Source organism: Streptacidiphilus cavernicola (assembly GCF_042510955.1).
In the GTDB taxonomy this organism is placed as follows: Bacteria; Actinomycetota; Actinomycetes; order Streptomycetales; family Streptomycetaceae; genus Streptacidiphilus; species Streptacidiphilus cavernicola.
In genome coordinates this window covers 1-57,301 of sequence record NZ_JBHFAB010000021.1, presented here as the reverse complement: position 1 = coordinate 57,301, position 57,301 = coordinate 1, and the positions used below count along the sequence as shown (strand labels likewise).

The following is a 57,301-nucleotide window of genomic DNA, read 5'->3' as shown; positions in this document are numbered from 1 at the left end:
TCGCCACCGCGGCCGAGCCCGAGTGGGTCGCAGCGCCGGAGCCCGCTCCGGAGCCGCCGCCGGAGCAGCTCGCCGCCGCCGCGGTGTACCGGCACGTGCAGGCGGGGGAGGAGTTCCAGGAGGTCCGCCGCGCCTACCGGGGCTTCGTCTTCCCGGCCTGTCTGGCGTTCCTGGCCTGGTATCTGATCTACATCGTCGCCGCGGTCACCCTGCCCCGGGTGATGGACCGTCCAGTGGCCGGGCCCTTCAACGTCGCCTGGGTGCTGGGGCTGCTGCAGTTCGCCAGCACCTTCGCCATCACCTGGTTGTACGCGCGGCACGCCCGCGACCGCAGGGACCGCGCGGCGCTGGGCCTGCGCTGGGAGACCCAGGACCGGCTCCGGTGAGCGGGGGCAGGCACAACCTCGCCATCGCGCTGTTCATCGCGGTCGTCCTGGTCACCCTGGGCATCACCTTCTGGGCCGGGCGCCGCAACCGCGCGGCCGAGGACTTCTACGCGGGGGGCCGCGACTTCAGTCCGCTGCAGAACGGTTTCGCCATCTCCGGCGACTACATGTCGGCCGCCTCGTTCCTCGGCGTCACCGGGCTGATCGCGCTCTACGGCTACGACGGGCTGCTCTACACCATCGGCTTCCTGGTGGCCTGGCTGGTGGTGCTGATGCTGGTGGCCGAGCTGGTCCGCAACTGCGGCCGCTACACCATGGGCGACGTGCTGGCGATGCGGATGCGGCAGCGCCCGGTGCGGGCCGCGGCCGGGATCTCCTCCATCGTGGTGTCGCTGTTCTACCTGCTGGCGCAGATGGTGGGCGCGGGCAGCCTGGTGTCGCTGCTGCTCGGGCTGCACTCGGGGCAGGCCAGGGCCTGGGCGATCATCGGGGTCGGCGCGCTGATGGTGGTCTATGTGACGGTCGGCGGGATGAAGGCGACCACCTGGATCCAGATCGTCAAGTGCGTGCTGCTGATGGCCGGGACGCTGGGCCTCTGCGTCCTGGTGCTGGTCCGCTTCCACGGCGACCTGGGGACGCTGGCCCGCTCGGCGGCGAACGGCAGCGGCTACGGCCACAGCTACCTCGAACCGGGCCGGAAGTACGGCGGCAGCGCCGTGAACCGGCTGGACTTCGTCAGTCTGGGCATCGCCCTGGTGCTCGGCACCGGTGGTCTGCCGCACATCCTGGCCCGCTTCTACACCGTGCCCACGGCGCGGGCGGCCCGGCGGTCGGCGATGTGGGCGATCGGGCTGGTCGGCTCGTTCTACCTGATGACCATCGTGCTCGGCCTCGGGGCCGCGGCGCTGGTCGGGGCGACCGCGGTGAAGGCCTCCAACGAGGCAGGCAACACCGCGGTGCCGCTGCTGTCGGAGGTGCTGGGCGGCGGCGCGGGCAGCAGTGGCGGAACGATCCTCTTCGCGCTGACCTCGGCGGTGGCCTTCGCCACCATCCTCGCCGTGGTCGCCGGGCTCACCCTGGCCTCCTCCGCCTCCTTCGCCCACGACCTGTGGGCCCGTGCGTTCCGCCACCCGGAGGAGGAGCCGCCGACGGAGCATCAGGAGGTGGTGGTGGCCCGGATCGCGGCGGTGGTGATCGGCGCGCTGGCGATCGTGCTCAGCCTGTACGCGCAGAAGCTGAACGTGGCCTTCCTGGTGGGCATCTCGTTCGCGGTGGCGGCCTCGGCGAACCTGCCGGCGCTGCTGTTCAACCTGTTCTGGCGGCGCTTCACCACCCGCGGCGCGACCTGGGCGATCTACGGGGGGCTGGTCCCGGCGCTGGTGCTGGTGGTCTTCTCGCCGGTGGTCTCCGGCAGCCCGGCCGCGATCTTCCCCGGGGTGGACTTCCACTGGTTCCCGCTGCAGAACCCGGGCATCGTCTCGATCCCCTGCGGCTTCCTGTTCGGCTGGCTGGGGACGGTCACCTCACGCGAGCGGGCCGACCCGGACGCCTACGCGGAGCTGGAGGTGCGCTCGCTGACCGGGGCCGGAGCGGTCTGAGCCGCGGCACCGGGAACGACAGGGCCTCCGGGCGCGACGGGGGAGGCGCGCCCGGAGGCGTTTCCAGCGTAACGCGTGCGACGGCTCCCGCGTCGGGACTTCGGCGCTCTGCCCGGTGATTACTTCGTCGGCTGAACAAAGAGCCCGTCGGTCCGGACGTCGTAGCGGTCCGGGTTGGTGGGCAGTTTGAGGCAGCTCTCGGAGCGGGCCGGCTCGGCGGCGCTGCGCCGGACCTCCACCGTCCAGCTGCGGCCGTCCGTGTGGGTGACGGTGACCGACCAGGCGTCCTCGCCGCAGGCGGCCTGGTCGACCGTCAGCGCGTCAGCCGAGGTCTCGCCGATGCCCGCGCGTACGGCGAGTTCGGCGGCCTGTCCCGGCCGGTCCCAGAAGGAGCGGCCTCGGCACCACTCGGGGACCATCCGGCCGTCCCTGGTGGCCTCCAGGATCTCCTTGGCGGTGTGCGCGGACATCCGCCCGTAGGCGTAGCCGTAGGGCAGCACCAGCATGGTGGGGGAGAAGCGGTGGCCGCCGAGGTGGGTGACCTCCCAGACCTGTGCGTGCCCGCTGGCGGCCAGCTCCGCGGCCAGCGGGCGGCCGAGCAGGGCGCAGCAGCGGTCGCGCCGCCCGTTGGTGCACACCATGGCCAGCGGCTCGCCGGTGTACTCGCGCCACAGGCCGCCGTGGCCGCCTGCGGCCGGTCCGGTGAAATCCAGCCCCAGCAGCTCGGCCGGGTCGTCCAGCACCGTCTCGCGGACCCAGGAGCGGCCGGGGCCGGTGTGGGCGAGGTAGACCTGACGGCTGGGGGTGGGCGGGGCGTCCGCGTGCCGGCCGGGGCGGCGGATCAGCGCGATCCGCAGACCGGTGCCCTCGGCCCTGGCCTCCAGCGCGCGGCCGATGGCCGGATCCAGGTGGCTGTGGGTGAGCGCCCTGGCACCCCAGGGGCCCGGCTGCTCCAGCAGCAGCCAGGTGGCGCCGGTGGCGGCTGTGCCGCTCATTGGCTCGATCAGTTCCCTTGACAGGGTGGTGCAGGTGCTCACCTAGGCAAGGTTAGCCTTACTGGCTCGACTTTCCCCCCGGGGCTGCTGCAAGGGGGTTGGGCAGCAGTGTCCACTGGTCGCCCGGGGGTTGCCCTTCGAGCCGCATCCGGCTCAGTGCCTTGACCGGGAGCGGCTGCTCCAGCAGCGCCCGCCGGTCCTCGGGCGTCAGCACCGCCGCCGCCGACCGGGCCGCGTCGGCGACCGCGGCCCACAGTTCGTCCTCCAAGCCCCTTGAACCGAGGCCGAGCTGGGACACCAGGCTGCTGAAGCCGCCGCCGAGCAGCGAGCCGGTCAGTTTGCGCCGCAGCCGGGCCGGGTCGTCCTCCAGCACATGGCCGGCCAGCCCGCCTGGGTGCACTCCGATTCCGGCCAGCCGCAGCGGGCTGATCCTGACGTCGGCGAGATCCCGGTAGACCAGCCGCAGCGGGCGGTCCCGCTGGTCCAGGACCACCAGCAGGTTCTGGCCATGCGCTTCCAGGGCCACCCCCCAGGACAGCAGTCGCAGCAGCGGCGGCCAGGCCAGCCGGGCCAGGCCGCCGAGCCAGGCCACCGGGTCGCCGGACACCGCGCTGATCGCCCCCAGCGGCAGTACCCGTTCGCCCGGACCGGCGTGGACCTCGGGGGACTCCCGGACCAGCACCGCCAGTTCCGCGCTGAACTCCCGCCCGGGGCCGGTCAACGAGCCGCACCGGGGTCCGGTCAGCGCGGAGGCCGCGGCCAGGTTTCGGGTGATCACCAGGGCCCCGCCGAGCCGCTCGGTCACCGCGGTCAGCAGCGCGGACAGGGCGCCGCTGTTGCGCACCGAGCTGCCGGAGATGTCCCGCACCGAGGAGGTCATCCGCAGCGACAGCGCGGTCTTGAGGTGCGGGCCGCCGTCGACCGGGGCCAGGGTCCGCAGCGCCATCAGCGGATCCGCCGTCAGCGAGCCCTCGGCGGCGGGGAAGCCGAGCCCCGGCAGCACCTCGCGCAGCTGCCAGGGGTGGGCCGGCAGCAGCAGCCTGCCGCGGCCGTCGCGCAGCGCCTCGGGCCAGTCGCCGACCACCGCGCAGGCGGACGGCGGCAGCGGCACCAGGCCGAGCGGCACCACCGGACGGTGCTCCGGCGCGTAGGCGAGCTGGTCGGCGACGGTGAACCCGGGACGGCTGCGGCAGCAGGGGTGGTAGGGATGGCCGTCCACCACGCTCTGCTCCTGGCCGACCAGGCCGGTGCCGCGGGGCGGGGTCGCGGCGTCTGCGGTCCCTGCCGGGCCTGCCTTGCCAGACGCGTCTGCCGCGCCCGCGCGGGAGAGGGCGAGCGAGGCGGTGCTGTGCGCCACCTCGGCGGCGAAACCCGCCCCGCCGACCAGGCCCAGCGCGGTGACCAGCGCGGCCGGGTCGGTGAAGGTCCGGCCGTCGGCCTGCACGGTGAACTCGTCCTTGGGCGCGCCGACCTCGTATCCGCGCAGGTCGGGGCCATCGAGCCGGTGCCCTTCGGCGCCGGGCAGCTGTTCGAACCGGAGCGAGCGCCAGAGCCGGGCCAGCACCGCGGCCCGTGCACCGGGCAGCGCCCGGTGGAAGGCCGGGACCAGGTCGGGGCGGACCGCCCGCAACTCCTCGGCGAAGGAGGACTCCAGCGAGTGTTCGGGCGGTCGCGGATCGGAAGGCATGAATCGGTCATACCCCGCGTTTGCGGTGGATCACCGAAGGAGACTGGTCCAGGGTCGGAACATTCCACCTGGGAGGGGGACGGCGGATGAGCGGGCAGAGGGAGCGGGCGGACGCCCTGGCGCTGACGGCGCTGCTCAACTGCGTGGTCGGCGAGCTGGCCGTGCCCGAGGGCGAGCTGCTGCTGCTCCCGGCGAGCGGGCAGCGGCTGCGGGTCGAGCCCGGCCGGTGGCCGGAGCGACCCGCGCTGCTGACCCCGCAGGGGCCCCGGCCGCTCGCCCTGGCAGACCTGGTCGAGGTCGCCGAACGCGAGCTGCGGGCCCGTACCGGCGTGGACAACGGCACGCTCGCGGCGGAGATCGCGGACAGCCGGGACGTGATCGCCGCGCTGCTCGCCGCCCGGGAGCGGCGGACCCCGCCCGCCGACCTGTTCCTGCGCTCGGAGCAGGCGCTGGTGGCCGGCCACCGCAGGCACCCGGCCGCCAAGACCCGCGGCGGCGGCCCGGTCGGGGGATGGCTGCCGTACGCGCCGGAGGCGTACGCCTGCTTCCCGCTGACGCTGCTGGGCGTGCGCGAGGACCTGCTCGCGGGGGACGGCGACAGCGGCGTGCTGGACCAGCGGTGGGGCGGCCTGGCCCCGCCGGGATTCCGGATCCTGCCCGCCCACCCCTGGCAGCTGCGGTTGATCGAGGGCAGCCCGGCGACGGCCGCGGCGTTCGCCGACGGACGGCTGCGGGTCCTCGGGCCGACCCCGGAGCGGGCCTGGGCCACCTCCTCGGTCCGCACCGTGTACCTGCCGGACGCCGACCTGTTCCTCAAGTTCAGCCTGGACGTGCGGATCACCAATGACATCCGCCGGCTCTGGCTGCGCGACCTGCGCTGGCTGGTCCCGGTGGACGAGGCGGTGGCCAAGGCCTTCGGCGACGCACCGGCCGGGGCGTCCATGCTCGCCGACCACGGCTACCGCACCGCCGCGCTCGGCGGGGCGGCGGGGGCAGCGGGTGTGGGGGTGGCGGGGTCGGCGGGGTCGGCCGACGAGGACGCCTACGAGGCGCTCGCGGTGCTGGTCAGGGACGGTTTCGGGCCGCTGTCCGGGAGCAGCCGCCCGTTGCTCGCCGCCGGGCTTGCCGAGGGTTTCCCCGGCAGCCCGCTGGACCGCCTGTCGGACCGCGGCGGCGCCGACGAGGCTGCCCTGACCTGGTGGCGCCGCTACGTCGAGCAGGTGGTCCCCCCGGTGCTGCACGCGTATCTGCGGCACGGCGTGGTGCTGGAGTGCCATCTGCAGAACGTCCTGGTCGGGATGGACGCCGAGGGCTTCCCGGACCGGGCGGTGTTCCGCGACCACGAGGGGGTCAAGCTGCTGACGGAGCGTCACGGCGACCTGCTGGCCAGCCTGGGCCCGGATCTGCCGACCCCCGGGCTGGCGGCGGCGGACGGCTGGAAGCGGCTGGTCTACTGCCTGGTGACGAACCATCTGCTGGAGATCGCCGGGGCGGTGGCCGAACGGCGCCCCGCCGTCGCGTCCGCGCTCTGGCCTGCGGCCCGCGCGGTGTTCGCGGCCTGCGCCGACCACCGGGAGGTCGCCGACCTGCTGGCGGCGGCGACGGTGCCGGCCAAGACCAACCTGCTGCTGCGCTGGACCGGCGCGGACGGCGGGGACTCGGCGTACACGCCGCTGGCGAACCCGCTTCGAGGCTGACCGCCGTCCGGCGGGGGCAGCCCGCACCGCGGGGTCGTCAGGCGGGGCGGCGTCGCGCTGGACCCGGGGCGGGACGGTCGCGGGGCAGGTGCGCCCGGGGACTTCCCGGGCGCACCCAACCGCCGCTCCGCGGTTCAGGTCTCCGTCACACCGGCCCGGCGACCGCCGCGATCTCCTTGGCCAGCGGGACGCCCGAGCCGTCCCGGCGCGGGTCGCGGCCGGGGAGCTCGGCGGGGGAGCCGTTGGCGGTGGCCGCGCGGGCCGGGGTGGGCCCGGCCCAGGCCAGCACCAGCCGGTCCTCGCCCTTCAGGAAGCGCTGGCAGCGCACCCCGCCGGTGGCCCGCCCCTTGCGCGGGTACTGGTCGAACGGCGTTGCCTTCGCGGTGCCGAGGCCGAGGCCGTCCAGTGCGTCGGCGGCGCCCGCGACGGTCACCACCAGCGCGTCCACCGCGCCGTCCACCGCGGTGAAGGAGAGCACCTTCGCTCCGTCGGCGAGCTTGATCCCGGCCATGCCCCCGGCCGGACGGCCCTGCGGCCGGACCTGGGACGCCTGGAACCTGAGCAGCTGCGCGTCGGAGCTGATGAAGACCAACTCCTCCTCGCCGGTGTGCAGTTCGACCGCGCCGACGACCCGGTCGCCGTCCTTGAGGCCGATCACCTCGAACTCGTCCTTGTTCTCCGGCCAGTCCGGGACCACCCGCTTCACCACGCCCTGCTCGGTGCCCAGGGCCAGGCCCGGGGAGGACTCGTCCAGCGTGGTCAGCGCGAGCACCCGCTCGCCCGCGTCCAGCTTCAGGAACTCGGCGACCGGCGCGCCGCCGGAGAGCACCGGCGCGCCCGCGCTCGGCGGCAGCGACGGCAGGTCGATCACCGGCATCCGCAGCACCCGTCCGGCCGTGGTCACCACGCCGATGTCGGCGCGGGCGGTGGCCGCGACCGCGGAGACCACCACGTCGTGCCGGGAGCGTCCGCCGCCCTCGGTGGCCGCGGCCGGCTCCAGCTCACTGGTCCTGGCCAGCAGTCCGGTCGAGGACAGCAGCACCCGGCAGGGGTCGTCCGCGACCTCCAGCGGCACCGCCGCGGTGGCCACCGCGCCGGCCTCCAGCAGCACCGTGCGCCGCTCGGTGCCGAACTGCTTGACCACCGCGGCCAGCTCGTCGGAGACGACCTTGCGCAGCAGGGTGTCCGACTCCAGGATCTCGGTCAGGCCCTGGATCTCGGTGTGCAGCTTGTCCTGCTCGGCCTCCAGTTCGACCTGGTCGAACCGGGTGAGCCGGCGGAGCGGGGTCTCCAGGATGTAGAGCGTCTGCGTCTCGGAGAGCCCGAAGCGCTGCATCAGCCCTTCCTTGGCCATCGCGGTGTTGTCGCTGCCGCGGATGATCCGGATCACCTCGTCGATGTCGATCAGGGCCACCAGCAGGCCCTCGACCAGGTGCAGCCGGTCCTGGCGCTTGCGGCGCCGGAACTCGGAGCGCCGCCGGACCACCTCGAAGCGGTGGTCGACGTAGACCTCCAGCAGCTCCTTCAGACCCAGCGTCAGCGGCTGGCCGTCGACCAGGGCGATGTTGTTGATGCCGAAGGACTCCTCCAGCGGCGTCAGCTTGTAGAGCTGTTCGAGCAGGGCCTCCGGCACGAAGCCGTTCTTGACCTCGATCACCAGGCGCAGGCCGTGCGAACGGTCGGTCAGGTCCTTGATGTCCGAGATGCCCTGCAGCTTCTTGGCGTTGACCAGGTCCTTGATCTTGGAGATGACCTTCTCCGGGCCCACCGTGTACGGCAGCTCGGTCACCACCAGGCCCTTGCGGCGCGGGGTGACGTCCTCGACGGTGACCTTGGCGCGGATCTTGAAGGTGCCCCGGCCGCTCTCGTAGGCGTCCCTGATCCCGCTCAGGCCGACGATCCGGCCGCCGGTCGGCAGGTCCGGGCCGGGGATGAAGCGCATCAGCGCGTCCAGGTCCGCGCCCGGGTGCCGGATCAGGTGCCGGGCCGCCGCGACCACCTCGCCCAGGTTGTGCGGCGGCATATTGGTGGCCATCCCGACCGCGATCCCGGACGTGCCGTTGACCAGCAGGTTCGGAAAAGCCGAGGGCAGGACGCCGGGCTCCTGCTCGCTGCCGTCGTAGTTGGGCGCGAAGTCGACGGTGTCCTCGTCGATCGACTCCACCATCGCCATCGACGCGGCGGCGAGCCGGGCCTCGGTGTAGCGCATCGCGGCCGGCGGGTCGTCGTTGCCCAGCGAGCCGAAGTTGCCGTGGCCGTCGATCAGCGGCAGCCGCATCGAGAACGGCTGCGCCATCCGGACCAGGGTGTCGTAGATCGACGCGTCACCGTGCGGGTGCAGCCGCCCCATCACCTCGCCGACCACGCGGGCGCTCTTCACATACCCGCGGTCGGGGCGCAGCCCCATCTCGTTGGCCTGGTAGAGCACCCTGCGGTGGACGGGCTTCAGTCCGTCCCGTGCGTCCGGGAGCGCGCGGGAGTAGATGACCGAGTAGGCGTACTCCAGATAGGAGTTCTGCATCTCGTCCACGACGTCGATGTCGAGGATCCGCTCCTCGAAATCCTCGGGCGGCGGGGTCTGCGAACTGCGGCGGGCCATCGCGGCGGGGCTCCCTTGCGCTCATGGACAGGCACTGGCGAATCGGTACGGGCGCCCCCATTGTGACCCCTCGCGCCGACACTCCTGTGACAGGGCCGTGCCGCGGGCCGCCGCGGACCTGCCGGGAAGAACGCCGGCAGCGAACAGGAGCACAATCCGGAGCGCCGCTTCGTTGCACCACAATGAGGGCAAGTTCAGTATTCGGCAGGCAGCAGCAACCGACCGGAAGGACGACGAGCGGATGGCCCACCCGGCCCCCAGCACCACCGAAGGAACCGTCATCATCGAGCACACCCTGGCCAACGGGCTGCGGGTAGTGCTCTCCGAGGACCACCTCACCCCGGTCGCGGCCGTGTGCCTCTGGTACGACGTCGGCTCCCGGCACGAGGTCAAGGGCCGCACCGGCCTGGCCCACCTCTTCGAGCACCTGATGTTCCAGGGCTCCGCCTCGGTCCCCGGCAACGGGCACTTCGAGCTGGTCCAGGGCGCGGGCGGCTCGCTCAACGGGACCACCAGCTTCGAGCGCACCAACTACTTCGAGACCATGCCGGCCCACCAGGTCGAGCTGGCGCTGTGGCTGGAGGCGGACCGGATGGGCTCGCTGCTCTCCGCCCTCGACCTGACCGGCCTGGACAACCAGCGCGCGGTGGTGAAGAACGAGCGCCGCCAGCGCTACGACAACGTCCCGTACGGAACCGCGTTCGAGCGCCTGGTCGCGATGGCCTTCCCGGACGGCCACCCCTACCACCACACCCCGATCGGCTCGATGGCGGACCTGGACGCGGCGACCCTGGCCGACGCCCAGGACTTCTTCCGCACCTACTACGCGCCCAACAACGCGGTGCTCTCGGTGGTCGGCGACATCGACCCGGAGCAGACCCTGATGTGGATCGAGAAGTACTTCGGCAGCATCCCCTCGCACGACGGCAAGCGCCCGCCGCGGGACGGCGGCACGGTGGTCCGCGACGGCGTGGCGCCGCTGCGCCAGCACCTGGTCGAGGAGGTGCCCTCACAGGCCTTGATGGCCGCCTACCTGCTGCCGCAGGACGGCACCCGCGAGGCCGACGCCGCCGACCTGGCGCTCACCATCCTCGGCTCCGGCGAGTCCAGCCGCCTCTACAACCGGCTGGTCCGCCGCGACCGCACCGCGGTCACCGCCGGGTTCGGGCTGCTGCGGCTGGCCGGGGCGCCGTCCCTGGGCTGGCTGGACGCCAAGACCTCGGGCGAGGCCGGGATCGGGACGGTCGAGGCGGCGGTGGACGAGGAGCTCGCCCGCTTCGCCGCCGAGGGCCCCACGCCCGAGGAACTGGAGCGGGCGCAGGCGCAGATCGAGCGGGAGTGGCTGGACCGGCTGGACACGGTGAACGGCCGCGCCGACGAGCTGTGCCGCTACGCGGTGCTGTTCGGCGACCCCAAGCTGATGGACGGCGCCCTGGCGAAGGTGCTCGACGTCACCGCGGAGGAGGTCAAGGCGGTGGCCGCGCGGTATCTGACGCCGGAGAACCGCGCCGTGCTGACCTACGAGCCGGCGCCGCCGCAGGGCGACGACGCCGACTCCGGCGCTTCCGCCGACGCCGCCTCCGCTGACTCCGCCGCCGACTCCGACCAGGACGTGAACCGATGACCATCGCCTCCACGATGACCTTCCACCCCCGCCCCGAGCCGGGCGAGGCCACCCCCTGGGCGTTCCCCGCGCCGACCCGCAGCACCCTGCCCAACGGGCTGACCGTGCTGCGCTGCGACCGTCCCGGACAGAAGCTGGTGGCGGTCGAACTGCTGCTGGACGCCCCGCTCGCGGCCGAGCCGGCCGGTCTCGACGGCGTCGCCACCGTCCTGGCCCGCGCCTTCTCGGAGGGGACCCAGCAGCTCACCGCCGAGGAGTTCGCGGGCGAGCTGGAGCGCGCCGGGGCCAACCTGGACGCGCACGCCGACCACACCGCGCTGCGGCTGTCCCTGGAGGTCCCCGCCTCGCGGCTGGAGCGCGGCCTGACCCTGCTCGCCGACGCCGTCCGCGGACCCGCGCTGCCCGAGGCCGAGATCGAGCGGGTGGTCGCCAACCGGCTGGACGAGATCGTGCACGAGCTGGCCAACCCCAGCCGCCGGGCCGCGTTCGCGCTCTACGGCGACCTCTTCGCCGCCGCCGACCGGATCTCCCGCCCCCGGGCCGGGACCGCGGACACGGTCAAGGGGATCGACCGCGCGGCGGTGGCCGCGTTCTACGCCGCGCACGTCCGCCCGGCCACCGCGACGGCGGTCATCGTCGGGGACTTCTCCTCGGTCGACTTCGACGCGGTGCTCGGCTCCACCCTGGGCGACTGGACCGGGACCCCGGCCCCCGCGTCCGTCCCGGCCCCGGTGGTCGGCGACGACACCGGGCGGGTCGTCATCGTCGACCGGCCCGGGTCGGTGCAGACCCAGGTCCTGATCGGCCGGATCGGCCCCGACCGGCACGACCCGTCCTGGGCGGCGCAGATCCTCGGCACCTACTGCCTCGGCGGCACCCTCACCTCGCGCCTCGACAAGGTGCTGCGCGAGGAGAAGGGCTACACCTACGGGGTCCGCGCCTTCGCCCAGCCGCTGCGCTCGGGGGCGGACGGCAGCGGCCGGGCGCTGCTGGCGATCTCCGGCTCGGTGGACACCGAGTCCACCGTGCCGGCGCTGACCGACACCTGGGCCATCCTGCGTACGCTGGCCGCCGAGGGCCTGACCGACGAGGAGCGGGACATCGCGGTGCAGAACCTCGTAGGGGTGGCGCCGCTGCGCTACGAGACGGCGTCGGCGGTCTGCTCCACCCTCGCCGACCAGGTGGAGCAGGCGCTTCCGGACGACTACCAGGCGCAGGTCTACCGCAGGCTCGCGGAGACCGGCACGGCCGAGGCCACGGCGGCGGTCGTGGCTGCCTTCCCGCCGGACCGGCTGGTCACCGTGCTGGTGGGTGACGCGGCGTCAATCGCAGGACCGCTCAAGGACCTGGGACTCGGCGAGATCACCGTCGTGCCCGCCTGAGCCGGTGTCAACGGCCGGTGGCGGGTGGGCGGTCGTCCGCCCGCCCGCCACCGTCGCCGCGACGGCCGCGAGGCCGGCCAGCACGGCGGCGGCGGTGAACACCGCACCGCTCCCGCCCCGGTCCAGCAGCGCCCCGGCCAGCGCCGAGCCCAGCGCGGAGCCGAGGTTGTAGCCGGTGTTGACCCAGGCCCCGGCCTCCACCCTGGCCCCCGCCGGGACCAGCACGTCCACCAGCAGATAGGCCGTGATCAGCAGCAGGTCCATGCTGATCCCGGCCCCCAGGAAGGCGACCGCGGCGGCCGGGACCACCGGCAGCAGCGCGGGCAGGGCGAAGCACAGCGCGCCCGCGGTTCCGAGCAGCGCGAGCCGTCGGCCGAGCGGGGCCCGCCAGGACCCCCGGCCGTAGGCCAGCCCGCCGACGGCGCCGCCCACCGAGCAGACGGTCAGCAGCGATCCGGCGGTACCTGCGCCCCACGCGGCGAGCGAGGCGATCTCCGCCACCGCGAGGGCGCCGCCCGAACCCAGCACCACCAGCAGCATCAGCGCGAAACCCGGCCTGCGCAGCGGCCCCGGGCCCGACCTCGCGTCCGCGTCGGCGGGTCCCGGGCGCAGCCCGCCGCCCGGGACCCGCCGGAGCGCCGCCGCCAGGGCCGAGAAGCCGAGCAGGACCAGCGCCGCGCAGACTGCCAGGGCCGACGGCGCCGACCAGGCGCCGATCAGCGTCCCGCCGAGCGCGGGACCCGCGGCGAAGACGCTCGACTCGGAGACGGTGTCCAGGCTGAGCGCCCGCTGCCGCTGTTCGGGTCCGGGCGCGAGCACTCCCCACAGGGCCCGCATCAGCGGCCCGACCGGGGGCGGGAACACCCCGGTCACCCCGGCCAGGGCGATGGCGGACCAGGGCGCCGCGCCGGTGCGGCCGGTCAGCGCGATCACGGCGAGCAGCCCGGCGTAGACCGCGGCCAGCAGCATCAGACTGCCGGGACGGCGCTCGACCAGCCGCGCCCTGGCCGGTCCGAGCAGTGCGCTGACCAGGCCGAACAGACCGGCGGCAGCCCCGGCGACGGCATAGGAGCCAGTGCTCTGACGAAGGGTCAGCAGCAGCGGCAGGCTGAGCAGTCCGTAGGACAGCCGGGCGAGCATCGCGGCGGCGAAGAGGCCGCGGGCATGCGGGAGGGAGAGGACGGCGCGATAGCAGGCGCCGCCCCCGGCGGGGCGTGGCATGGGGATTCTCCGGACACTGGACGCGGACATGACGGAGCGTCGCCGCCGCCTGGCCGCGCGGCTGAGCCTGCGCGGGCGGGGCGGAGCTGCGGGTCCGTCTAGTGCGGTCCGGAGGGGAGGTGCATGGGAAGACCCTACGGGGTCTCAGTCGCGGTCGGCCAGCGCTTTCCAGCCGAGCCCGGCGGCGAGCAGCAGTGCCACGCCGGAGCAGGCGAAGCCGGCCCGGGCGCCGAGGGTCTCGATCACGCCGGAGACCAGGAAGCCGGTGATCGGGACGGTTCCCGGCAGGGCCATGCTCCACAGGCCCATCACCCGGCCGCGCATCTCCGCCGCCGAGCGCAGCTGGACCAGGGTGTTCGCGGTGGCGATGAACCAGATCGAGGTGAAGCCGGCCAGCGCCATCGCCGCGAACGCCAGGAACAGGAACGGGGAGTAGGCGACCAGCAGCACCGAGCCGCCGGTGGCCGCGGCGAGCACGCGGACCCTGGGTCCGGTCGGCGCGCGGGTGGCCGAGGCCAGCAGGGCGCCGGGGAGCGCGCCCAGGCCGAAGGCGGAGAGCAGCGCGCCGTACCCGCCGCCGCCGAGGTGGAAGGTGCGGGTGGCGAGCACCGGCAGGGCGATGCCCATGGTGAACAGCATCCCGCCGGCGGCGGCCATCGGCAGACAGGCCCGTACGGTCGGGTTGTGCCAGGCGTAGCGCAGTCCGGACCGGATCGCGCCGCGCTCCTTGGGCGGACGGGCGGAGGCCGGGTCGGCCTGCGGCACCAGCCGCCACAGCACGTACAGCGGTCCGAGCAGCGCGACGGCGTTGACCAGGAAGCAGGCGCCGGGGCCGACCGTGGCCAGCAGCACGCCGCCCAGGGCCGGGCCGAGCACCCGGGAGGCGTTGACCACCACCTCCCAGAGGCCGACCGCGCCGGCCAGGCCGTCCCGGCCGACCAGGTCGACGATGAAGACCTGCCGGGCCGGGGAGTCCAGGGCGGCGACCGCCCCGGTGCACAGGGAGACCGCCAGGATGATCCACAGCGACAGCGCCCCGACGGCGTCGAGCAGGCTCAGCACCAGACCGGCCAGCATCAGCAGGAACTGGGTCAGCAGCAGGATCCGGCGGCGGTCGTGCCGGTCCACCCGGGCTCCGGCCCACGGGCCGAGCAGCAGCATCGGGCCCCAGCTGCAGACGGTCAGCACGCTGAGCCAGAAGGCGTTCCCGGTGCTCTGCAGCACCACCCAGGACAGCGCGACCACCTGGGTGGCGTTGCCGGACGCGGACAGGATCTGGCTGCCGAACCACCAGCGGAAGTCGCGCCGCTGCAGCGTCCCGCCGATGCGCGCGAGCGCACCGGCGACCCCTTCGCGGCGGGCCGCCGCGATGGTGTCCGCGGTCGGCTCGGTGGCTGGTTCCGCAGTCATGGTCTAGACCTCCCCTGGTCGCACGCGGACGTTACCGGCCCTGAGCTGCACCGCAGCAGAATGTGGCGTAGCTCACGCCTGGCTGGGCAATTTCTGGGGACCCTCTCCCCGTTTAGCTGGTTGACTTAGTGAAACGGGGAGACGATCCCCGTATCCGTAGTCGAGTCCACAGTCGGAATCCAACCCGGGCCTGTGAACCGGCGTACCAGCAGAAGGAGGTCCCCATGGTCGCGCAAACCACCGTCCGCGGTGCCGCCCCCCGGCTGCGCGCCGACGCCACCCGCAACCGTGAGCGTATCGTCGCCGCGGCGCAGGAGGCATTCATAGAGTTCGGCGCGGACGTCCCGCTGGACGAGATCGCCCGACGAGCCGGCATCGGCAACGCCACGCTCTACCGGCATTTCGCCGACCGCCGCGAGCTCGTCCGCAGTGTCGTCCTCTCGGTGCTCGCCACCATGGCCGAGGAGGCCAAGGCGATCATGGACGACGCCCCCGACGCCTTCACAGCGCTGGAGGGCTTCGTGCACGGCGCCGTCGAGTGGAAGGTGGGGGCCCTGTGTCCGCTGCTCTCCGAGTGGATGGACGTGGCCGAGCCTGACATCCTGGCCGCGCGTGACCGTCTCGACATCGTCGTCGGGAGCGTCATCGAGCACGCCCAGACCGAGGGATCGCTGCGCAGCGACATCGGCCCCGGCGACATCATGATCCTTGCCTCTCAGATCGCCCGGCCGCTGCCGGGCGCCACCACTGTCGACCACGACTACTTCGTGCACCGGCACCTCCAACTTGTCCTCGACGGGCTGCGCGCTCCCCAGCGCTCGACCCTTCCGGGGCGTCCGGCGACCCTTGAGGACCTGCGCGCAGGCTGCGCCGGCTCCCGTCCCGGGCACTGCTGACGCGGCACCGTCCGCACAGCACCTTCCGGCGCGCAATCGAGCGCACGCCGGTCCACGTTCAGCCCTGCCTAGACAGCCATGGGAACAGTCATGTCCAACCTCAGTACGTCAGCCAAGCCGGTTCAGCTCGAACCGGATCCGCAGCGCTGGAAAGCGCTCGTCTTCATCGCCATCGCCCAGCTGATGGTCGTCCTCGACGCCACCGTCGTGAACATCGCGCTTCCGCACGCCCAGCACGACCTGCACATCTCCGACGCCAACCGGCAGTGGGTCATCACCGCCTACAGCCTCGCCTTCGGCGGCCTGCTCCTCTTCGGCGGACGCGTCTCCGACCTGTGGGGACGCAAGCGCGCCTTCATAGTCGGCCTGGTCGGCTTCGCGCTGGCCTCGGCCCTCGGCGGCGCCGCCGTCAACGAGGGCATGCTGCTCGGCGCCCGCGCCCTGCAGGGCGTCTTCGGCGCCCTGCTCGCACCGGCCGCGCTGTCCCTGCTCGCGGTCACCTTCACCGAGGCCAAGGAGCGCGCCGCGGCGTTCGGCATCTTCGGCGCCATCGCCGGCGCCGGCGGCGCGGTCGGCCTGATCCTCGGCGGTGTGCTCACCCAGTACGCCAACTGGCGCTGGGCCCTGTTCGTGAACATCCTCTTCGCGATCGTCGCCGCCGCCGGTGCGGTCCTCTTCATCCACGAGCGCGAGGACGGCCGCAACCGGGACCGTCTCGACATCCCCGGCGTGCTGCTCGCCACCACCGGCCTGGTCGCCCTGGTCTACGGCTTCACCAAGGCCTCCACCCCCGGCGACGGCTGGGGCGCGCCGATCACCATCGGCATGTTCGTCGCCTCCGCCGTGCTGCTGGCCGCGTTCGTCCTGGTCGAGAGCAAGGTCAAGGCGCCGCTGCTGCCGCTCCGGGTCATCGCCAACCGCAACCGCGGCGGGGTCTACCTGTCGCTGGGTCTCGCCATCATCGGCATGTTCGGCCTGTTCCTCTTCCTGACCTACTACCTCCAGCAGGTCCACGGCTACACCCCGACCAAGACCGGTCTGGCCTTCCTGCCGATGATCGGCGGCATGATCGTCGGCTCCACTCAGATCGGCGCCCGGCTGATGACCCGGGTCCCGGCCCGTCTGCTGATGGGCCCCGGCTTCCTGGTCGCGGCCGTCGGCATGCTGATCCTGACCCAGCTCAAGGTCGACAGCTCCTACGCCGCGGTGCTGCTGCCCGGCTTCCTGCTGCTGGGCCTCGGTATGGGTACCGCGTTCATGCCCGCCATGAGCCTGGCCACCTACAAGGTGCAGCCGCGGGACGCGGGTGTCGCCTCCGCCATGATCAACACCTCGCAGCAGATCGGTGGCTCCATCGGCACCGCCCTGCTCAGCACCATCGCCGTCAACGCCACCACCAGCTTCGCCAAGACCCACGGCGTCGGTACCCCGGCTCTGCTGGCACAGGCCCAGGTGCACGGCTACGTGGCCGCGATCTGGGTGGCGGTCGGCATCCTGGTGGTCGCCGCCGGCCTCACCTTCAGCCTGGTCAACGCCGGCCGCGACGCCGTCGCCCCGCCCACCGGCGGCGCCGGCGAGGAGGTCGGCGAGGCCTCCATCCCGGTGATCGCGCACTGACCGCGCGGGTCGGTTACTGATCGTACTGATCACGTCGATCACGCGCTGATCAGTAACTGACAGAACCTCACATGGCAGTACCCGGCAGGCTCGACGGCCCCGTCTCGAACACCGAGGCGGGGCCGTTCGGTCGTTAATTCATTGCGGCGGCCCCCGCCGCCGTGGCTAGATAGTCCTGCGACCGGCTGACAGGCCGGTCCGGAGGCAGTGGAGAGGAGGCGGTCACCATGCGGGTCGAGTCGATGCGCAGGCATGTCAGTGCCTGCTCCTCCCTGCGGCGACGCCCCTCCACTGCCTGCACCAAGCGCTGAGCCGCTGGGCCGTTGGGCCCGGGTCTGGGCCTGAGCCGAGCTGAACGTCACCGCGCCGTACGGCTGCCAGTGTCAGCACCGGTCTTCACTACGGCCCCCTTTTCGCTGTTTCGCCGTTCTCGCACATTCGTCGTTCTCACACACCATCCGACCGCGGAGGTCGAACAACCATGTCGTACACCGAAGTCCCCGGAGTCCGGGTCCCGATCCGGATGTGGACGGACCCGGCGGCGGTCGAAGGCCAGGCCATGCAGCAGCTGCGGAACATCTCCTCGCTGCCGTGGATCAGCGGCCTCGCCGTCATGCCGGACGTCCACCTGGGCAAGGGCGCGACCGTCGGTTCCGTCATCGCCATGAAGGGCGCGGTCTGCCCGGCCGCGGTCGGCGTGGACATCGGCTGCGGGATGAGCGCGGTGAAGACCTCGCTCACCGCCCGGGACCTCCCGGACGACCTCAGCCGGCTGCGCTCGAAGATCGAGCAGGTCATCCCGGTCGGCCGCGGCGCCCACGCCGAGGCCGTGGACCCGCGCAAGCTGTACGGCTTCCCGACCGCCGGGTGGGACGACTTCTGGTCCCGCTTCGACGGCATCGCGGACGCGGTGAAGTGGCGCCGGGAGCGGGCGATGTCGCAGATGGGCAGCCTCGGCTCGGGCAACCACTTCGTCGAGGTCTGCACCGACACGACCGGCGCGGTCTGGCTGATGCTGCACTCCGGCTCCCGCAACATCGGCAAGGAGCTGGCCGAGCACCACATGGGCGTCGCCCAGCAACTGCCGCACAACCAGGGCCTGGTGGACCGCGATCTCGCGGTCTTCATCGCGGACACCCCGCAGATGGGCGCCTACCGCCAGGACCTGTTCTGGGCGCAGGAGTACGCCAAGAACAACCGCGCGGTGATGATGGCGCTGTTCCAGGAGGTGGTCCGGAAGGAGTTCCCGAAGGCGAAGGTCGCCTTCGAACCGGTGATCAGCTGCCATCACAACTACGTCAGCGAGGAGCGCTACGAGGGTGAGGACCTGCTGGTCACCCGGAAGGGCGCGATCCGGGCAGGCTCCGGCGACCTGGGGATCATCCCCGGCTCGATGGGTACCGGTTCGTACATCGTCAAGGGTCTGGGCAACGAGCACGCCTTCAACTCCGCCTCGCACGGCGCCGGCCGGAAGATGAGCCGCAGCGCGGCGAAGCGGAAGTTCGGCGTGCGCGACCTGGAGGAGCAGACCCGTGGCGTCGAGTGCCGCAAGGACTCCGGCGTCGTGGACGAGATCCCCGGCGCGTACAAGCCGATCGAGAAGGTCATGGCCCAGCAGACCGACCTGGTCGAGGTCGTCGCCCAACTCAAGCAGGTCGTCTGCGTCAAGGGCTGACCGGCGAACCGGCATCTCACCGTCGACATGACGATGCCTGGGTACCTGTCGTGGAACGCAGGTAGCCGGGCATCGTGGGGCGGGGTCTCCCCGTCAGACGTGAGATCCGAGGGTGACGGCCCAACTCCCGTGCGACAGCGTGGTCTGGCCCTCGGGGGTGATGGTGACGGAGGCTCCGTAGACGGGTAGCGCCCCGTTGGACAGCCAGTCGTGTCGGATGCCGTCCAGGATGTCCCACAGTCGCCGGGGGCCTGCCTGGTGGACGATGGGCGGTTCGCCCTTGGGGCCGGTGGCTCGTGCCCAGGAGCCGTCTTCGTGGACCATGACGGCCGTTCGTACCCCGTCGGCGCCCTCGTCGTACCCGTGCTGGACACCGGGGACGGCGAGGGCGAACGCGGACATGAGTTCCCAGGTCTCGGCGACCTGGACGACCGGATACCGGCCGGTGCCGACGTCCTCCCCCTCGTCGGTCCAGGCGTGCCGGGTGCTGGGTGTCGGCGGGTAGTCGCCACCCGTTCTGGTGGCCATGAACCCGGCCCGCTCCCAGGTGACTTGTCCCCTGGCTCCACCGTCGGGTGTCTTGTCTGCGGCGATGACGATGCCGGTTCCGGCGATGTTCGTGACCAGCCGTCCGCCGTCGTTGAGGGCGGACAGCCATCCCGCCGGGATGTGGGGCAGGCCGACCGTGGACACGATGCGGTCGAACCTGCCGGGCAACTGCCCCGTGATTTCGCAGACCGCCACCTTGGGGAACAGGCCGAGTGCCTTCAGCCGGGCGGATGCAGCTTGGACCAGGTACGGGTCCACGTCCACACTGGTGACCCGCTGCTCGCCGAGTCGATCGGTCAGCAGCCCGGTGCCGTAACCGCTCCCGGTCACGCACAGCACGTCGGACGCGTTGGTGATCAGTGCGTGCTGAAACATTGCCACCACCAGACCGGGGAGCGTGGACGATGACGTCGGCAGGCCGGTCGGGTGGTCGTCGCTGGTGGCGTGGTCGGCGTGCAAGCCACCCACACGGGTGACGAGCGTCCGGTTGCTGTACGCGGCGTTGAGCCAACGTTCCGGGTCGTCCTCCCCGACTCGCAGGGTCCAACCGCCCTCGTCGGCCAGGTACCGCCACCAGCGGGGAACGAGAAGATGACGGGGGGTCGCGGCAACGGCTCCGTGCCACGGTGACGACGGGTGCACGACCTCGTCGGCCAAGGCGGCGGAGCGTGCTCTCCAAGCCAAGTCAAAGCCCATGCTCCCAGCCTCTCAGTACGACGGGCCGCAGGCGTCGGACTCGGCCGGAGAGCAGTCGCTTCCGTCCTGGTCCGGGTTGCAGGCGGTGGCTGGGAAGTTCTCCCACGGGTCCACACCGGGGGACGGCTGGCAGGAGTCCTCCCTGGGGGTGCACGAGTCGGGAACGCAGGCACCGTGACCGTCCGGGCGCGGGCTCGGGATGCGGGCGGCGATGCTCTGCCACTCCGGGCCGCCGATGATGGCTGCCAGCGGAGTGCCGTGGACGTTGCCCGCCGTCATCATCGCGCCCGACATGACGCAGCCGGCCACGTCGCCGTTCGGCATGACGGCCGCCCGGCCGTGGGTGCAGTTGCCGCAGAGTTCGGCCGTGTCCTTCCCGCCGCCCTCCCCGGCTCCGCGTCCGATCCCGCGCAGCCGGTCCGTGCGGATGTTGGTCACGCCGAGGGCACGCAGCTCGGCCTTGGCCTCGTCGACTCGCTGGCCCTCCCGGATGTCCACCAGCGCGGCCCGTACCGGGATGCCGTGACCGACGGCCTTGATGATGTTGGCCTTCGTCCTCTTGTGCGACCCGCGGTGCTTGGTGATGGCCTCGTGCTCGTCGGCCTGGTCGCTGTAGTAGCTGGTGGCCAGGACCACGCCGCGCTGACGCAGCACCGGCCACAGCTCCGGCCGGACGTGGATCAGGTTGCTGAACACCTCCACGACCATGCCCAGGTCGAGCGCGCGGTTCACCAGTTCGGGAAGGTCGGGGTGGAGCGTCGCCTCACCGCCGATGAACTGGATCTGACCGACTCCCATGGCGGCGGCCTGGTCGAGAACGGCCAACCAGTCCTCTCGGGTCATGTCGCCCGCCGTGCCGCTCGGGCCGGACTCGTTGTAGCAGTGCCCGCAATGGGCTTGGCACATTCGAGTGATGTCCAAGGCGAGGAATCGCGTCGTCGCCTTCTGGGTCTGTGCGGGTTCGATGGTCGTGGTCACAGCTTGTCACTCTCTGACGGTCGGTGATGGGCCTCCGCACCCCCTCGGCGCGAAGGCCCGTCCCGATCAGGCTGACTGCCTGTCCGGTTCTCGCAGACCCGCCCCGGAAGGGGACGGGAGACTGAGGGGCGGAGCGTCGGCCAACTCGCGGCGCTGGCGTAAGGCCAGGGCGTGCGCGCGGTAGGCGTCGAAGGCCATCCGTATCTGTTCAGCGCGCTGCCAGCGCGGGTTAGTGGGAGCGCTCACCAGCCCTGCCCCAGGCTCCAGATGCTTGCGCTGCTCCCGGCGTTCGCCTCGGCGACACGGGCCGACAGAGCTTCGCTGGCGGTGGCTGCGCGCACATTGGGCGGGCATGGCCTGCCATTCGACGCCGCCGCTTGGCGTCCGCAGGTGTAGGCGGCCATCAACTACGGCTTTCACGAATCCCGTTCGGTCGTCGCGGGTGTCCACCACCCAATCGCCGGCCGCAGGTGCTGGGGGCGTTCCTGGTCGGTCATCATGCAGCCACCGCCGGGGCCTGCTCGCGGCCCATCAGGGGAGGCCGAGTCCACCACTCGTACCGGTCCATCTCCCGGTCGTAGGAGTCCGCCTCGCAGTGAGAACACCGCCGCGTTCCGGCCATGAGGATGGCCAGCCCTCCGCACGCACGGCACGTCTCCTTTCGTGCCGTACTCAACCAAGTGAACATGGCTTCCTCCGTGACGCTGATCTGCGACTTGTCGGTACTCCAAGGGAATCGCGGCGAGTTGATATCAGCCACGGCACTCCTGGGGCACTCTTGGTGCAGTCCCGTTCACGGTCTGCCACCTCTGGGCAGACTCGAAGGGAGCAGGAAGGCAAAGATGTCCAAGCGAACCCAACTGGTGAAGCGGCGTAAGGCCCTCGGCCTCAGCCAGGAGGACTTCGCCAATGCGGCGGAGACCGACCGTGCCACGGTGGGTCGCTGGGAGCGGGGAGAGAGCACTCCACAGCCCATTCATCGCCCAAAGCTCATGCGCATCCTGCAAGTTGACGCCGATGAGCTGGATCGGCTGTTATCGCCTGAACAAGCAGCAGAGTCCCCTCCCCTCGCTGTGGCCGTAGATTCGGGTGATCCTGACGACATGATCCGTCGTGACTTCCTACGCCTCCTGGCCCTGACCGGCTCCATGGCGATGCTGCCCGTCGACCCACAGCTACCTGAGGAGCGCTTCGAGGACTTCGAGGCCATGAACGGGCATCTGTGGCAGGTCTACCAGCTCGCCCGTTCGAAGAGTGCGGTTCTCCCACTAGTCCGGGATCAGCTGAGCGTCCTCTCCGGTGCCTTCAGCGCCGGCCGCGGGTCCAAACGACTGTGTGTGCTCTCCGCGGATCTGTTCCAACTTGCTGGTGAGGCCTTCTTCGACGGGGATCGGTACACCGACGCGGCACAGTGCTACATGCTGGCGATGTCCGCCAGCCGGGAGGCCGGCGCCTACGACTTGTGGGCTTGCGCACTGACCCGACATGCCTACGTGGGTCTCTATGAGCGCCGACACGGTGAGGCGTCGGAGATGCTGACCGTAGCTGAGCGTGTTGCCCTCCAAGGGGACAGCAGTCTGTCCACCCGCCATTGGGTTGCCTCGGTCCAGGCACAAGCATTCGCCGGTCTGGGGGCCATGGACGACTGTGAGCGTGCCTTGGAACGTGCTGAACAGGTGATGGAGCTTCCCGCAGGTTCCTCCAATGACGGTTGGCTCCGCTTCGACGGCTCCCGGCTGGCGGAGGAGCGCGGCGCACGGTACGTGGAGTTGGGACGGCTGGACCTGGCAGAGCAGGCGCTCACCGCTGCCCTCAAGCAGTCCACGTTGGCCAAGGGGCTGTCATATCGCAGGCGCGGAGCGGTGCTCGCGGACCTGGCTATCGTCGGGGCCAAGCGCCGGGATATCGAAGAAACCCTGACGCACGCATACGAGGCTGTGGACCTCGCGCGGCGCTCAGGGTCGGGGTACATCGCCCGTAGACTCCAGTCACTACGAGCGGAGTTGGCCCCAGTGGTCAGTGACGCACGAATCGCTGAACTGGACTCTGAAATCGTCGCCTTGAACGTGAGCTGAGGAGCTGCCGACATGACGGAGAAGGACGGACGCAAGTTTCGGGAAGCTTGGATCGCCGGGGTGCAGAAGCACTTCCCCGGAGAGCCGAAGCCGGGCTACATCTCTCCTTGGGCGGAGATGTCGGCGTGGGAGCAGGAGGCCGCGGCGACTGTCCACGGGCAGGTTCGAGGGCTCCTCGACGTCAGCTCGGGCAGGGCCGGCAAGCTGAGCCGCGAGCAAAAGGGGCGATTCGTGTCTCTGTGCTGGATTGCTCAGATCTACAAGCATTTCGAGGACCCGAAGCCGAGCTACGTTGCCGATTGGGCCGACCAGCCAGACTGGCAGCGAGAGACCAACGCGGATATTTTCGAAGCCATCGAGCATGAATAAAGTTGCTGATTCGGCCTGCCCTGCTACACCGATTACACAACTCACCCGACAAGCTAGGCCGCTCCCCTTGACGGTCTAGGTGCCGAACCTGGTGACCAGCATCTCGCCGAGGGTCAGGCGCTCGGCCATGTCCTCGGCCTGTGGGTACATCTGCGAGGAAAGCCTTAGCCCGGCGTCAACCAAGGCCTTGACGACGCCCTCGGCCAGGTCTGAGCGATCGTTCTCCGAGACAGTGCCCAGGTTGAACGACACCCAGATCCGCAAATCGTTGCCCAATGAAACGAGTACTGGTCCGCTCGGTGCTTGGCAGCCGATCTGGGCCCGGACCAAGACCTGCACAGTCGTGGCCCGCAGTTGGACCATCTTGTACTGGTCGACGGCCCGCGCCGCCGAGATGATCGCGTCGCCCAGGGCGTGCGTGGCCGGCACGGCTGCTGCCACCGAGATGGTGTACGGGCCCAGGGTCACGGTGTCGTCGCCGGGGTTATAACCGAAACTCCAGAAGTCCCGTGCGACCTCCCGCGGCTTGCTTCCGGCCCGGCGGGCGGCGCGCTGGGGCCCGAATTTCCCCTGCCCGCGTGACCAGTCCTCGAAGTGGGTCAGGCCGTCGCGGATGTTCCTGACACGCGCCCGGCACGTCGGCGGACTGCTGTGGCTCTGGGACGCCGCGGGCTGTGCGGCATACGACTCCACCGACGGGTCGCTCCGGTTCCGGGTCTCCATCGGGCAGCGACTTGCCCCGGGCGTCGTCGCCACCGGGACCGAGTACCTCATCGGCGGCGACCAGGGCACCCTGCTGCGCCTGGACCACGCCGGGCGCATCGTCCGGCGCAGCTCGGTGAGCCGTCGCATCACCGCTCTGCACAGGGCAGGTCCGGTCGAAGATCCCGAAGTCCTCCTGGTGGTCACCCGTGGCACTCTGCTCGCCCTCCGAATCGGCGAGAGCGGCGCGGTGGGTGAGTAGGGCTACTCCACCGCTGTGGTGAGGGTCAGGGCTGCCTCTCGGACGTCGGGGTGGGGGTGTCGGCGCAGGGCGCGGAGCTGGTGGCGCCAGGCGGGCGTCCAGTTGGTGCGGGAGCCGAGCGCGCCGGTGAGGGCGACGGCGAACAGGCCGCCGGTGTAGCCGGCGTCGGCCGTGAGCCGTTCGGCCGCGCGCAGCAGGACGAGCGGGTCGCCGGGGTGGCGGGCGGCGTTGAGCCGGTCGCGGAGGGTCCCCGCGGTGCGGGCGGCCAGGGCGGGGCGCCCGGCATGGAGGGCCTCCAGGCGCGTCAGCGCCGCGAGCAGGTGCTCTGGTTCCGCGTCGAGGTCGAGGGCCGTGGCGAACAGGTGGGTGCCGTACGACTCGAAGTCGGCGGCTGTGCGGAGGAGTTCGGACGCGCGCAGGGCGGCGGTCCGGATCGCCTGCGTGTGCCTCATCGTGACCGACGTCGACAGGCAGGTGACCAGGTGGGTGACCCGCCGACGGGCGGGGCGGTCGCGTTCGCTCTCCGCGTCCAGGTGGTGTTCGGGGGCGTAGGCTTCGGCGGCGACCAGTCGTGCCAGTGCCTCCAGGAGCGGGCCCGCGCCGTCCGTGGACGCGGCGAGTGCCACCAGGCCGTCCGCTGCCGCACGCCAGGAGGAGCGGTTGTCCAGGTCGACGGCGGCCGTCAGCAGCAGTTGCCGGGCCTGCGGGTACCACGGCGACCACCGGGCCAGCAGAGCTGTCGCGGCGTCGGCGGTCTCCCTGTCGCTGCTGGCCGCTACCTTCCCCACCAGTCGTGCGTAGCGGGGCCGATCGTCTTCCTGGAGCTGCTGGGGCTGGGTGCGCAGCACAGTGGCCTGGACGACGGGCAGGCCGTCTGCGGCGCTTTCCAGCAGGGCCCAGGCGGTCGGCGAGCGCAGCAGCTCGACGGCCATGGGCACGCAGGCCGCCTGCACGTCGCGGTGCTGTCCGGGCAGGGCGAACACCTCGGCGAGGATCTCGGCGGCGGTGCGCGAGGGCAGTTGGGAGACGACAAGGCGGACGAGTTCTTTGCGGCTGGTCACCTTGGCCGCGGGGGTGACGCCGTCCTCCGCGGGGAGCAGCGCACCGCGCAGCACCTCCGCCAGGAGGGACGGGGCGACGAACCTGGTGGCTCGTGCGGCCGCGTAGAGCGCGACCCTGGCCCGGTCGTCCCCGGCATGGGCGAGCAGCAGCGGGAGTGCGGAAGCAGGGCGGTCCGTCCACACCAGAGCACCGAGGGCGGCCTCGGCGAGGACGGTGTCGGGGGAGTCGAGGTAGCGGAGGGCGATCTGGAAGCCCAGGTCGGGAATGCTGACGGCGGCGTGGATATGTCCAGCCCGGACGTGCATGGGCCGCGAGGGGTCGTCTGCGGCCCGGGTGAGCAGTCGGGCGGCGGCGGCCCGCTGGCGAGGCAGCCAGGCGCCGACGCGGTCGACCGGTGGCACCCACCTGGTGCCGGCGGCCAGGAAGCGCCCGTACGGGGGCGTGTCGGCGAGCACGGCGTCCAACAGATCCGTGCGACGCTGCGTCAGCACCTCCAGCACCGGCTGGAGCACGGCGGCCGACGGTTCGAGTTCCAGTACCCGGGCGACCCGTTCGCCCCGGGTCGTGGGTTCGTCGAGCCACAGGCCCACCGCTTGGCGCACGGTCGTCAGGTCTCCGAACTGGATGGCCTGCCAGAGGAGTTCCTGCAGTTCGGGGAGATGACGGGCACGCCGGCCGAGGGCGCGGGCCAGGGCGAAGGTCAGCCGGTGATCGACCTTGTCCGCGGCGGCTTCCAGCCATGGCCGGAGCGCCTCGAAGACCTGGGCCTCCTGCCCCCGGCGGAGGGTTCGGTCGAGGCGGCCGAGGTCGGCGCCGCCGGTGTGACCGGAGAGCCGGGTCAGGGTGGTCAGTGCCCAACCCACCAGCAGGCGTTCGCCGCTCACCGCGTGTTCGCGCAGTAGCCCGACCGCCAGTTTGGCCAGGGCCCAGCGGGTGCGCGCCGAGTTGTCGCGCGCCTCGACGGCGTCGGTGACGATGCGCTCCAACGCATCGGCGTCCGGGCCGGTGAAGAGTCGGGGCGGGACGTCGGCGAGGGCGAGCAGGGCGGGGGAGCGGACCGGCTCCTGCTCGTTGCGCAGTCGTCGCAGGTCCTCCAGCAGTTCGGTGATCGCTGAGGGATCGTCGGACCGGGCCGCGTTGCGGACCAGCAGCGGGTATGCCAGCGCCCGGTCCTCCGGGGCAGGACGTCGGGTGGCGGCAAGCAAGTCGGGCCGGGCCTCGGGGACCGGTAGATGGGCGACAGCGGCCAGCACGGTCTCCCAGGGCGCACCGCGCTCGGCGGCCTGCGCGGCCATCCGTCGCGCTTCGGCCTGGGCCCGCTGACGGGGCAGCGCGTTCAGCAGAGTGTCGCTCAGACTGCTGGTGCTGAGGTCCTTGTCGGCGGTCGCGGCATCGTAGAAGGCCTCGCGCTGTGACGGCGGCAGCGCGCGCAGCAGCAGTGCGAGGGACTCCTGGGATGCGCTCCAGGCTCGGCCGAGGTCCAGTAGTTCCGGGAGCCCGAGCCGGGCCAGGCGGCTCAGAGCGGTTCGGGACACCAGCCCGCGCTGGGGTGGGCCCGCGAGCCGTTCCGGTGCCGTGAGCAGCCGGATCGTGCGTCCCGGCGCGGCCTTGAGCAGTTCGCCCAGGCAAGCCCGGACGGGGGCGGGCAGCTGGGCCGGGCAGTGGCGTTCCAGCAGTTCCAGTACGCGCAGCGGGCGGCCCGCCGCGGTAGCGGTGAAGACGTCCGCGTTGCGCTGCCACCACGGCACGCGCAACTGCTCGGGCAGATCGGCGAGTTGGCGGGCCACTTGGTCCAGTACCAGGTCGGGGTGGAGGCGGCCGAGGGGCTGCCAGCGGACCACGGCCAGGAAGAGTCCGGGCAGGAGTTGCTCCACTGCCTCGGGCCCGCACCCCGGCAGCAGCCGTGCGGCCTCCTCGTTGCCCCACAGCTCTCTGACGGAGCGGATCAGACGCTCGGCGAGGGCGGTCCGCCCACCGGCGACGACGATGGTGGCGAGTTGCCGGCGCACCGCCTGCGGGGCGTCGTCCATCGCCCGTTCCAGGGCGGCGTCGCTGACGGGCAGCCGCAGGGAGGACTTCAGCGCCTGGCTGCGGACGACGGCGTCGGGGTCGGCGAGGCGGGCCTCCAGGAAGGCGGTGTCCTGGCCGATCGCCGCGACCATGACCGCGAGTCGGCGCCCGTGCGGCCCACGGGCTTCCAACTCGTCGAGCAGCGTCCGCAGCCGCGCTGCGCCACGGCCTTCGGGGCTCTTGAGTTGATCCTGCGTCCAGGCGGCGAGCGCGCGCATCCGGGCGGGGTGGGCGAGTGGGTCGAGCTCGCTGTGGAGACGGTCGATCACTGCGCGGGGATCGTGGGACTCGGTGGCCATGGACATCATTCTGCGCCACGCTCCCGAACCCGCCGCCTCCGCGGATGGGTAGGGCGTGGGTCGGCTGAGGATGTGATCGTCCAGGGTCTGGGGAGCAAGCACGCCTGCGGGTCCGCGCCGGGGGTGGCTGGTAGCGTCCGGGGGCATGGGTGAGAGCGTTTACGCGGGGAACGCGGGGCGGGATGCGGGGTTGGACCGGGGATGGCTGCTCGGGCATTTCCGGGAGGTCGGGGATCCGCGGCACAGCACGGATGTCGAGATCAAGTGGGGGGTTCACCCGAAGGGCGACGAGCGGGCGCTGTGGGTGACCGGTGAGGCGCGGACGGCGCTGTTGGTGCTGATCAGCGGGCGGTTCCGGGTGCGGGTGCCGGGGCGGGACGTGCTGCTCGCCGAGCAGGGGGACTATGTGGTGTGGGGGAAGGGTGTGGACCACTCCTGGTTCGCGGAGGAGGAGTCGGTGGTGCTGACGGTGCGTTGGCCGTCCGTCCCCGGATACGCGGTGCGGGCGGAGGACGCGGGGGACGCCTCCGGCGGGGAAGCGGAAGTCGCCCACGGGGACGTGGAAGTGGGGGAGGCGGGGACCGCGGGCGTCGAGGCGTAAGCGGGGACGTGGAAGCGTCGGAGACGGTTCGGGCGAGTGGGGCCGTACAGGTCCGGCCAGGGCGGTACCGGCCGGCTCAGCCGATGGCTGGGTAGGCCGTGACCGGGGCGCCGCTCGTGGTGGGGGCGGTCAGGCCTACGTCGCCGTCGAGGAGGGACGGGGCGATGCCCGGGGTGGAGCCGCGGTCGGCGCCGGTTCGGGCGTTGAGGACCACCGGGCCCGCCGCGGTCGAGCCGTACACCGCGCCGTGCCAGGCGGCGGTGACGGTGGGGACGGCGCGGCCCGGTGCGGTGGGGAGTTGCCAGACCAGCTTGCCGCTGGCGGCGTCGAGGCCGAAGAGGCGGTCGCCGGAGCCGCCCAGCCCGGTGGAGTCATGGCCGGTGCACAGCAGCATCGAGGCGCCGTCGTAGGTGCAGGCGGACGGGTCCGTCCCGGCCCGGGGGAGGGCGGCCTTCTTCCCGTCGGCGGTGTCGACCAGGTAGGCGAAGGCGCTGCCGTCGCCGTAGTCGGTGCCGGTCACCACGACCTTGCCCGGGGCGGCCGGGCCGATGCCGACCGTGTCGGCGTCCAGTTCCTTCCAGACCCGGGTGCCGTCGGTGGCGTCCAGCGCGGCGACCGCGCTCTCCTTGCCGATCGGGTCCCCGGTGTGCGCGGCGATCCGGCCGACCGCCATTCCGCCGGTGACCGCCTCGGCGGCGAAGCCGTCCTGGTGCCACAGGATCTGGTGCTTCATCAGGTCGATGCCGAGGGTCGTGCCGATCACACCGGTACCGGACACCCGGACCACGGCCACGTTCCCGGTGACGCCGACGACGGTCGCGCCCAGGTCGGCGGTCGTGCCGTCGGAGGCCCAGGCCGGGAGCCCGCCCACGGTCGCGGTCCAGACGGTCTGCCGGGTGGAGGTGTCCACCGCGTCGAGTTCCACCCCGGTCCCGGCCGGGGTGCTGCCCTGGGCGGCGGCGGTCACCAGGAACGGGACCAGCGCCAGCGACAACGTGCTGTCGCCGATCACGGCGACCAGGGGGGCGGACACCGGCCCGGCGGCCGTCGCGCCGGTGGCACTGTTCGCGTCGGCCAGCGGTCGGCCCTGCGGGCGGATGGTGTCCAGGGTCTTGCCGGTGCCGGTGTCCACGACCTCCAGGGAGGCGGTCCCGGCGATGTAGGCGTCGGCGCCGTGCAGCGCGATGGGCAGCGGGGAGGCGGCGGTGCCGACGGCGGTGCTGGTGCCGCTGTGACCGGGGGCCCCGGTTGTCCCGGGGACTCCGGTGCCTCCGGCGTTCCCGTTCCCGTCCCCGGTCGGGAGTCGGACGCCGTGGGCCGCGAACCGGGTTGGCGGGTTGTACCGGCCCCCGGCCGGGTCGGCCGGCGGGGTCAGGGTCGAGGTCGGCAGCAGGGTGGCGCTGCCGTCGGCGCCCCCGCCGCCCGTGCCGCCTCCGCAGCCGCAGGCCAGCAGCAGCACGGCCGCGGCGATCGCCCCGCGGATGCCCGCGCGCGCGTACGTCCTGGCTCCTCGCCGTGCCCGCATCCGCGCATCCCTCTCACACCCTCGTCCGGGGCCCGCCGCCCTGATCGCATCCTACGAGGCCGAGGTCCCGCCGCCGGTGCTACCGGCCGGTCGGGCTCTAAGGTTCCCTTACCAGCACCTGTTCCAGCACCTGATTCCAGCACGAGTGAGGGAGAACGCGGCCATGCCCCAGCGCGTACGCGGAGTGATCGCCCCCGGCAAGGGCGAGCCGGTCCGGATCGAGACGGTCGTGGTCCCCGACCCGGGCCCCGGGGAGGCCGTGGTGCAGGTGCAGGCCTGCGGCGTCTGCCACACCGACCTGCACTACCGCGAGGGCGGGATCAACGACGACTTCCCGTTCCTGCTCGGGCACGAGGCCGCCGGGATCGTGGAGACGGTGGGCGACGGGGTGACCGAGGTCGCCCCCGGCGACTTCGTGATCCTCAACTGGCGCGCGGTCTGCGGACAGTGCCGGGCCTGCCTGCGCGGTCGGCCGCAGTACTGCTTCAACACCCACAACGCCCGGCAGAAGATGGCCCTGGAGGACGGGACCGAGCTGTCGCCCGCCCTCGGCATCGGCGCGTTCGCCGAGAAGACCCTGGTCGCGGCCGGGCAGTGCACCAAGGTCGATCCGGCCGCCTCCCCGGCCGCGGCCGGGCTGCTCGGCTGCGGGGTGATGGCGGGCCTGGGCGCCGCGGTCAACACCGGCGGTGTCTCGCGCGGAGACACGGTGGCCGTCATCGGCTGCGGCGGGGTCGGCAACGCCGCGATCATGGGCGCCCGGCTGGCCGGGGCCTCGCGGATCATCGCCGTCGACATCGACGACAGCAAGCTCGCCACCGCGCTGCGCCTCGGCGCGACGCACACCGTCAACTCCCGCTCCGGCGGCGACCCGGTCGAGGCGGTCCGCGAGCTGACCGGCGGCAACGGCGCGGACGTGGTGATCGAGGCGGTCGGCCGCCCGGAGACCTACCGGCAGGCCTTCTACGCCCGTGACCTGGCCGGGACCGTGGTCCTGGTCGGGGTGCCGACGCCGGAGATGACCCTGGAGCTGCCGCTGCTGGACGTGTTCGGGCGCGGCGGCTCGCTGAAGTCCTCCTGGTACGGCGACTGCCTGCCGTCGCGGGACTTCCCGATGCTGATCGACCTCTATCTGCAGGGCCGCCTCGACCTGGACGCCTTCGTCTCGGAGACGATCGGGCTCGACGACGTCGAGGCGGCGTTCGCCCGGATGCAGCGCGGCGAGGTGCTCCGTTCGGTGGTGCTGTTCTGATGCCGAACCCCCTCGTCCCGCGCATCGAGCACCTGGTCACCTCCGGCAGTTTCGACCTGGACGGCGGCAGCTGGCAGGTCGACAACAACGTCTGGCTGGTCGGCGACGACAGCGAGGTTCTGGTGATCGACGCCGCGCACGACGCCGACGCCATCGCCGCCGCGGTCGGCGCCCGCCGCCTGGTCGCCATCGTCTGCACGCACGCCCACAACGACCACATCGACGCGGCCCCCGCCCTGGCCGAGCGGACCGGCGCGCCGGTGCTGCTGCACCCGGACGACCTCCCACTGTGGAAGCAGACCCATCCCGACCGGGACCCGGACCAGCCGCTGACGGACGGTCAGCGGCTCACCGTGGCCGGCGCCGAGCTCACCGTCCTGCACACCCCCGGGCACAGCCCCGGGGCGGTCTGCCTGTACGCGCCCGCGCTGGGCACGCTGTTCTCCGGCGACACCCTCTTCTGCGGCGGTCCGGGGGCGACCGGCCGCTCGTACTCGCACTTCCCGACCATCATCGACTCCATCCGGGACCGGCTGCTCACGCTCCCGCCGGGGACGGTGGTCCGCACCGGCCACGGCGACCCCACCACGATCGGGGCCGAGGCCCCGCACCTGGACGAGTGGATCGCCCGGGGCCACTGACCCGGCGTCACGCATCGTCCTCACACCAGGCACCCGGCACCAGGCACCCGGCACCAGGCACCCGGCACCCGGCACCCGGCACCCGGCACCCGGCACCCGGCACCCGGCACCCGGCACCGGGCACCGGGCACAAGACACCCGGCACCAGGCACCCCCGGCGCCACGCGTCCCACGCCCTTGCGCGCGCCTTCCCTGAGCGGCCGGGTCTTCTCGGCATAGTGGATATGACGGTATTTGTCAGCTCATACTCCGCTCAGGGAAGGTGCGGCGAACCCGATGCCAGCCACCAGCAGCGACCACCAGGACGACGCACCGGCGCACGACTTCCCAGTGGACCGGGTCGTCTTCGGCATCGGCGCGGTGGCGGTGCTCGCCGTGGTCGCCTGGGGGGCGTTCGCCGAGGGCTCCCTCGACCGCGCCTCGACCACCGGCCTGGGCTGGGTGCTGCACAACTTCGGCTGGCTGTTCGTAGTCGCCGCCGATGTCTTCCTGGTGGTCTGCGTGCTGCTCGCGTTCAGCCGCTACGGCCGGATCCGGCTCGGCGCGGACGACGACGAGCCCGAGTTCACCACGCTGGCCTGGGTCGCCATGATGTTCAGCGCGGGCATGGGCATCGGCCTGATGTTCTACGGCGTCGGCGAGCCGCTCCAGCACTACGCGGCGCCCCCGCCCGGCACCGGGGTCCAGCCGCTGACCCCCGCCGCCGCGCAGGTCGCGCTGCAGTACGCGCTGTTCCACTGGACCCTGCAGCCCTGGGCGATCTACGGGGTCGGCGGCCTGGCCCTGGCCTACGCGACCTTCCGCAAGGGCCGCGGCAACCGGATCAGCTCTGCCTTCGTGCCGCTGCTCGGCGAGCGCGGGGCGCGCGGCTGGCCGGGCCGGGCGATCGACCTGCTGGCCGTCTTCGCCACCGTGTTCGGCTCGGCCACCAGCCTCGGCCTGGGCGCGCTCCAGGTGGCCCAGGGGCTCGGGGTGATCGCCAGTGTCAAAGACTCCAAGCCGGTCGAGCTGATCATCATCGGCGCGCTCACCGCGGCGTTCGTGCTCTCCGCCTTCTCCGGGGTGCACCGCGGCATCAAATGGCTGAGCACGGCGAATGTGGTGCTGGCCGCGGTGATCATGCTCTTCGTCTTCGTCCTCGGCCCCACCGTGTACGTGCTGGACGCGGTCCCGGCCACCCTCGGCGGCTACCTCAGCGACCTGCTCACCATGTCCACCCGCACCGGCGCCTTCACCGACGAGGACTGGCTCGGCGCCTGGACCATCTTCTACTGGGCCTGGTGGCTGTCCTGGGCGCCCTTCGTCGGCACCTTCATCGCCCGTATCTCGCGCGGCCGGACCGTCCGCCAGTTCCTGCTGGGCGTGCTGCTGGTGCCCAGCGGCGGGACGGTGCTCTGGTTCTGCGTCATGGGCGGCAGCGCGATCCGGCTGGACGCGACCGGGGCCGCCAAGCTGGTGGACACCGCGACCGGCGCGGGCGGCGCCGAGGCCGCGCTGTTCGGACTGCTCAAGGCGCTGCCGCTGGGGTCGATCACCAGCGTGGTGGCGGTGGTCCTGGTGATGACCTACTTCATCACCAGCGCCGACTCGGCCTCGCTGGTGCTGGGCTCACTGTCGCAGGGCGGGGCACTGCACCCGCGCACCTGGCTGGTCGTCACCTGGGGGGTGCTGATGGGCGCGGTCGCCGCGGTGCTGCTGGTCGCCGGAGGGCTTGAGGCGCTGCAACGGGCGACCATCCTGGTCGCGCTGCCGTTCGTGCTGGTGATGCTGGCGCTGTGCCTGGCCCTGGTGAAGGAACTGCGCACCGACCCGGCCGCGGCCCCGTCCCGGCTGCACGGCCACCCGCAGGGCCTCGCCGCCGCCGTCCGCGCTGCGGTGGGCGACGCGCTGGCCGGGCGGGAGTGACCAACCGGCCCGCTCAGCCGGTTCAGCCCGCTTGGCCGGTTCAGCCCGCTCAGCCCTTGCGGACCGCGGCCACCGCGGCCACCGCCGCGCGGAGCAGTTCGGCGCGGTGGGTGTTGCCGGCGGCGTGGGCGGGGGCGTCCATGCCCCGGGTCGGTATCTCGACGTTCATCACCAGGTAGAGCCACAGCCGGTAGAGCCGGATCCGGGCCACCTCGGCGTGGTCCAGCGGCTTGCCCCCGGTCGCGGAGGCGTAGCCGCGGAGCAGCGGGTGGTCGGGCTCGTCCTCGATCGCCCCGAACAGGACCGGGGAGACCAGGTCCACCAGCGGATCGCCGTACAGGCAGCGCTCGCCGTCGACCAGACCGCTCAGCCGCAGGGCGCCTGCGGCTGAGCCCACGCCAGCGCCCGTGCCCGTGCCAGCAGCTGAGCCCGAACCCGCGCCCGAAGCGTCCGGGGCGGCCAGGACGTTGCCGTCCCAGAGGTCGAAGTGGACCAGGGCCGGACGGGTCACCGGCTCCAGTGCGTCCGCCGCCGCGGCGACGGTGCGGGCGATCTCCGTGGCGGGCACCGGCAGCGTCCAGCCCAGCCGGTCCGCGTCGGCCAGCAGGTCGTCGACGATGCCGAGGTAGGCCGCGCGCCAGGTCGCCGCCCGCCGCCGGCCCTCGCCCGGGTAGCCGAACTCCGGTCCCTCCAGGGCGTGCACCCGCGCCAGCGCCGCGCCCAACTGCCGCCGTACGCCGGCGTCGCGCGGTCCGGCGGACAGCTCGCTCAGCGGGGTGCCGGGCAGCAGCGACATCACCATCCAGTCGCCGTCGCAGCGGGACCGGTCGGTGCCGTGGTGCAGCACCTCGGGGACCGGCAGGTCCGGTAGCTCCCGGGCGATCCGGGCGAAGTAGTCCGCCTCCACGGCGAGCAGGCCGCGCTCATAGCCGAGCAGCTCGGCGTCCGGCGGCGGCGAGGTCTTCAGCACCACCGCGGAACCGTCGTCCAGCAGCACCTTCCAGACCGCGGCGAACCCGCCCCCGCCCAGCTCGGCCGCCCCGGTGACCCGCACCGAGGGAGCCAGCGCGGGCCGGACCAGCTCACCGACCTGATCAACCGTCAGCACCCGCCGGGTCGGACTCTGGCCCGGACCCGGACCCGGACTCTGACCTGGACTCTGACCTGGACTCGGGCCCTGACTCGAACTGCTCACAGCACGGTTCCGGTCACCGCCGCCTCGGCCGGGAACCGCGGCATCGGGATCGGCAGTTGCGGCGCCAGCGCCGGGTACGGCGTCGCGATCAGGGTGTAGTCCTCGCCCACGGTCCGCACCGTGATCCCGGTCGGCTCCTGCCCCAGGGCCAACTGCATCGCCGCCCAGGGGAAGTTCACCCCGCACCGGGACAGCTGGTGCAGCCCGCCCGAGGGCCGGGTGTTGATGTCCAGCAGCATCGGTATGCCCCGGTGGTGCCGGAACTGAATGTTCGTCAGGTAGGCCAGGCCGAACGTCTCCACCAGCTGGACCGTCGGCTCCAGGTAGGCCGGGTCGAGGGTGAAGCCGCGGCGCCGTCCCTCCTTGCTGCGGCCGACCGCGCCGCGCAGCCGTCCGTCCGGTCCGGCCAGGCAGTCCACCGAGACCTCGGGACCGGCCAGGTGCGGCATCACCAGCCAGTCGACCGGGTGTTCGCGCCCGTCCCGCTCCAGCGCCGTCACCACGTCGTCGACCGGCACCTGCCAGGTGGGCGCACCGGCCAGCCGGGCCAGCGAGAACGGCTTGCGGGAGAGCATCCGGAAACCCTCGCCGCCCGCGCCGGTGACCGGCTTGAGGCAGGGCGCCCCGCCGTCCGCCTCGATCCGCTCGACCGCGTCCAGCAGCTCCGCCGCGTTCCGCACCCGCCACCACGGGGGAACCGGCAGCCCGGCCGCCGCCAGCCGCTGGTAGGCCGTCGCCTTGTCGCTGAACAGCTCGATCGCGGCGGCGGGCGGGCTCAGCACGGTCGTGCCGACGGCGGCGAAGTCCTCGCGGCGGGCAGCGACGGCCTGCTGGTGCAGCCGGGGGAGGAACAGCGTGATGCCCTGCCGCGAGCAGTAGTCCAGCGCGAACTCCACGTACGCCGCGGGGGAGAGGCCGTCGGGTTCCAGCGAGGAGACGTCGGCGGCCCGCAGCACCGGCGAGTCCGCGTCGACGTGGCTGGCGTGGATCTCCAGCTCGACGTCGTCCCGGTTCTCTCTCAACAGGCCGATGAAGAAGGCGTTCTCGGCGTAGGTGCGGTTCAGCCAGATGCGCAGCGGGTGGTTCACGCGGTGTCTCCAGGACGAAGGCCGGCAGGGCAGGGAAGGGCTTCGTGGCGACACTGGCCGACGGCACCCGCGGGCGTCGCTGCGGTCGCAGGCGTCGCGGGTGTCGTGGCCGTGGTCGAGTGCGACCTAACGTGCGGCAGGGGCGGGGAGACCTGGGCATCGGGGGGTCGTGGGCGTATCAGATCACGTCGCGGGGTGGTTGCGCGAGTGGGAGTTTCGTCATCCTCGCCGACGTCATCCGTTGTTAACACGAACCAGCAGGATCGGGGCCGGTCAGGGCGTCTCCCGCGGGAAGTCCTGCTCCCAGAACTCGGCCGGGCCGCGGGTCGGAGCCTCCGGCCCGCCGTGCAGTTCGTGCTCCCGGCCGCGCAGTTCGACCCGGCGGATCTTCCCGGAGACGGTCTTCGGCAGCTCCGCGAACTCGACCCGGCGGACCCGCTTGTACGGCGCGAGCCGCTCCCGGGCGAAGGCCAGCACCGACCGCGCGGTGTCCGCGTCCGGCCGGTGCCCGGGGGCGAGCACCAGGTACGCCTTGGGCACCGACAGCCGCACCGGATCCGGCGAGGGGACCACCGCGGCCTCGGCCACCGCCGGGTGCTCGACCAGCACGCTCTCCAACTCGAACGGGGAGATCCGGTAGTCGGAGGACTTGAACACGTCGTCGGTCCGTCCGACGTAGGTGATGTAGCCGTCGTCGTCGCGGAAGGCGACGTCGCCGGTGTGGTAGAAACCGCCGGCGGTGGCCTCGGCCTGTCGGGCCGGGTCGTCCTGATAGCCCGTCATCAGGCCCAGCGGCTCGCTGTCCAGCGGCAGGCACAGCTCGCCCTCCGCGCCCGAGCCGGTGACCTCGGCCCCGGTCAGCGGGTCCACCAGGGCGATCCGGTAGCCCGGCAGCGGCAGCCCCATGGAGCCCGGCTTCACCCGCAGTCCCGGCGGGTTGCCGATCTGCGCGGTGGTCTCGGTCTGGCCGAAGCCGTCCCTGAGCAGGATTCCCCAGGCGTCCCTGACCCGCTCGATCACTTCCGGGTTCAGCGGCTCCCCGGCCCCGACCAGCTCGCGCAGCGGGACCTTCCACTGGGCCAGGTCCTCCAGCACCAGCATCCGCCAGACCGTGGGCGGTGCGCAGAACGAGGTGACGCCATGGCGGACCATGGCGTCCAGGAGCGGCTTGGCCGCGAAGCGCGGCTGATTGACGATCAGGATCTCTGCCCCGGCGTTCCACGGCGCGAAGAAGTTGCTCCAGGCGTGCTTGGCCCAACCGGGTGAGGAGACGTTGAGGTGGACGTCGCCGGGGCGCAGCCCGATCCAGTACATGGTCGACAAGTGGCCCACCGGGTAGGAGCGGTGGGTGTGCTGGACCAGCTTGGGGCTGCTGGTGGTGCCGGAGGTGAAGTAGAGCAGCATCGGGTCCTCGGCCAGGGTCTCCCCGCGCGGCCGGAAAGCGCCGCTGTGCCGGTCCGCGTCGGCGTAGTCCAGCCAGCCCGCCGAGCCCTCGGTGGCCGCGCCGACCGCGATCCTGGTCCAGTCGCCGCCGATGCCCGCGAAGCGCTCGGCCAGCGTGCTCTGCGCCACCACGTGCCGGACCGCGCCGCGGTCCACCCGGTCGGCCAGGTCGTCGGGGGAGAGCAGGGTGCTGGCCGGGATGACCACAGCGCCCAGCTTGATCGCTGCGAGCATGGTCTCCCACAGCTCGACCTGGTTGCCGAGCAGCAGCAGCACATGGTCGCCGCGGCGCACGCCGAGGCCGTCCAGCCAGCCGGCCACCCGGTCCGAACGGCGGCTCAGCTCGGCGAAGCTCAGCGCGGTCTCGGCCAGGGTCGCGCCGTCGGCGTCCAGGTCGACCACCCGGAGCCCGATCGCCTCGTTGCCCGCCGCCTCGCGGTCGAACCAGTCCAGCGCCCAGTTGAACCGCTCGGCCCGGGGACGGGGGAAGTCCCGCGCGCCGTCGAGGTCCCCCCGGTGCTCCAGCAGATGGTCCCGCGCGGTCCTGAACTCCTCGTAGGCACGGCTGTCCACCACGGCGGGTCTCCCTCTCGAACGGCGCCACGTTGCGTCCCTGCGCACGCTCGCAGCGGACCGCCCCGGAGGTCAAGGCCTTCGGGGCGGTGGCGGGTCCGGCGCGCTACGCCGGGGGCAGTTCGTCCAGGCCCTCGCCGACCAGTTTGGCCAGGCGGTCCAGGGCGGCGTCAGCGCCGTCGGCGTCGGAGGCGAGCACCACCTCGTCGCCGCCTTCGGCGCCCAAGCCGAGGAGCGCCAGCATCGAGGCGGCGTTGACCGGGTTCCCGCCGGGCTTGCTGATGGTCACCGGCACGCCGACGGCGGTGGCCGCCCGGACGAAGACGGAGGCGGGACGGGCGTGCAGGCCCTCGGGCCAGCCGATGGTGACGTGGCGTTCGGCCATGGTGCGATGCCTTTCGGGTGGCATATGGGATGGTTCACCCCACCTTGCCCCGGAGCGCCGCCACCCGCACGCCGGGGCGGGGTCGCGCGTCGGTCGGGCCGCACGCCGGGGCTGTCTGCGCACCCGGGCCACCCGTACACCCGGGCCGCCGCACGCCAGGGCCACCCGACACCCGGGCCGTCCGCGCGCCAGGGCCACCCCGCGCGCTGGACCGCCCGCACCCCCGCCCCTCCCGTCCCGGGCCGGGCCGGGCCGGGCGGCCTGCCAGGTCGTAGGGTGGGGCCGTGAGTGAGCAGAGTCCGACCTACCCCTCCCACTGGGAGGCGGACATCGTGCTGCGCGACGGCGGCACCGCCCGGATCCGGCCGCTCACCCCGGACGACGCGGGCCGTCTGGTCGCCTTCTACACCGACGTCTCGGACCGGTCGAAGTACTACCGGTTCTTCGCCCCCTACCCCCGGCTGTCCGACCGGGACGTCCACCGGTTCACCCACCACGACTACGTCAACCGGGTCGGTCTCGCGGTCCTGGTCCGGGACGAGATCATCGCCACGGTCCGGTTCGACCGGATCGACGACACCGGCAGGCCGAGCGAGGACAGCACCGACGCCGAGGTCGCCTTCCTGGTCCAGGACGCGCACCAGGGCCGCGGTGTCGCCTCGGCACTGCTGGAGCACATCGCCGCGGTAGCCCGCGAGCGCGGCATCCGCCGCTTCATCGCCGAGGTGCTGCCGGACAACCGGACCATGGGCAAGGTCTTCACCGACGCCGGCTACACCCAGCACCGCAGCTTCGCCGAAGGGGTGATGCACTTCGAGCTGGACCTGGAGCCCACCGAGGAGTCGCTCGCGGTGATGCGCTCGCGCGAGCACCGCGCCGAGGCCCGGTCCACCCAGCGGCTGCTGGCCCCCGGCTCAGTCGCGGTGGTCGGCGCCGGACGCGACCCGCGCGGCGTCGGCCGCAGCGTGCTCACCAACCTCCTCGCCGCCGGGTTCGCCGGGCGGCTCCAGGCGGTCAACCGCAACGCGGGCGGGCGGACCGAGCTGGACGGCGTCCCCGGCGTCCCGCTCCGCGCCACGCTGGCCGAACTGCCGTACCCGGTCGACCTGGCCGTGGTCGCGGTCCCGGCCGACCAGGTGCCCGCGGTGGTCGCCGAGTGCGGCGCGCACGGCGTCCAGGGCCTGGTGGTGGTCACCGCCGGGTACGCCGAGACCGGGGCCGCGGGGCGGGAGCGGCAGCGCGACCTGGTCCGGCAGGCCCGTGCCGCCGGGATGCGGGTGATCGGCCCCAACGCCTTCGGCCTGGTCAACACCGACCCCGCGGTGCGGCTGAACGCCTCGCTCTCGCCGCAGCTGCCCGAGGCGGGCGGGCTCGGGATCTTCAGCCAGTCCGGCGCGATCGGCGCGGCCCTGCTGGAGGCCGCGCACCGGCGCGGGCTCGGCCTGTCCAGCTTCGCCTCCGCGGGCAACCGCGCCGACGTCTCCGGCAACGACCTGCTGCAGTACTGGGAGGAGGACCCGGCCACCCGGGTGCTGCTGCTCTACCTGGAGTCCTTCGGCAACCCGCGCAAGTTCAGCCGGATCGCTCGCCGGGTGGCCGCTGCCAAGCCGATCGTGGTGATCAAGGGCGGACGGCACACCGGCAGCATCCCGGCCGGCCACGCCGCCGCGCTCACCCGGATCGACGACCGCAGCGTGGACACCCTGTTCCAACAGGCGGGCGTGCTCCGGGTGGACACCATCACCGAGCTGTACGACGCGGCCGACCTGCTGGTGCACCAGCCGCTGCCGCCCGGCGACCGGATCGCGGTGGTCGGCAACTCCGACTCGCTCGGACTGCTCACCCACGACGCCGCGCTCAGCGCCGGGCTGCGTCCGCTGCTGCCGCACGACCTCACCACCAGCGCCACCCCCGAGGACTTCACCGCCGGACTCGACGCCGCGATCGACCGCCCCGACAGCGACGTGGTGGTGGCCGTGGTGATCCCGCCGATCGGCGTCGGCGCGCTGCCGTACTTCCCCGGCTCGGGCCTGCTGGAGTCGGCCGGGGCGGTCCGGGCCGAGGACGCCGCCGCCGACGCCCGGGAGTCCGCCCCCTTCGCTGACGCGCTGTCAGCAGCCGCCGACCGCGCCGCCGCCGCGGGCAAGCCGCTGCTGCTGATCCACCTGGCGCTGCCGGCCCTGGCCGAGCAGCTGCGGGGGCGGCTGCCCAGCTACCCCCGCCCGGAACGCGCGGTGCGGGCACTGGCCCTGGCCACCCGGCACGCGGCCTGGCGCCGCGACCACGCCGAGACCGGACGGATTCCCGACCTCGAACGGGTGGCCGAGGGCCCGGCCCGGCGCCAGGTCGCCGCGGCGCTGGCGGACGCGCCCGAGGTCGAGCTGGACGAGGCCGCCGTCGCCACCCTGCTCGCCCACTACGGCATCGACCTGCTCCGCACCCTGCCCGCGGCGGACGAGCGGAGCGCGGTCCAGGCCGCGCGCAGCCTCGGCTACCCGGTCGCGCTCAAGGCCACCAGCCCGGCCCTGCGGCACCGGCCCGACCTCGGGTCGGTCCGGCTCGACCTCACCAGCAAGGCCGAACTGCAACGCGCCCACCAGGAGACCACCGCGCTGCTGGGTCCGGACGCCCGGTTGGTGGTGCAGCGGATGGCGCCGCGCGGCGTCGACACCACCGTCTCCGCGACCGTCGACCCGGCGGTCGGCGCGATCCTCTCCTTCGGCCTGGCCGGGGCCGCGTCCGAGCTGCTCGGCGACTTGGCGCACCGGCTGGTCCCGGCCACCGACCGGGACGCGGCCGGGCTGGTCCGGGAGATCAAGGCCGCGCCGCTGCTGTTCGGTTGGCGCGGCGCGGAGCCGGTCGACACCGCCGCCCTGGAGGAACTGCTGCTCCGGGTGTCGCAGCTGGTGGACGACCTCCCGGAGGTGGCCGCGCTGACGCTGGAGCCGGTGGTGGTCGCCCCGCACGGCCTCGCCGTGCTCGGCGCGACCGTCCGGCTGGCCCGTCTCCCGGCCCGCACCGACCTCGGGCCGCGGGCCCTCGGGTAGTCCGGCGCACCGGAAGCAGCGGGCGCGGCCACACCGGGAACGGTGGCGCGCGCCGTCGGCAGTACGTGCCAGGATGGAGTCATGGCGAAGACCGGAACGACCACCACCCAGGGGCTGCGCTCCGCGATCGAGCGCAGCGGCTACTACCCGACCCTCGTCATCGAGGCGGTCGAGTCCGCCGTCGGGGCCGAGCCGGTCTCCGCCTACCTGGTCCACCAGGAGACCACCTTCGACGCCAACGAGGTGCGTCGGCACGTCACCGTGCTGGTGCTGACCGAGGGCCGGTTCATCGTCAGCCACACCGACGAGCAGGGCGCCGACGACAGCTCCCCGGTGCCGTACGCGACCACCTCCACCGAGAGCGTGCGGATCGACCGGATCTCCTCGGTCGTGGTCAGCCGGGTGGTCGCCAACCCGGAGACGTACACCCGGGGCCGGCTGCCGCGCGAGGTGGTGCTGACCATCGGCTGGGGCGCGGTGTCCCGGATCGACCTGGAGCCCGCCGCCTGCGGCGACCCCAACTGCGAGGCCGACCACGGCTACACCGGCTCCGCGACCGCGGACGACCTGTCGCTGCGGGTCAGCGAGGCCGGGGACGGTCCGGAGACCGTCGCCCAGGCGCTGACCTTCGCGCACGCCCTGTCCGAGGCCACGGTGGCCGCCGGGGCCTGACCGCCGCCGAGCCCCGACCCGCCTCAGCCACCCTCCCGCGAGGACCCGCCTCCGGTGCAGCCCGCCTCCAGTGAAGACCAGATGACACTCCCCATCGTGCTCGACCCTGCCGCCGCGCCCGCCCCGGCGTACGGCTCCGCCGCTCTCTGCGACCTGCTGCCCGCCGTGGCGCACGGCCTCGGGATGACCACCGCGGACTGGCCCGACCTGCCCGGGACCGGGCTCGCGCTGCCGCCCGCGGACCGGGTCTGCGTCTTCCTGGTGGACGGCCTGGGCTGGGAGCTGCTGCGCGCGCACCCGGCCGAAGCACCGTTCCTGCACTCGCTGCTGGGCAGTTCGCTGGGCGGCAGCGGCCGGCCGATCACCGCGGGCTTCCCGGCGACGACGGCGACCAGCCTCGCGTCCGTCGGCACCGGGCTGCCGCCGGGTCAGCACGGCCTGGCCGGGTACATGGTGCGGATACCGGGCGAGCGCCGGCTGATGAACCAGCTCCGCTGGCAGCCGCACGTCAACCCGCGCAGCTGGCAGCCCTATCCCACCGTGTTCCGGCTGGCCGAGCGGGCCGGGGTGGCCGCCTACCAGGTGTCCTCGCCGAAGTTCGAGTTCACCCCGCTGACCGAGGTCGCCCTGGCCGGCGGCACCTTCCTCGGACGGCTGCCCGGCGAGGAGCGGATGGACCTCGCCGCCGACCGGCTGGCGAGCGCCGACCGCAGCCTGGTCTACACGTACTACAGCGAGTTGGACGGCATGGGCCACCGCTACGGCGTGGACTCGGACGCCTGGCGCGGCCAGCTGATGATGGTGGACCGGCTGGCCCAGCGGCTGGCCGAGCAGCTGCCGCCGCGGTCGGCGCTCTACGTCACCGCCGACCACGGCATGATCGACATCGCCCCGGAGCAGCGGGTCGACTTCGACGAGGACGCCGAGCTGAGGTCCGGGGTCCTGCTGCTCGGCGGCGAGGGCCGGGCCCGGCACGTCTACGCGGTGGACGGTGCGGCCGACGACGTCTTCACGGTGTGGAGCGAGGTGCTCGGCGAGCAGATGTGGGTCGCCACCCGGGACCAGGCCATCGCGGCCGGCTGGTTCGGCCCCACCGTCGACGAGCGGGTGTACCAGCGGATCGGCGACGTGGTGGCGGCGGCGAAGGAGGACATGGCGGTGATCGCCACCCGGCGCGAGCCGGGCGAGTCGGCGATGGTCGGGCTGCACGGCTCGATGACCCCGGTCGAGCAGCTGGTGCCGCTGCTGGAGGTGCGCCGTGGCTGAACTGGTGTTCTTCTCCGGCACGATGGACTGCGGAAAGTCCACCCTGGCCCTGCAGATGGACCACAACCACAGCGCGCGCGGCCGGCAGGGCCTGATCTTCACCCGCAACGACCGGGCCGGGACCGGCACCCTCTCCTCCCGGCTCGGCCTGGCCACCCAGGCGGTCGAGGTCAGGGACGGACTGGACTTCCACGCCCATGTGGTGGCCGAGCTCTCGGCCGGGGGCCGCTGCGACTACCTGATCTGCGACGAGGCCCAGTTCTTCACGGTCGAGCAGGTGGACCAGCTGGCCCGGGTGGTGGACGACCTCGGCGTGGACGTCTTCACCTTCGGGATCACCACCGACTTCCGCACCCGGCTCTTCCCCGGCTCGCAGCGGCTGGTCGAACTCGCGGACCGGGTCGAGGTGCTGCAGGTCGAGGCGCTCTGCTGGTGCGGCGCGCGGGCCACCCACAACGCCCGCACCATCGACGGCGTGATGGTGGTCGAGGGCGCGCAGGTGGTGGTCGGCGACGTGGCGGCGCGGAACGACACGGTCGGCTACGAGGTGCTCTGCCGGCGGCACTACCAGCGGCGGATGACCGCGGCGACCTCCGGCTCCGGTACCCTCTCCCCGGACGTCCTGCCGTTCGAGTCCCAGCAGCGGCAGTCCCAGGACCAGCAGCCGCAGGAGCAGCAGCCGCAGCAGGCGCGCTGAGCGGGCGTCAGTCCGCGGCCACCACCCCGAACGGCGCTCCCTGCGGGTCGCGGAGCAGCGCCATCCGTCCGAACGGGGTGTCCGCGGGGGGCTGCTCCACGGTGCCGCCGAGGGCGGCGGCGTTCGCGGCCACCTCGTCCACCGAGTCGACCGTGAACAGGATCCGCCAGTGCGGGCGGTCCCGCAGCCGCGGCACCTGGCGGATTCCGGCCACCCGCCGCCCGGCCACGGTGAGCACCACCAGATCCTGCTCCCGCCGCACGCCGGCCGCCTCGGAGCGGACCGCCGAGGAGCCGAACACCCCCTGGTAGAAGGTCCCGGCCCGCCGGGCCCCGGTGGTCTCCAGCTCGCTCCAGGCCGCCGCGCCCGGCTGGTGCTGCAGCCCCCAGCCGCCGTACAGCTGCGTCTCCCAGATGCCGAACACCGCGCCGTCCGGGTCGGCCGCGACCGCCCGCCGCCCGGCGCCGGTCTCCGAGTCCAGCGGACCCAGCGCCACCGTGCCGCCGCTGCAGCGCACCCGGTGCGCCACCTCGTCGGCGTTGTCGGCGGCGAAGTAGGTGATCCAGTCGACCGGCATCCCGGTCCCCGGCGGCATCTCGCCGAGACCGGCCACCGGCAGCCCGTTCACCAGGGCCCGCCGGTACGGCCCGAGGTCGACTCCGTCGGAGCCGAACTCCCAGCCGAGCAGCGCCCCGTAGAAGTGTTCGGCGGCAGTGAGGTCATGAGCCGTCAGGCTCACCCAGCAGGGGGTCCCCTGCGCATGCCGAAGTCCGGTGGCGGGCACGGGTCCTCCTCGGGAGCGGAGTGCACGGTACGGGCGCGCGACCGCGCCGCCCGTCGATGTTGCCACCAACTCCTACGCAACGCACCGCTTGCGGCTTGAGTCCACCCGCAGGGGCGACAGAATGTCATCCATGGACAGCCCTCTGGACACCTCGACTGCCCCTGGCAGCACCCTGATCACCGCGGGGCAGCTCGCCGCCGCGCTGGCCGGCGACCGCCCCCCGGCCGTGCTCGACGTCCGCTGGCAACTGGGCGGCCCGCCCGGCGCGGAGGAGTATGCCGCGGGCCACATCCCCGGTTCGCACTTCATCGACATGAACGCCGACCTGGCCGCCCCGGCGGGTCCGACAGCAGGGGCAGCGCGTAGCGCTTCGGGCGGGGGCGGTGGTCGGGCGACGGGCGGCCGTCACCCGCTGCCGGAGGTCGCGGTGTTCGGCGCGGCGCTGCGCCGGGCCGGGGTCGGCGCGGACCGCGAGGTGGTCGTCCTCGACGCCGCGACCTCGGCCGCGGCAGCCCGCGCCTGGTGGCTGCTGCGCTGGGCCGGCCACCGGCGGGTCCGGGTGCTGGACGGCGGGCTGGCCGCCTGGACCGCGGCCGGGCTCCCGCTGGAGCGGGAGGCCCCGGCCGAGGAGGAGGGGGACTTCGTCCCGGTGCCCGGCGCGCTGCCCGTCCTGGACGCCGACGAGGCCGCCGCGCTGGCCAGGACCGGACTGCTGCTGGACGCGCGGGCGGGGGAGCGCTACCGCGGCGAGGTCGAGCCGATCGACTCCAGGGCCGGTCACATCCCGGGCGCGGTCAGCGCCCCGACCATGGACAACCTCCGGCCGGACGGCCGCTTCCGCCCTGCGGGCGAGCTGGCGGACCGCTTTGCCGCCCTCGGCGCGAAGCCGGGGGGCCCGGCGGGCGACTCGGAGGCCGGGGAGGCGGTGGGCGGGGTCGGCGTCTACTGCGGCTCGGGCGTTACCGCCGCACATGAGCTGCTGGCCATGCACTTGGCAGGCATCGAAGGGGTCGCGCTCTACCCGGGCTCCTGGAGCGAGTGGTCGGCACAACCCGACCGCCCCGTCGCCACCGGCCCCGACCGAGGCTGACACCCCCTCAGGGGCCGCCCACCACAACCCGGGCGGCCCCTGACACCCCAGCCCCGCACGCCACCACGGCCCCGCACGCCACCACGGTTCCGCCGCAGGCGACATGACCCGGCGCCAAGAATCCCGGCCGGCGCCCACCGTGGCTTCGCTGCGTCAGGAGTCCCGGTTCACCGGCGGATGTGCGCGACCAGCACCCGCCCGGCCCGCGCCACCACGGCTCCGGTCGGCGGCGGGGCCGGGGCGGCCTGCCCTACTCCTGCTTCTTGCGGCGGGTGCCGAAGACGATTTCGTCCCAGCTCGGCACCGCCGCGCGGCGGCCGGGGCGGACGCCGTCGGCCTCGGCCTGGCGGTCGGTACTGCCGATCAGCCGGTCCCGGTGCGGTGCGGTCGCCCGCGGCATCAGGATGTCCGCGTAAGCGGACCCCGCGCCGACCGCCGCGGCCGGCGGCTCGGCCTGCTCCGCGGCCAGGTCCGGGGTCTCCGCGGGCGGGGCCGACGGTACGGCGGGCACCTCCAGCAGCCCGGCCAGCGACTCGCGGGCCGCCTCGGCCGCCGGAACCGCCGGAGGCTCGCTCGGGCGTTCGGGCACCGCCCGGTCCCGGTCCGGCGCGAGCCGGTCCGGGACCATCCGGTCGGGGGACGCCATCCGATCCGGGGACATCCGGTCCGGGCTGAGCCGGTCCGGCGCCATCCGGTCCGCCCCGGGGACGGCCGGACGGGTCGGCGGGCGCTCGGGGGCCATCGGGCGCATGCCCATCCCGCGGTCGGCTCCGGGGAGCCGGGCGATCCGCGGCACGAACGGGAAGGTGGGCTCTTCCTCGACCCGCTGTGGGCTCTCGCCGATCAGCGAGCGGGCCTCGTCGTCCAGCGGCTGCACCAGCCGCCGCGGCGGGTCGTAGGTCCAACGGGCCTGCTGGGCCTGCCCGCTGACCCGGAAGGCCAGCACGATCTCCCAGGTGTTGTCCTCGCGCCGCCAGGAGTCCCAGCTGTCGCTGTCCTTCTCGGCGCCGCGCAGCAGCAGCCGCTCGGCCACGGCGTCGCCGAGCTGCGGTCCGGTGCTCTCGCCCTGGCGGCGCACCGAGGTCTTCCGGGCGCGCTCGGCCATGAACGCGCGCTCGGCCAGCACCGGGCCCTCGAAGCGGCGGACCCGCTCCACCGAGATCCCGGCCAGCTGGGCGACCTCCTCGGCGCTGGCGCCGGACCTGATCCTGGCCTGGATGTCGCGCGGACGGAGGTGGCTCTCGACGTCGATCTGCCCCAGTCTGGGGCGGTCGCCGCGCACGGCGGCGCGCAGCCGCTCATCAATCGGAAGAAAGTATTCCGTCGAGTCGGCGGCCTTGAGCACCAGTCGTGAGCCGTCATTGCTGACGGCCACGACACGCAGTTCGGGCACGGTTACCTCCCGGGTGGTGCCTGCCGACGTCACCTGCGTCGCTGCTCCCGTAACGAGTGTGACCCGCCGATGGGCGGCGGACCACGACATTGCAGAGTTACCCGGTGGGTCGGCCCCTATCCGCGACTCACCTTTTTGGCACGGTAATCATTTTTCTTTGCGCTGCGCCGATCGTAAGAACGGCACGCCGAGATGGCCCGCAGTCGGGCCTCACGAACACTACTCCATTCGTGGGACCCGGGTGGTGCGGCTCGCGGCTCAAGTCTCCCGCGAATCAGTGGATTCTCAAGGGTCGCCACTCCGATGGCGGACCACCGAGTGGTGGACGGTGATCATCTTCACACCTTCTGCCTGGCTGGAACCTCTCGTTCGCTCGAACGGTCGTACCTGGTGCAAGGTGAAGAAAGGCATGGATAGAGGGCATTGATGGATGATCCGGACCACAGGAACCGAACGCCTGACCGCAGGGCCCTCGATCTGAGTCTGGTTCAGGTCGCCGCGAGCGCTCTGGCCACCGTGGTGGCCGCGATCCTGGCGTCCGAACTCGGGGTCTACGGGACGATCGCCGGGGCCGCCGTGGTCAGCATCGTCGCCACCACCGGCGGCGCGGTCTTCCAGCACCTGTTCCGACGCACCGGCGAGGGAATCCGCAGCCGGGTCCCGGCCGCACCCGGCGCCGTACCCGAGCCCGCGGGGGCGCCGGGGGCGCTGGGGATGTCGGGGGCGGCGGCGCAGCCCGGCGAGTCGGTCGGCACCTACCGGGCCGGACGCAGGCTCGCCCCGCGCGGCTGGAAGACCTACGCGCTGCTGACCGGACTGGTGTTCGTCCTGGCCATGGGCACAGTGACGGCGGTCGAACTGGTCGCGGGCAAACCACTGGCCGCCGTGGTCAGGAACGAGCCAGGCAGCGGCACCTCCTGGGGCGGCTCCGCGGGGAAGGCCGACCCGAGGCCTGCCCGGACGCCGGATCCGGCCCGGTCCGGCGGCGCGGGCAGCGGCCAGGGCGGCTCGTCCGTACCCGATCCGAGCAGCACGCCGGGGGCGGGCGCGGGGGCGGACCCGGCGACCACTGTGCCTCCGTCCGCTCCGTCGAGCGCCACCACCGCGCCGGAGCCCACCGCGACCCCCACCCCGCCGGTCAGCTCCGCCCCGACGACCCCGAGCGCGACGCCGACCCCGCGAGGCGCGACCCCGTAAGGCGCGGATCGCATGGGGCGCCCGGCCCGGTGCGGCGCGCCGGTCAGCTCCCGAGCACCCGCCGCAGGTAGTCGTTGCCGAAGCGGCGTTCGGGGTCGACCTTGTCCCGCAGCGCGGTGAACTCGCCGAGGTGCGGGTACACCCCGGCCAGGTACTCGGCGTCGCGGGTGTGCAGCTTGCCCCAGTGCGGGCGGCCCTGATGCGCCGTCATGATCTTCTCGACCTCGGTGAAGTACCCCTGGTTCGCGGTCCCCCGGAAGAGGTGCACCGCGATGTACGCGGTGTCCCGCTCGCTCGCGGTGGACAGCCACACGTCGTCGGCCGGGGCGACCCGCACCTCCACCGGGAAGCTGATCTTCCAGTCGGAGCGCTCCACCAGCGCCTTCAGCTCGCGCAGCACCGTCGTCGCGGCCTCGCGCGGCACCGCGTACTCCATCTCGACGAAGCGCACCCGGCGCGGGCTGGTGAAGACCTTGTAGGAGACGTCGGTGTAGGTCCGCTCGGACCAGGCCTTGCTGGCGATCTTCGCGATGCCGGGGATGGCCCCGGGGAGCCGCCGCCCGATCCGGCAGGCGCCCTCCCAGACCGTGTTGGAGAGGAACTCGTCGTCCAGCCACTTCCGGAACGGCGGCAGCGGGGCGGCCGGTCCCTCGCTGCGGTTGTTGCGCTTGGTGCTGCAGCCCTCGGTGTGCGGGAACCAGTAGAACTCGAAGTGCTCGTTCTCGGTGGCCAGCTCGTCGAACCGGCCAACCACATGGTCGAAGGACATCGGCTGCTCGTGCGCGGTCAGCCGGAAGGCCGGCTCCACCCCGAAGGTGATCGCGCTGACCACGCCCAGCGCGCCCAGGCCGAGCCGGGCCCCGGCGAACAGCTCGGCGTTCTCGGTCGGCGAGCACGTCGTCACCGTGCCGTCGGCGAGGACGATCTCCAATGCCTTGATCTGCGCCGCGGTCGATCCTGAGGTCCGGCCGGTCCCGTGGGTGCCGGTGCTGGTCGCGCCCGCGACGGTCTGCACCATGATGTCGCCCATGTTGGTCAGCGCCAGCCCGGCGTGCTCCAGCAGCACATTGAGCTTCTCCAGCGGCAGGCCGGACTCGACGGTGACGGTGCCGCCCTTGTGGTCGATCTCGCGGACCGCGGTCAGCCGGTCCGGCCGGACCAGCACCCCGTCGGTGGCGGCGATCGCGGTGAAGGAGTGGCCGCTGCCCACCGCCTTCACCGGCAGGCCGTCCTCGGCCGCGCCGCGTATGGCCTCGGCCAGCTCGCCGACGTTCGCCGGGGCGACGGTGCGCCGGGGCCGGGCGGTCTGGTTGCCCGCCCAGTTGCTCCAGCCGCCGTCCTGGGCGCCGGAGCGGCCGGGGCTAGCCGGGTTGGTGCTGCCACTGGTCGTCGACATGTGCGTGCTCCTGCTGTTCCGGTGCCGACCTGAGCCGACGTGACCCGAGGAACGCCGTGACCGCGGAGAAGCAGCCGGCGCCCACTGTGACCCAGTAGCCGGAGGCTGCCCCCGCACCGTCCACCACCCAGCCCGCCACCGAGGAGCCGAGGGCCACCCCGATGGCGAGGCCCGTGGTGGTCCAGGTCATCCCCTCGGTGAGCTTGGAGGCGGGGACGATCCGTTCCACCAGCCCCATGGTGGTGACCATGGTGGGGGAGATGGACAGCCCGGCGACGAACAGTGCCGCCGCCAGGGCCACGAGGTTCTTCACGAATAGGAGGGGCAGCATACTCACCGCCATGGTCACGATGCCCAGCAGGAACCTCCTGGACAGCGGACCGTGCAGCTTCAGCGTCCCGAAGACCAGCCCGGCCACGCAGGAGCCGAGCGCGTAGACCGCGAGCACCACGCTGGACAGCGCCTTGTGGTGCAGGTGGTCGGCGAAGGCCACGGTCACCACGTCCACCGAGCCGAAGATGGCGCCCACGCCGACGAAGGTCAGCACCAGCACCCACAGCCCAGGGGTGCGCAGCGCCGAGGCGGAGGCCTGCTGGGCCTGCTCGTGCAGCGGCGGTTCGGTCCCGCGCTGGGCGGCGAACAGCAGCACCCCGGTCGCCAGCAGCAGCGCCGCGACCAGCGGTCCGGCCTCGGGGAAGGCCGCGGTGCAGAGCCCGACCGAGAGGATCGGGCCGATGATGAAGACGATCTCGTCCACCACCGACTCGAACGAGTAGGCGGTGTGCAGCAGCGGCGAGCCCCGGTAGATCAGCGCCCAGCGGGCCCGGACCAGCGAGCCCATGCTCGGCATGCAGCCGGCCACCGAGGCCGCCGCGAACAGGGTCCAGGCGGGGGCGTCGAAGCGGGCGCAGAGCAGCAGCACGCCCATCGCGGCGACGGTGATCCCGGTGGCCGGCAGGATCACCCGGGCCTGGCCGAACCGGTCCACCATCCGGGACACCTGCGGGCCGAGCCCGGCGGCGGACAGCGCCAGGGTCGCCGAGACGGCCCCGGCCAGGCCGTAGTCGCCGCGCAGGGTGGACAGCATGGTGACGATGCCGATGCCGGTCATCGACAGCGGCATCCGGGAGACCAGGCCCGCGGCTGAGAACGCCAGGCTTCCCGGTGCGGCGAAGATCCGGCGGTAGGTGGACAGCACGGCGCGCTCCGTAAGGATTATGAAGGACTTTCACAGCTTACGGGGGAGGTCAATCGGATTGCGCCCGGCCCCGTGATGGCAGGATCGGTCGCATGTCCGACGCTCGCACCCCCAGCGCCGCCGCCGCTGCCGCGCCCGCCCGCCCGTACGACGCCCTGCTGCTGCTCTCCTTCGGCGGCCCCGAAGGCCCGGAGGACGTGGTGCCGTTCCTGGAGAACGTCACCCGGGGCCGCGGTATCCCGCGTGAGCGGCTGGCCGAGGTCGGGCAGCACTACTTCCTGTTCGGCGGGGTCAGCCCGATCAACGCGCAGAACCGCGAGCTGCTGGACGCGCTGCGGAAGGACTTCGCCGCGCACGGGCTCGACCTCCCGGTCTACTGGGGCAACCGCAACTGGGCCCCCTACCTGGTGGACGCCCTGCGCGAGCTGGCCGCGGACGGCCACCGCCGGGTGCTGGTGCTGGCCACCAGCGCCTACGCCAACTACTCCGGCTGCCGGCAGTACCGGGAAAACCTGGCCGCCGCGCTGGGACAGCTCCGCGAGGAGGGCGCGCCCGGCGCGGCCGAGCTGCGGCTGGACAAGCTGCGGCACTTCTACAACCACCCAGGCTTCGTCCGGCCGATGGTCGACCACACCCTGGCCGCCCTGGCCGAACTCCCCGAGCCGGTACGGGACGGCGCGCGGCTGGCGTTCACCACCCACTCGATCCCGAACGCGCTGGCCGACAGCTCCGGCGCGCCCGACGACCCGGCCCGGGGCGCCCCCGGCGGCGCGTACGTGGCCCAGCACCGGGAGACCGCGCGGCTGGTGGCCGAGGCGGTGGCCGAGGCCACCGGGATCGCCGGACGGCCCTGGGAGCTGGTGTACCAGAGCCGCAGCGGCTCCCCGCACACGCCGTGGCTGGAGCCCGACATCTGCGACCACCTGGCCGCGGTGCACGCGGACGGGGCCGCGGCGGTGGTGATGGTGCCGATCGGCTTCGTCTCCGACCACATGGAGGTCGTCTACGACCTCGACACCCAGGCCAGGGCGGCGGCCGAGGAGCTGGGCCTGCCGGTCTCCCGGGCCGGGACGGTCGGCGCGGACCCGCGCTTCGCCGCGGCCGTGCGCGACCTGGTGCTCGAACGCGCCGGGAGCGCGCGCGGCGAGCGCCCGGCGCGCTGCGCGCTGGGCGCGCTGGGCCCCAGCCACGACCTGTGCCCGGCCGACTGCTGCCCGGCGCTCGCACCGCCCGGCCGCGGCCCCGTTCCGCGGGGCTCCGCGGCCACCTCTGCCGGCAACCCGCCCCCGGCCGCCGCCGGGGCCGACTGGAAGGACTAGCCATGGGCGCGTCGCCCGAGCCGCACGACCTCACCGCCGAACTGCTCGACCTCGCCCTGGAGGCCGCCCGCCGGGCCGGCGCCCTGCTCCGCGACGGCCGTCCGGCCGACCTGGGCGTCGCCGCGACCAAGTCCAGCCCGGTGGACGTGGTCACCGAGATGGACCTGGCCGCCGAGAAGCTGATCACCGAGCTGATCACCGCCCGCCGCCCGGACGACGGCGTGCTCGGCGAGGAGGGCGCGGACAGCGCCGGCAGCAGCGGCGTGCGCTGGGTGATCGACCCGCTCGACGGGACCGTCAACTACCTCTACGGCCTGCCCACCTGGTGCGTCAGCATCGCCGCCGAGCTGCACGGCGAGACCGTGGTCGGCGTGGTCGAGGCCGCGCCGCGCGGTGAGACCCTGCACGCGGTCCGCGGCGCCGGGGCGTTCCTGAACGGACGTCAGTTCCAGTGCGGGGCGGCCCCGGAGACCGGCCAGGCGCTGGTCGGCACCGGCTTCGGCTACCTGCGCGAGCGCCGGGTGCAGCAGGCCGCCGTGGCCGCCGCGCTGATCCCGCGGTTCCGCGACATCCGCCGGGCCGGCTCCGGCGCGATCGACCTCTGCGACGTCGCGCTGGGCCGGCTGGACGGCTACTACGAGCGCGGCCTGCACCCCTGGGACCACGCGGCCGGGGTGCTGATCGCCACCGAGGCCGGGGCGCTCACCGGCGGCCGTCCCGGCGAACCCGCCTCCGGCGAGCTGACCGTCGCCGCCAAGCCCGGTCTGTTCGAGCCGCTGCAACAGGCCCTGGAGCAGCTCGGGGCCTGGCACGACTGAGCGACGGGCCCCGGGCGCAGGGCCCGGACACCAGGACGCCCCGGACGGGTGCTGCTGTCCGGGGCATCGCGCTGTTCGTGGGCGGGGTGGTCAGGAGTCGGCGGAGGGTGGGTGGGGCGCCGGCCGGTGAGGGCTCAGGCGGCGTGGGCTTCCGGCTGTGACACCGAGGAGACCGTGATGCCGTGCTCGGAGGCAAGACGGTGCAGGTCGTCCAGTTCGGACTGCTCCACCTCGGCCAGGAAGTCGTCCCCCGACTCCTGGGCGCGGTGCAGGTCCAGTTCGGCGTTCCTTATGCGCTGAAGGATGCCGGCGGTGAAGGCGTCCATGAGGCAAGACCCCCTTGCTCTTGTTTCGGGCGACCCCGGGCGTAGCCCGGTGCGGACGGTCGCACGGAACGGGCGGGTGCGAACTTGCGTTGCGGCGCAAGCGTGATCGCGGGTGTACAAGGCGTCCTCCCCACCCCCGCTCCAGCGGAAACCTCGTCGCTCCCGAGATTTTCCGGAGCCGCCCGGGGCCCCGCCCACCCGGGCGGCGGAGGCCTGCTTACCGCTGCTTTACCGTCCGACGAGGCAGGATGGGGCGATGGGTGCGGCTTCCCACGAGGGTTGCCGGAAGGTTGAGAAAGCTTTGTGAAGGGACCACCACGGTGCGGGTTCTTGTGGTCGAGGACGAGCAGCTGCTCGCCGATGCCGTCGCCACCGGCCTCCGGCGCGAGGCCATGGCCGTGGACGTGGTCTACGACGGCCAGGCGGCCCTGGACCGGGTGGCGGTGAACGACTACGACGTGGTCGTGCTGGACCGCGACCTGCCGCTGGTCCACGGCGACGACGTGTGCCGGAAGATCGTGGAGGAGGGCCTGCCGACCCGGGTGCTGATGCTGACCGCCTCCGGCGACATCAGCGACCGGGTGGAGGGGCTGGAGCTGGGCGCGGACGACTACCTGCCCAAGCCGTTCGCCTTCAGCGAACTGGTGGCCCGGGTCCGCGCGCTCGGCCGCCGGGCCACCACCCCGCTGCCGCCGGTGCTGGAGCGGGCCGGGATCAGCCTGGACCCGGGCCGCCGCGAGGTGCTCAGGGACGGCAAGCCGGTCGCCCTGGCGCCCAAGGAGTTCGCGGTGCTGGAGGTGCTGATGCGCTCCAACGGCGCAGTGGTCTCGGCCGAGCAACTGCTGGAGAAGGCCTGGGACGAGCACACCGACCCGTTCACCAACGTGGTCCGGGTCACCGTGATGACCCTGCGCCGCAAGCTCGGCGAGCCGCCGGTGATCATCACCGTGCCCGGCTCCGGCTACCGGATCTGAGACCGTGGCCGACCCCGACTCCGACCTGCCCACCGACTCCGGCGCCGACCCCGACCGCGACGCCGATCCTCCGTCCCGCGGCGGGCCCGGCGACTGGCGGCACACCTCGCTGCTGCCGTTCCGGCCGACCCTGCGGATCCGGCTGACCATGTTCTACGGCGGGATGTTCCTGCTCGCCGGGCTGGTGCTGGTGCTGGTGATGTACGTGTGGGTGGACCAGGCGTTCAGCATGGCCACCCAGTTCCCGAAGATCAACGTCGGCCCCGACGTCCGGATCCAGCTCGGCGACCGCCAGCTGACCGGCGACGAGCTGGCCCAGTACATCTCCTACTACCAGCACCAGCACACCAGCGCCGCGCTGCACACCCTGGTGCTGAAGTCGACCAGTGCGCTGATAGCCCTGCTCATCCTGGCCGTCGCCTTCGGCTACGCGATGGCCGGACGGGTGCTCAGCCCGCTCGGCCGGATCACCCGCACCGCCCGCCAGGTGGTCAGCTCCGACATGCACCGCAGGATCAAGCTGGACGGCCCCGACGACGAGCTGAAGGAGCTGGCCGACACCTTCGACGAGATGCTGGAACGGCTCGACCGCTCGTTCGAGTCACAGCGCACCTTCGTCTCCAACGCCTCGCACGAGCTGCGCACCCCGCTGGCGATCAACCGCACCGTACTGGAGGTCCAGCTGGCGGACCCGGATGCGTCCGAGGAGCTGCAGCAGCTGGGGAAGACCCTGCTGGCCACCAACAAGCGCAGCGAGCAGCTGGTCGAGGGCCTGCTGCTGCTGGCCCGCAGCGAGAACGAGCTGACCGACCGCCGCCCGGTGGACCTGGCCGAGATCGCCGGGCAGGCGGTGGAGCAGACCAGGGCCGAGGCCACCGGGTGCGGGGTCCGGCTGACCGCCGCGCTGGAGTCGGCCGTGGTCTCCGGCAACGGGGTGCTGCTGGAACGGATCGCGCTCAACCTGGTCCAGAACGCGGTGCGCTACAACCTGGCGCGGGGCGGCTCGGTGGAGGTCTCGGTCCGACCGGTGGACGGTGCCGGGGAGCTGGTGGTGACCAATACCGGCCCGGTAGTGCCCGGATACGAGCTGGAGCACATCTTCGAGCCGTTCCGGCGCGGCAAGGGCAAGGAGCGGACCAGGAGCGACAAGGGGGTCGGCCTCGGCCTGTCCATCGTCCGCTCGGTCACCCGGGCGCACGGAGGGGCCATCGAGGCCTCCGCCAGGCCGGACGGCGGCCTGGTGATGCGGGTGCGCATTCCGGCCGGCTGAGCCGGTTTTTCTCAAGCCTTTCTCACCTGTGACGACGGTCCTTGCCAGCGGTCGCGATCCAACCTACGGTGGCGTAATATCACCGGAGAGTGACGATGCAGGTCCGACGCCCAAGGGCTCCGAGAGTCCTTCCGGGCCATTCGGACACGGCGTTCGAGACCTCAGCGTGGCGATAAGTTGCCGAACGCCCGCGACGTCGAGCTGATCGACCCAGTCGCCGGGGCCCTGGCACATGTCCCACTGCTCCATGCCGAAGAGGCGCGCGACGGAATCGGCTTCTCCCAGTCGCCAGTCGACCTCCAGCCGCATTCGCTTGGAAAACGACGTCTTCGACCAGCCCAGCGCCTCTGCGAATTCCCCATGCTGGATGCCGCACTTCGTCAGGGCGGCCACGATCGACCGCGAGAAGCGCTCGGGTGAGCTGGGCGCGATCGTCCTGGTGATGGTCGTCATGGCGAAAATCCTACACGCAGAAGTCGATGCCGGACAGGGGTCTCCCTCCTGACCTTCTGTACCCCTGAGGGGTTTCGATCCCTGTATGGTCTCTCGCATGCTCCCCAGTCCAGAGGTGCTCAGCAGTCGCGCCGAGTACGCCGATCCGCCACCCCCTGACGCGCTCAGAAGGAGCCCGGACACAGCGAGCCGCACGTCGGCCGGGGCGCGCGGATGACCGAGGAGTCACCGCAGGCCGACACTCCGGCCACCAGCGAAGCAGCCAAGCTGGACGAGTTCCGAGACACCCTGGGCCTGTGCCCCTGGGTTCCGCCGGCGACCCGCGGCGTGGCCTACGAGCTGGCTCGCTGGTCTGTACCCCACCACCCCGGCGGACGCCAGGTGGCGATCTCGCATCGGGAGCTGGGCACCCTGCTCCAGGTGGCGCCGAATACCGCCAAGAGCCACATCGACTGGCTGGTGCTGAACGGCTGGCTCACCGTCCTCAAGGCGGGTCGACGCGGCGGCGGCGAGAACTCCCGAGCCGTCTACCTGCTCGCCGTGCCCGGGGTGCTTCCGTCCGGGAACTGGGTCTCACTCGGCTTCGGCCGCTACCAGCTGCTGAACCCCGTCGGACTGGTCAAGGTGACGAAGAAGGCGGTCGACGACCGCGTCCGTTTGGCGCGGGCCGCCCAGGAGAGGAAGCGCGGAACACCGCGCGAAGAAGCGCAGGACACCGCGCAGGAAGCGCGGAGCACCGCGCAACCAAGCGCGGAACACCGCGCTTCACAAGCGCAGGACACCGCGCTTACTGCGCAGGACACCGCGCACGAAGCGCAGAGTGTGAACGACGGCGGTTTTCCCCAGGGGTGGTGTCGGCGTAATTCTCCAACCCCTGGGGCCGCCGCAGTCAGGCTGCGGACTGCTGGCTGATCTTCTCGGTGGGGGTCCTCGGTCGCTTGTTC

Annotated in this window: 46 protein-coding genes (1 of these 46 cut by a window edge); 26 read left to right on the top strand and 20 right to left on the bottom strand. The window is 72.8% G+C overall.

The window, feature by feature from the left end; translation table 11 throughout:
• Positions 1–386, top strand: partial view of a DUF485 domain-containing protein gene (locus tag ACEZDE_RS24900; RefSeq protein ID WP_380539938.1) — the 3' portion only. It extends 274 nt beyond the left edge of the window; 386 of the gene's 660 nt are visible here — the last part of the coding sequence; its start codon lies beyond the left edge, outside the window; the stop codon is at positions 384–386.
• The gene (locus tag ACEZDE_RS24895; protein ID WP_380539935.1) at positions 383–1,984 is read left to right on the top strand and encodes a solute symporter family protein; all 1,602 of its coding nucleotides are present in this window, start codon (positions 383–385) and stop codon (positions 1,982–1,984) included. Before ACEZDE_RS24900 ends, ACEZDE_RS24895 begins: the two co-directional genes overlap by 4 nt.
• Before the next feature lie 119 nt (positions 1,985–2,103).
• Here ACEZDE_RS24895 and ACEZDE_RS24890 read toward each other — a convergent pair whose 3' ends face one another.
• Both ACEZDE_RS24890 and ACEZDE_RS24885 read right to left on the bottom strand, forming a co-directional pair.
• A complete protein-coding gene (locus ACEZDE_RS24890) occupies positions 2,104–3,021 on the bottom strand; it encodes a sucrase ferredoxin (protein ID WP_380539932.1) in 918 nt (305 codons plus the stop codon).
• 16 nt (positions 3,022–3,037) lie between these two features.
• Positions 3,038–4,666: an IucA/IucC family protein gene (locus ACEZDE_RS24885; RefSeq protein WP_380539929.1), complete on the bottom strand. Its 1,629-nt coding sequence runs from the start codon at positions 4,664–4,666 to the stop codon at positions 3,038–3,040.
• 86 nt (positions 4,667–4,752) lie between these two features.
• On the opposite strand from ACEZDE_RS24885, the gene ACEZDE_RS24880 reads away from it, so the two are divergent.
• Positions 4,753–6,363 carry an IucA/IucC family protein gene (locus ACEZDE_RS24880; RefSeq protein WP_380539926.1) on the top strand — a complete coding sequence of 537 codons (1,611 nt, stop codon included), beginning with the start codon at positions 4,753–4,755 and terminating at the stop codon, positions 6,361–6,363.
• Positions 6,364–6,508: 145 nt separating this feature from the next.
• Here ACEZDE_RS24880 and ACEZDE_RS24875 read toward each other — a convergent pair whose 3' ends face one another.
• Positions 6,509–8,962 (bottom strand): DNA gyrase/topoisomerase IV subunit A, encoded by a 2,454-nt coding sequence (locus ACEZDE_RS24875; protein ID WP_380539923.1) that lies wholly within the window; start codon positions 8,960–8,962, stop codon positions 6,509–6,511.
• Positions 8,963–9,203: 241 nt separating this feature from the next.
• On the opposite strand from ACEZDE_RS24875, the gene ACEZDE_RS24870 reads away from it, so the two are divergent.
• Entirely contained in the window at positions 9,204–10,586 is a 1,383-nt protein-coding gene (locus ACEZDE_RS24870) for a M16 family metallopeptidase (protein ID WP_380540139.1), read from the top strand.
• Positions 10,583–11,968: a M16 family metallopeptidase gene (locus ACEZDE_RS24865; RefSeq protein WP_380539920.1), complete on the top strand. Its 1,386-nt coding sequence runs from the start codon at positions 10,583–10,585 to the stop codon at positions 11,966–11,968. The genes ACEZDE_RS24870 and ACEZDE_RS24865 overlap by 4 nt, the downstream gene beginning before the upstream one ends.
• Here the strand turns inward: ACEZDE_RS24865 and ACEZDE_RS24860 are convergent.
• Complete coding sequence (locus ACEZDE_RS24860; RefSeq protein WP_380539918.1) at positions 11,909–13,189, bottom strand: MFS transporter; 1,281 nt, start codon at positions 13,187–13,189, stop codon at positions 11,909–11,911. The two genes, ACEZDE_RS24865 and ACEZDE_RS24860, sit on opposite strands and share 60 nt — an antisense overlap.
• A 144-nt stretch (positions 13,190–13,333) precedes the next feature.
• Positions 13,334–14,599, bottom strand: coding sequence for an MFS transporter (locus ACEZDE_RS24855; RefSeq protein ID WP_380539915.1), 1,266 nt, complete (start codon positions 14,597–14,599; stop codon positions 13,334–13,336).
• A 224-nt stretch (positions 14,600–14,823) separates the two neighbouring features.
• Between ACEZDE_RS24855 and ACEZDE_RS24850 the strand changes: the two genes are divergently transcribed.
• From ACEZDE_RS24850 to ACEZDE_RS24840, 3 genes are all read left to right on the top strand, one after another.
• Positions 14,824–15,495, top strand: a complete 672-nt coding sequence (locus ACEZDE_RS24850; RefSeq protein WP_380539912.1) for a TetR/AcrR family transcriptional regulator — start codon at positions 14,824–14,826, stop codon at positions 15,493–15,495.
• A gap of 90 nt (positions 15,496–15,585) precedes the next feature.
• Positions 15,586–17,112 carry an MFS transporter gene (locus ACEZDE_RS24845; protein WP_380539909.1) on the top strand — a complete coding sequence of 509 codons (1,527 nt, stop codon included), beginning with the start codon at positions 15,586–15,588 and terminating at the stop codon, positions 17,110–17,112.
• A gap of 481 nt (positions 17,113–17,593) precedes the next feature.
• Positions 17,594–18,787 carry an RtcB family protein gene (locus ACEZDE_RS24840; RefSeq protein ID WP_380539906.1) on the top strand — a complete coding sequence of 398 codons (1,194 nt, stop codon included), beginning with the start codon at positions 17,594–17,596 and terminating at the stop codon, positions 18,785–18,787.
• 93 nt (positions 18,788–18,880) lie between these two features.
• On the opposite strand, the gene ACEZDE_RS24835 is transcribed toward ACEZDE_RS24840, so the two are convergent.
• Complete coding sequence (locus ACEZDE_RS24835) at positions 18,881–20,032, bottom strand: protein-L-isoaspartate O-methyltransferase family protein (RefSeq protein WP_380539903.1); 1,152 nt, start codon at positions 20,030–20,032, stop codon at positions 18,881–18,883.
• A 12-nt stretch (positions 20,033–20,044) separates the two neighbouring features.
• Positions 20,045–20,938, bottom strand: coding sequence for a radical SAM protein (locus ACEZDE_RS24830; RefSeq protein ID WP_380539900.1), 894 nt, complete (start codon positions 20,936–20,938; stop codon positions 20,045–20,047).
• Between the two features lie 914 nt (positions 20,939–21,852).
• Between ACEZDE_RS24830 and ACEZDE_RS24825 the strand changes: the two genes are divergently transcribed.
• Complete coding sequence (locus ACEZDE_RS24825; protein WP_380539897.1) at positions 21,853–23,085, top strand: helix-turn-helix transcriptional regulator; 1,233 nt, start codon at positions 21,853–21,855, stop codon at positions 23,083–23,085.
• Positions 23,086–23,097: 12 nt separating this feature from the next.
• Positions 23,098–23,454: a hypothetical protein gene (locus ACEZDE_RS24820; protein WP_380539894.1), complete on the top strand. Its 357-nt coding sequence runs from the start codon at positions 23,098–23,100 to the stop codon at positions 23,452–23,454.
• Between the two features lie 75 nt (positions 23,455–23,529).
• Here the strand turns inward: ACEZDE_RS24820 and ACEZDE_RS24815 are convergent, their stop codons facing one another.
• Positions 23,530–23,895, bottom strand: coding sequence for a hypothetical protein (locus ACEZDE_RS24815; RefSeq protein ID WP_380539891.1), 366 nt, complete (start codon positions 23,893–23,895; stop codon positions 23,530–23,532).
• A gap of 172 nt (positions 23,896–24,067) precedes the next feature.
• On the opposite strand from ACEZDE_RS24815, the gene ACEZDE_RS24810 reads away from it, so the two are divergent.
• Positions 24,068–24,418: a hypothetical protein gene (locus ACEZDE_RS24810; protein WP_380539888.1), complete on the top strand. Its 351-nt coding sequence runs from the start codon at positions 24,068–24,070 to the stop codon at positions 24,416–24,418.
• 2 nt (positions 24,419–24,420) lie between these two features.
• Here the strand turns inward: ACEZDE_RS24810 and ACEZDE_RS24805 are convergent, their stop codons facing one another.
• Positions 24,421–27,849 carry a hypothetical protein gene (locus tag ACEZDE_RS24805; RefSeq protein ID WP_380539885.1) on the bottom strand — a complete coding sequence of 1,143 codons (3,429 nt, stop codon included), beginning with the start codon at positions 27,847–27,849 and terminating at the stop codon, positions 24,421–24,423.
• Positions 27,850–27,994: 145 nt separating this feature from the next.
• Between ACEZDE_RS24805 and ACEZDE_RS24800 the strand changes: the two genes are divergently transcribed.
• A complete protein-coding gene (locus tag ACEZDE_RS24800; protein WP_380539882.1) occupies positions 27,995–28,450 on the top strand; it encodes a signal peptidase I in 456 nt (151 codons plus the stop codon).
• Positions 28,451–28,526: 76 nt separating this feature from the next.
• Here ACEZDE_RS24800 and ACEZDE_RS24795 read toward each other — a convergent pair whose 3' ends face one another.
• The gene (locus ACEZDE_RS24795; RefSeq protein WP_380539879.1) at positions 28,527–29,975 is read right to left on the bottom strand and encodes a hypothetical protein; all 1,449 of its coding nucleotides are present in this window, start codon (positions 29,973–29,975) and stop codon (positions 28,527–28,529) included.
• A gap of 163 nt (positions 29,976–30,138) precedes the next feature.
• Here ACEZDE_RS24795 and ACEZDE_RS24790 point away from each other — a divergent pair, with 163 nt between their 5' ends.
• The 3 genes from ACEZDE_RS24790 to ACEZDE_RS24780 all read left to right on the top strand — a co-directional run bounded on the left by ACEZDE_RS24790 (position 30,139) and on the right by ACEZDE_RS24780 (position 33,773).
• Positions 30,139–31,227: an S-(hydroxymethyl)mycothiol dehydrogenase gene (locus ACEZDE_RS24790; RefSeq protein ID WP_380539876.1), complete on the top strand. Its 1,089-nt coding sequence runs from the start codon at positions 30,139–30,141 to the stop codon at positions 31,225–31,227.
• Positions 31,227–31,868 (top strand): MBL fold metallo-hydrolase, encoded by a 642-nt coding sequence (locus ACEZDE_RS24785; RefSeq protein WP_380539873.1) that lies wholly within the window; start codon positions 31,227–31,229, stop codon positions 31,866–31,868. The genes ACEZDE_RS24790 and ACEZDE_RS24785 overlap by 1 nt, the downstream gene beginning before the upstream one ends.
• 276 nt (positions 31,869–32,144) lie before the next feature.
• Positions 32,145–33,773 (top strand): BCCT family transporter, encoded by a 1,629-nt coding sequence (locus ACEZDE_RS24780; RefSeq protein ID WP_380539870.1) that lies wholly within the window; start codon positions 32,145–32,147, stop codon positions 33,771–33,773.
• A gap of 49 nt (positions 33,774–33,822) precedes the next feature.
• Here ACEZDE_RS24780 and ACEZDE_RS24775 read toward each other — a convergent pair whose 3' ends face one another.
• From ACEZDE_RS24775 to ACEZDE_RS24760, 4 genes are all read right to left on the bottom strand, one after another.
• Positions 33,823–34,881, bottom strand: a complete 1,059-nt coding sequence (locus tag ACEZDE_RS24775) for a phosphotransferase family protein (RefSeq protein ID WP_380539867.1) — start codon at positions 34,879–34,881, stop codon at positions 33,823–33,825.
• An 83-nt stretch (positions 34,882–34,964) separates the two neighbouring features.
• Positions 34,965–36,056 (bottom strand): ATP-grasp domain-containing protein, encoded by a 1,092-nt coding sequence (locus ACEZDE_RS24770; protein WP_380539864.1) that lies wholly within the window; start codon positions 36,054–36,056, stop codon positions 34,965–34,967.
• Positions 36,057–36,329: 273 nt separating this feature from the next.
• Positions 36,330–38,075: an AMP-binding protein gene (locus tag ACEZDE_RS24765; protein WP_380539861.1), complete on the bottom strand. Its 1,746-nt coding sequence runs from the start codon at positions 38,073–38,075 to the stop codon at positions 36,330–36,332.
• Between the two features lie 103 nt (positions 38,076–38,178).
• Positions 38,179–38,457, bottom strand: a complete 279-nt coding sequence (locus ACEZDE_RS24760) for an HPr family phosphocarrier protein (RefSeq protein WP_380539858.1) — start codon at positions 38,455–38,457, stop codon at positions 38,179–38,181.
• Positions 38,458–38,741: 284 nt separating this feature from the next.
• Between ACEZDE_RS24760 and ACEZDE_RS24755 the strand changes: the two genes are divergently transcribed.
• The 4 genes from ACEZDE_RS24755 to ACEZDE_RS24740 all read left to right on the top strand — a co-directional run bounded on the left by ACEZDE_RS24755 (position 38,742) and on the right by ACEZDE_RS24740 (position 44,139).
• A complete protein-coding gene (locus tag ACEZDE_RS24755; protein WP_380539855.1) occupies positions 38,742–41,504 on the top strand; it encodes a bifunctional acetate--CoA ligase family protein/GNAT family N-acetyltransferase in 2,763 nt (920 codons plus the stop codon).
• Positions 41,505–41,585: 81 nt separating this feature from the next.
• On the top strand, positions 41,586–42,176 hold the full coding sequence (locus ACEZDE_RS24750; RefSeq protein ID WP_380539853.1) for a DUF5998 family protein: 591 nt from the start codon (positions 41,586–41,588) through the stop codon (positions 42,174–42,176).
• An 81-nt stretch (positions 42,177–42,257) separates the two neighbouring features.
• Positions 42,258–43,442, top strand: coding sequence for an alkaline phosphatase family protein (locus ACEZDE_RS24745; RefSeq protein ID WP_380539850.1), 1,185 nt, complete (start codon positions 42,258–42,260; stop codon positions 43,440–43,442).
• A complete protein-coding gene (locus ACEZDE_RS24740) occupies positions 43,435–44,139 on the top strand; it encodes a thymidine kinase (RefSeq protein ID WP_380539847.1) in 705 nt (234 codons plus the stop codon). Before ACEZDE_RS24745 ends, ACEZDE_RS24740 begins: the two co-directional genes overlap by 8 nt.
• A gap of 7 nt (positions 44,140–44,146) precedes the next feature.
• Here the strand turns inward: ACEZDE_RS24740 and ACEZDE_RS24735 are convergent, their stop codons facing one another.
• Complete coding sequence (locus tag ACEZDE_RS24735; RefSeq protein WP_380539844.1) at positions 44,147–44,878, bottom strand: VOC family protein; 732 nt, start codon at positions 44,876–44,878, stop codon at positions 44,147–44,149.
• Positions 44,879–45,053: 175 nt separating this feature from the next.
• On the opposite strand from ACEZDE_RS24735, the gene ACEZDE_RS24730 reads away from it, so the two are divergent.
• On the top strand, positions 45,054–46,013 hold the full coding sequence (locus ACEZDE_RS24730) for a sulfurtransferase (protein ID WP_380539840.1): 960 nt from the start codon (positions 45,054–45,056) through the stop codon (positions 46,011–46,013).
• Positions 46,014–46,263: 250 nt separating this feature from the next.
• Here ACEZDE_RS24730 and sepH read toward each other — a convergent pair whose 3' ends face one another.
• Positions 46,264–47,439, bottom strand: coding sequence for a septation protein SepH (gene sepH / locus ACEZDE_RS24725; protein ID WP_380539837.1), 1,176 nt, complete (start codon positions 47,437–47,439; stop codon positions 46,264–46,266).
• A 393-nt stretch (positions 47,440–47,832) separates the two neighbouring features.
• Here sepH and ACEZDE_RS24720 point away from each other — a divergent pair, with 393 nt between their 5' ends.
• Positions 47,833–48,603, top strand: a complete 771-nt coding sequence (locus tag ACEZDE_RS24720) for a hypothetical protein (protein WP_380539834.1) — start codon at positions 47,833–47,835, stop codon at positions 48,601–48,603.
• 43 nt (positions 48,604–48,646) lie between these two features.
• On the opposite strand, the gene ACEZDE_RS24715 is transcribed toward ACEZDE_RS24720, so the two are convergent.
• Both ACEZDE_RS24715 and ACEZDE_RS24710 read right to left on the bottom strand, forming a co-directional pair.
• Entirely contained in the window at positions 48,647–49,999 is a 1,353-nt protein-coding gene (locus tag ACEZDE_RS24715) for a D-arabinono-1,4-lactone oxidase (RefSeq protein ID WP_380539831.1), read from the bottom strand.
• A complete protein-coding gene (locus ACEZDE_RS24710; protein WP_380539828.1) occupies positions 49,965–51,197 on the bottom strand; it encodes an MFS transporter in 1,233 nt (410 codons plus the stop codon). Before ACEZDE_RS24710 ends, ACEZDE_RS24715 begins: the two co-directional genes overlap by 35 nt.
• A 92-nt stretch (positions 51,198–51,289) precedes the next feature.
• Here ACEZDE_RS24710 and ACEZDE_RS24705 point away from each other — a divergent pair, with 92 nt between their 5' ends.
• Both ACEZDE_RS24705 and ACEZDE_RS24700 read left to right on the top strand, forming a co-directional pair.
• Positions 51,290–52,516: a ferrochelatase gene (locus ACEZDE_RS24705; protein WP_380539825.1), complete on the top strand. Its 1,227-nt coding sequence runs from the start codon at positions 51,290–51,292 to the stop codon at positions 52,514–52,516.
• A gap of 2 nt (positions 52,517–52,518) precedes the next feature.
• The gene (locus ACEZDE_RS24700) at positions 52,519–53,334 is read left to right on the top strand and encodes an inositol monophosphatase family protein (RefSeq protein WP_380539822.1); all 816 of its coding nucleotides are present in this window, start codon (positions 52,519–52,521) and stop codon (positions 53,332–53,334) included.
• A 134-nt stretch (positions 53,335–53,468) separates the two neighbouring features.
• On the opposite strand, the gene ACEZDE_RS24695 is transcribed toward ACEZDE_RS24700, so the two are convergent.
• Positions 53,469–53,660, bottom strand: a complete 192-nt coding sequence (locus ACEZDE_RS24695; RefSeq protein ID WP_380539819.1) for a hypothetical protein — start codon at positions 53,658–53,660, stop codon at positions 53,469–53,471.
• Between the two features lie 320 nt (positions 53,661–53,980).
• Here ACEZDE_RS24695 and ACEZDE_RS24690 point away from each other — a divergent pair, with 320 nt between their 5' ends.
• The gene (locus ACEZDE_RS24690; protein WP_380539816.1) at positions 53,981–54,634 is read left to right on the top strand and encodes a response regulator transcription factor; all 654 of its coding nucleotides are present in this window, start codon (positions 53,981–53,983) and stop codon (positions 54,632–54,634) included.
• 4 nt (positions 54,635–54,638) lie between these two features.
• Entirely contained in the window at positions 54,639–55,904 is a 1,266-nt protein-coding gene (locus ACEZDE_RS24685; protein WP_380539813.1) for a sensor histidine kinase, read from the top strand.
• 63 nt (positions 55,905–55,967) lie between these two features.
• On the opposite strand, the gene ACEZDE_RS24680 is transcribed toward ACEZDE_RS24685, so the two are convergent.
• Positions 55,968–56,357, bottom strand: coding sequence for a hypothetical protein (locus ACEZDE_RS24680; protein WP_380539810.1), 390 nt, complete (start codon positions 56,355–56,357; stop codon positions 55,968–55,970).
• A 213-nt stretch (positions 56,358–56,570) separates the two neighbouring features.
• On the opposite strand from ACEZDE_RS24680, the gene ACEZDE_RS24675 reads away from it, so the two are divergent.
• Positions 56,571–57,269, top strand: coding sequence for a hypothetical protein (locus ACEZDE_RS24675; protein WP_380539807.1), 699 nt, complete (start codon positions 56,571–56,573; stop codon positions 57,267–57,269).
• Positions 57,270–57,301 lie beyond the last annotated feature (32 nt).

Coding starts and splice junctions, on each gene's coding strand:
- ACEZDE_RS24865 (WP_380539920.1), top strand. CDS start 10,583: ATGACCATCGCCTCCACGATGACCTTCCACCCCCGCCCCGAGCCGGGC.
- ACEZDE_RS24785 (WP_380539873.1), top strand. CDS start 31,227: ATGCCGAACCCCCTCGTCCCGCGCATCGAGCACCTGGTCACCTCCGGC.
- ACEZDE_RS24675 (WP_380539807.1), top strand. CDS start 56,571: ATGACCGAGGAGTCACCGCAGGCCGACACTCCGGCCACCAGCGAAGCA.
- ACEZDE_RS24880 (WP_380539926.1), top strand. CDS start 4,753: ATGAGCGGGCAGAGGGAGCGGGCGGACGCCCTGGCGCTGACGGCGCTG.
- ACEZDE_RS24695 (WP_380539819.1), bottom strand. CDS start 53,660: ATGGACGCCTTCACCGCCGGCATCCTTCAGCGCATAAGGAACGCCGAA.
- ACEZDE_RS24845 (WP_380539909.1), top strand. CDS start 15,586: ATGTCCAACCTCAGTACGTCAGCCAAGCCGGTTCAGCTCGAACCGGAT.
- ACEZDE_RS24795 (WP_380539879.1), bottom strand. CDS start 29,975: ATGCGGGCACGGCGAGGAGCCAGGACGTACGCGCGCGCGGGCATCCGC.
- ACEZDE_RS24820 (WP_380539894.1), top strand. CDS start 23,098: ATGACGGAGAAGGACGGACGCAAGTTTCGGGAAGCTTGGATCGCCGGG.
- ACEZDE_RS24790 (WP_380539876.1), top strand. CDS start 30,139: ATGCCCCAGCGCGTACGCGGAGTGATCGCCCCCGGCAAGGGCGAGCCG.
- ACEZDE_RS24875 (WP_380539923.1), bottom strand. CDS start 8,962: ATGGCCCGCCGCAGTTCGCAGACCCCGCCGCCCGAGGATTTCGAGGAG.
- ACEZDE_RS24705 (WP_380539825.1), top strand. CDS start 51,290: ATGTCCGACGCTCGCACCCCCAGCGCCGCCGCCGCTGCCGCGCCCGCC.
- ACEZDE_RS24810 (WP_380539888.1), top strand. CDS start 24,068: ATGTTCCTGACACGCGCCCGGCACGTCGGCGGACTGCTGTGGCTCTGG.
- ACEZDE_RS24700 (WP_380539822.1), top strand. CDS start 52,519: ATGGGCGCGTCGCCCGAGCCGCACGACCTCACCGCCGAACTGCTCGAC.
- ACEZDE_RS24720 (WP_380539834.1), top strand. CDS start 47,833: ATGGATGATCCGGACCACAGGAACCGAACGCCTGACCGCAGGGCCCTC.
- ACEZDE_RS24715 (WP_380539831.1), bottom strand. CDS start 49,999: ATGTCGACGACCAGTGGCAGCACCAACCCGGCTAGCCCCGGCCGCTCC.
- ACEZDE_RS24870 (WP_380540139.1), top strand. CDS start 9,204: ATGGCCCACCCGGCCCCCAGCACCACCGAAGGAACCGTCATCATCGAG.
- ACEZDE_RS24835 (WP_380539903.1), bottom strand. CDS start 20,032: ATGGGCTTTGACTTGGCTTGGAGAGCACGCTCCGCCGCCTTGGCCGAC.
- ACEZDE_RS24805 (WP_380539885.1), bottom strand. CDS start 27,849: ATGGCCACCGAGTCCCACGATCCCCGCGCAGTGATCGACCGTCTCCAC.
- ACEZDE_RS24680 (WP_380539810.1), bottom strand. CDS start 56,357: ATGACGACCATCACCAGGACGATCGCGCCCAGCTCACCCGAGCGCTTC.
- ACEZDE_RS24850 (WP_380539912.1), top strand. CDS start 14,824: ATGGTCGCGCAAACCACCGTCCGCGGTGCCGCCCCCCGGCTGCGCGCC.
- ACEZDE_RS24730 (WP_380539840.1), top strand. CDS start 45,054: ATGGACAGCCCTCTGGACACCTCGACTGCCCCTGGCAGCACCCTGATC.
- ACEZDE_RS24860 (WP_380539918.1), bottom strand. CDS start 13,189: ATGCCACGCCCCGCCGGGGGCGGCGCCTGCTATCGCGCCGTCCTCTCC.
- ACEZDE_RS24825 (WP_380539897.1), top strand. CDS start 21,853: ATGTCCAAGCGAACCCAACTGGTGAAGCGGCGTAAGGCCCTCGGCCTC.
- ACEZDE_RS24855 (WP_380539915.1), bottom strand. CDS start 14,599: ATGACTGCGGAACCAGCCACCGAGCCGACCGCGGACACCATCGCGGCG.
- ACEZDE_RS24800 (WP_380539882.1), top strand. CDS start 27,995: ATGGGTGAGAGCGTTTACGCGGGGAACGCGGGGCGGGATGCGGGGTTG.
- ACEZDE_RS24830 (WP_380539900.1), bottom strand. CDS start 20,938: ATGTGCCAAGCCCATTGCGGGCACTGCTACAACGAGTCCGGCCCGAGC.
- ACEZDE_RS24750 (WP_380539853.1), top strand. CDS start 41,586: ATGGCGAAGACCGGAACGACCACCACCCAGGGGCTGCGCTCCGCGATC.
- ACEZDE_RS24760 (WP_380539858.1), bottom strand. CDS start 38,457: ATGGCCGAACGCCACGTCACCATCGGCTGGCCCGAGGGCCTGCACGCC.
- ACEZDE_RS24780 (WP_380539870.1), top strand. CDS start 32,145: ATGCCAGCCACCAGCAGCGACCACCAGGACGACGCACCGGCGCACGAC.
- ACEZDE_RS24745 (WP_380539850.1), top strand. CDS start 42,258: ATGACACTCCCCATCGTGCTCGACCCTGCCGCCGCGCCCGCCCCGGCG.
- ACEZDE_RS24840 (WP_380539906.1), top strand. CDS start 17,594: ATGTCGTACACCGAAGTCCCCGGAGTCCGGGTCCCGATCCGGATGTGG.
- ACEZDE_RS24885 (WP_380539929.1), bottom strand. CDS start 4,666: ATGCCTTCCGATCCGCGACCGCCCGAACACTCGCTGGAGTCCTCCTTC.